Annotated in this window: 58 protein-coding genes and 1 other RNA gene (2 of these 59 running past the window's edge); 27 read left to right on the top strand and 32 right to left on the bottom strand. The window is 57.8% G+C overall.

What is annotated here, in order from left to right; all coding sequences use genetic code 11:
- Positions 1 to 546: the 3' portion of an alpha/beta hydrolase gene (locus ACR0KG_RS15705; protein ID WP_480547382.1), read on the top strand. Its footprint begins 378 nt before the window's first position; 546 of the gene's 924 nt are visible here — the last part of the coding sequence; the start codon falls outside the window, past its left edge; the stop codon is at positions 544 to 546.
- A gap of 7 nt (positions 547 to 553) precedes the next feature.
- Here the strand turns inward: ACR0KG_RS15705 and ACR0KG_RS15700 are convergent, their stop codons facing one another.
- From ACR0KG_RS15700 to ACR0KG_RS15635, 14 genes are all read right to left on the bottom strand, one after another.
- On the bottom strand, positions 554 to 1,390 hold the full coding sequence (locus ACR0KG_RS15700) for an alkaline phosphatase family protein (RefSeq protein ID WP_480547384.1): 837 nt from the start codon (positions 1,388 to 1,390) through the stop codon (positions 554 to 556).
- Positions 1,391 to 1,540: 150 nt separating this feature from the next.
- A complete protein-coding gene (locus ACR0KG_RS15695; RefSeq protein WP_480547386.1) occupies positions 1,541 to 3,178 on the bottom strand; it encodes an ABC transporter ATP-binding protein in 1,638 nt (545 codons plus the stop codon).
- Positions 3,175 to 3,990, bottom strand: coding sequence for an ABC transporter permease (locus ACR0KG_RS15690; RefSeq protein WP_170533053.1), 816 nt, complete (start codon positions 3,988 to 3,990; stop codon positions 3,175 to 3,177). The genes ACR0KG_RS15695 and ACR0KG_RS15690 overlap by 4 nt, the downstream gene beginning before the upstream one ends.
- A complete protein-coding gene (locus ACR0KG_RS15685) occupies positions 3,990 to 4,946 on the bottom strand; it encodes an ABC transporter permease (RefSeq protein ID WP_170531799.1) in 957 nt (318 codons plus the stop codon). Before ACR0KG_RS15685 ends, ACR0KG_RS15690 begins: the two co-directional genes overlap by 1 nt.
- A 15-nt stretch (positions 4,947 to 4,961) precedes the next feature.
- The gene (locus tag ACR0KG_RS15680; protein ID WP_480827798.1) at positions 4,962 to 6,548 is read right to left on the bottom strand and encodes an ABC transporter substrate-binding protein; all 1,587 of its coding nucleotides are present in this window, start codon (positions 6,546 to 6,548) and stop codon (positions 4,962 to 4,964) included.
- Positions 6,549 to 6,785: 237 nt separating this feature from the next.
- Entirely contained in the window at positions 6,786 to 7,889 is a 1,104-nt protein-coding gene (locus tag ACR0KG_RS15675; protein ID WP_480827797.1) for a DUF4147 domain-containing protein, read from the bottom strand.
- On the bottom strand, positions 7,889 to 8,326 hold the full coding sequence (gene dtd, locus ACR0KG_RS15670) for a D-aminoacyl-tRNA deacylase (RefSeq protein ID WP_480827796.1): 438 nt from the start codon (positions 8,324 to 8,326) through the stop codon (positions 7,889 to 7,891). The genes ACR0KG_RS15675 and dtd overlap by 1 nt, the downstream gene beginning before the upstream one ends.
- 29 nt (positions 8,327 to 8,355) lie before the next feature.
- A complete protein-coding gene (locus tag ACR0KG_RS15665) occupies positions 8,356 to 9,024 on the bottom strand; it encodes a nitroreductase (RefSeq protein WP_480827795.1) in 669 nt (222 codons plus the stop codon).
- A 66-nt stretch (positions 9,025 to 9,090) separates the two neighbouring features.
- A complete protein-coding gene (locus tag ACR0KG_RS15660; protein WP_480827794.1) occupies positions 9,091 to 10,179 on the bottom strand; it encodes a TFIIB-type zinc finger domain-containing protein in 1,089 nt (362 codons plus the stop codon).
- 8 nt (positions 10,180 to 10,187) lie between these two features.
- Positions 10,188 to 11,336, bottom strand: coding sequence for an SPFH domain-containing protein (locus ACR0KG_RS15655; RefSeq protein WP_480827793.1), 1,149 nt, complete (start codon positions 11,334 to 11,336; stop codon positions 10,188 to 10,190).
- Positions 11,337 to 11,359: 23 nt separating this feature from the next.
- Positions 11,360 to 12,316: a DUF2927 domain-containing protein gene (locus ACR0KG_RS15650; protein WP_480827792.1), complete on the bottom strand. Its 957-nt coding sequence runs from the start codon at positions 12,314 to 12,316 to the stop codon at positions 11,360 to 11,362.
- Positions 12,317 to 12,327: 11 nt separating this feature from the next.
- Positions 12,328 to 13,518, bottom strand: a complete 1,191-nt coding sequence (locus ACR0KG_RS15645; protein ID WP_480827791.1) for a toxic anion resistance protein — start codon at positions 13,516 to 13,518, stop codon at positions 12,328 to 12,330.
- Positions 13,519 to 13,548: 30 nt separating this feature from the next.
- Entirely contained in the window at positions 13,549 to 14,463 is a 915-nt protein-coding gene (locus ACR0KG_RS15640) for a 5-bromo-4-chloroindolyl phosphate hydrolysis family protein (protein WP_480827790.1), read from the bottom strand.
- 174 nt (positions 14,464 to 14,637) lie between these two features.
- Positions 14,638 to 15,453, bottom strand: a complete 816-nt coding sequence (locus ACR0KG_RS15635; RefSeq protein ID WP_480827789.1) for a pseudouridine synthase — start codon at positions 15,451 to 15,453, stop codon at positions 14,638 to 14,640.
- Between the two features lie 62 nt (positions 15,454 to 15,515).
- Here ACR0KG_RS15635 and ACR0KG_RS15630 point away from each other — a divergent pair, with 62 nt between their 5' ends.
- A complete protein-coding gene (locus ACR0KG_RS15630) occupies positions 15,516 to 15,968 on the top strand; it encodes a nucleoside deaminase (protein ID WP_480827788.1) in 453 nt (150 codons plus the stop codon).
- On the opposite strand, the gene ACR0KG_RS15625 is transcribed toward ACR0KG_RS15630, so the two are convergent.
- Both ACR0KG_RS15625 and ACR0KG_RS15620 read right to left on the bottom strand, forming a co-directional pair.
- On the bottom strand, positions 15,965 to 17,131 hold the full coding sequence (locus tag ACR0KG_RS15625; RefSeq protein WP_480827787.1) for a M24 family metallopeptidase: 1,167 nt from the start codon (positions 17,129 to 17,131) through the stop codon (positions 15,965 to 15,967). The genes ACR0KG_RS15630 and ACR0KG_RS15625 overlap by 4 nt on opposite strands.
- Positions 17,131 to 17,823 (bottom strand): metal-dependent hydrolase, encoded by a 693-nt coding sequence (locus ACR0KG_RS15620; RefSeq protein ID WP_480827786.1) that lies wholly within the window; start codon positions 17,821 to 17,823, stop codon positions 17,131 to 17,133. The genes ACR0KG_RS15625 and ACR0KG_RS15620 overlap by 1 nt, the downstream gene beginning before the upstream one ends.
- Positions 17,824 to 17,882: 59 nt before the next feature.
- On the opposite strand from ACR0KG_RS15620, the gene ACR0KG_RS15615 reads away from it, so the two are divergent.
- Positions 17,883 to 18,560, top strand: a complete 678-nt coding sequence (locus ACR0KG_RS15615) for a ceramidase domain-containing protein (protein ID WP_480827785.1) — start codon at positions 17,883 to 17,885, stop codon at positions 18,558 to 18,560.
- On the opposite strand, the gene ACR0KG_RS15610 is transcribed toward ACR0KG_RS15615, so the two are convergent.
- From ACR0KG_RS15610 to ACR0KG_RS15600, 3 genes are all read right to left on the bottom strand, one after another.
- A complete protein-coding gene (locus ACR0KG_RS15610; protein WP_480827784.1) occupies positions 18,541 to 19,170 on the bottom strand; it encodes an SGNH/GDSL hydrolase family protein in 630 nt (209 codons plus the stop codon). The genes ACR0KG_RS15615 and ACR0KG_RS15610 overlap by 20 nt on opposite strands.
- Before the next feature lie 178 nt (positions 19,171 to 19,348).
- Entirely contained in the window at positions 19,349 to 19,912 is a 564-nt protein-coding gene (locus ACR0KG_RS15605; RefSeq protein WP_480827783.1) for a DUF4202 domain-containing protein, read from the bottom strand.
- A 152-nt stretch (positions 19,913 to 20,064) separates the two neighbouring features.
- Complete coding sequence (locus tag ACR0KG_RS15600; protein ID WP_170531829.1) at positions 20,065 to 20,223, bottom strand: hypothetical protein; 159 nt, start codon at positions 20,221 to 20,223, stop codon at positions 20,065 to 20,067.
- A gap of 228 nt (positions 20,224 to 20,451) precedes the next feature.
- Between ACR0KG_RS15600 and gatC the strand changes: the two genes are divergently transcribed.
- From gatC to ACR0KG_RS15560, 8 genes are all read left to right on the top strand, one after another.
- Positions 20,452 to 20,739 carry an Asp-tRNA(Asn)/Glu-tRNA(Gln) amidotransferase subunit GatC gene (gene gatC, locus ACR0KG_RS15595; protein WP_480540396.1) on the top strand — a complete coding sequence of 96 codons (288 nt, stop codon included), beginning with the start codon at positions 20,452 to 20,454 and terminating at the stop codon, positions 20,737 to 20,739.
- A 3-nt stretch (positions 20,740 to 20,742) separates the two neighbouring features.
- Positions 20,743 to 22,230, top strand: coding sequence for an Asp-tRNA(Asn)/Glu-tRNA(Gln) amidotransferase subunit GatA (gene gatA / locus ACR0KG_RS15590; RefSeq protein ID WP_480827782.1), 1,488 nt, complete (start codon positions 20,743 to 20,745; stop codon positions 22,228 to 22,230).
- A gap of 38 nt (positions 22,231 to 22,268) precedes the next feature.
- The gene (locus tag ACR0KG_RS15585) at positions 22,269 to 22,973 is read left to right on the top strand and encodes a hypothetical protein (protein WP_480827781.1); all 705 of its coding nucleotides are present in this window, start codon (positions 22,269 to 22,271) and stop codon (positions 22,971 to 22,973) included.
- Entirely contained in the window at positions 22,957 to 23,682 is a 726-nt protein-coding gene (locus ACR0KG_RS15580; RefSeq protein ID WP_480827780.1) for an N-acetylmuramoyl-L-alanine amidase, read from the top strand. Before ACR0KG_RS15585 ends, ACR0KG_RS15580 begins: the two co-directional genes overlap by 17 nt.
- A gap of 12 nt (positions 23,683 to 23,694) precedes the next feature.
- Positions 23,695 to 24,095: RNase P RNA component class A (rnpB, locus tag ACR0KG_RS15575), an RNA gene on the top strand.
- A 118-nt stretch (positions 24,096 to 24,213) separates the two neighbouring features.
- Entirely contained in the window at positions 24,214 to 24,921 is a 708-nt protein-coding gene (locus ACR0KG_RS15570; RefSeq protein ID WP_480547420.1) for a DUF533 domain-containing protein, read from the top strand.
- Positions 24,922 to 25,046: 125 nt separating this feature from the next.
- Entirely contained in the window at positions 25,047 to 25,214 is a 168-nt protein-coding gene (gene rpmG / locus ACR0KG_RS15565; RefSeq protein ID WP_005630270.1) for a 50S ribosomal protein L33, read from the top strand.
- 207 nt (positions 25,215 to 25,421) lie between these two features.
- Positions 25,422 to 25,928 carry a hypothetical protein gene (locus tag ACR0KG_RS15560; RefSeq protein WP_480547422.1) on the top strand — a complete coding sequence of 169 codons (507 nt, stop codon included), beginning with the start codon at positions 25,422 to 25,424 and terminating at the stop codon, positions 25,926 to 25,928.
- A gap of 130 nt (positions 25,929 to 26,058) precedes the next feature.
- Here ACR0KG_RS15560 and ACR0KG_RS15555 read toward each other — a convergent pair whose 3' ends face one another.
- A complete protein-coding gene (locus tag ACR0KG_RS15555) occupies positions 26,059 to 26,838 on the bottom strand; it encodes a Bax inhibitor-1/YccA family protein (RefSeq protein WP_170531842.1) in 780 nt (259 codons plus the stop codon).
- Between the two features lie 183 nt (positions 26,839 to 27,021).
- Complete coding sequence (locus ACR0KG_RS15550) at positions 27,022 to 27,231, bottom strand: YjiS-like domain-containing protein (protein ID WP_480540410.1); 210 nt, start codon at positions 27,229 to 27,231, stop codon at positions 27,022 to 27,024.
- A 127-nt stretch (positions 27,232 to 27,358) separates the two neighbouring features.
- On the opposite strand from ACR0KG_RS15550, the gene ACR0KG_RS15545 reads away from it, so the two are divergent.
- Positions 27,359 to 28,240 carry a LysR family transcriptional regulator gene (locus ACR0KG_RS15545; RefSeq protein WP_480827779.1) on the top strand — a complete coding sequence of 294 codons (882 nt, stop codon included), beginning with the start codon at positions 27,359 to 27,361 and terminating at the stop codon, positions 28,238 to 28,240.
- A gap of 5 nt (positions 28,241 to 28,245) precedes the next feature.
- Here ACR0KG_RS15545 and ACR0KG_RS15540 read toward each other — a convergent pair whose 3' ends face one another.
- Positions 28,246 to 29,202, bottom strand: a complete 957-nt coding sequence (locus ACR0KG_RS15540) for an NADPH:quinone oxidoreductase family protein (RefSeq protein ID WP_480827778.1) — start codon at positions 29,200 to 29,202, stop codon at positions 28,246 to 28,248.
- Positions 29,203 to 29,523: 321 nt separating this feature from the next.
- Here ACR0KG_RS15540 and ACR0KG_RS15535 point away from each other — a divergent pair, with 321 nt between their 5' ends.
- From ACR0KG_RS15535 to ACR0KG_RS15525, 3 genes are all read left to right on the top strand, one after another.
- Positions 29,524 to 29,895 (top strand): helix-turn-helix domain-containing protein, encoded by a 372-nt coding sequence (locus tag ACR0KG_RS15535; RefSeq protein WP_480501238.1) that lies wholly within the window; start codon positions 29,524 to 29,526, stop codon positions 29,893 to 29,895.
- 50 nt (positions 29,896 to 29,945) lie between these two features.
- On the top strand, positions 29,946 to 30,737 hold the full coding sequence (gene hisN, locus ACR0KG_RS15530; protein WP_480540414.1) for a histidinol-phosphatase: 792 nt from the start codon (positions 29,946 to 29,948) through the stop codon (positions 30,735 to 30,737).
- A gap of 112 nt (positions 30,738 to 30,849) precedes the next feature.
- Entirely contained in the window at positions 30,850 to 32,184 is a 1,335-nt protein-coding gene (locus ACR0KG_RS15525) for an 8-oxoguanine deaminase (protein ID WP_480827777.1), read from the top strand.
- On the opposite strand, the gene guaD is transcribed toward ACR0KG_RS15525, so the two are convergent.
- The gene (gene guaD, locus ACR0KG_RS15520) at positions 32,181 to 33,467 is read right to left on the bottom strand and encodes a guanine deaminase (RefSeq protein ID WP_480540418.1); all 1,287 of its coding nucleotides are present in this window, start codon (positions 33,465 to 33,467) and stop codon (positions 32,181 to 32,183) included. The two genes, ACR0KG_RS15525 and guaD, sit on opposite strands and share 4 nt — an antisense overlap.
- Before the next feature lie 139 nt (positions 33,468 to 33,606).
- On the opposite strand from guaD, the gene mgtE reads away from it, so the two are divergent.
- A complete protein-coding gene (gene mgtE / locus ACR0KG_RS15515) occupies positions 33,607 to 35,001 on the top strand; it encodes a magnesium transporter (RefSeq protein ID WP_480540420.1) in 1,395 nt (464 codons plus the stop codon).
- Positions 34,998 to 35,561: a 5-formyltetrahydrofolate cyclo-ligase gene (locus ACR0KG_RS15510; protein ID WP_480547434.1), complete on the top strand. Its 564-nt coding sequence runs from the start codon at positions 34,998 to 35,000 to the stop codon at positions 35,559 to 35,561. The genes mgtE and ACR0KG_RS15510 overlap by 4 nt, the downstream gene beginning before the upstream one ends.
- On the opposite strand, the gene ACR0KG_RS15505 is transcribed toward ACR0KG_RS15510, so the two are convergent.
- Entirely contained in the window at positions 35,558 to 35,785 is a 228-nt protein-coding gene (locus tag ACR0KG_RS15505; protein WP_480827776.1) for a putative hemolysin, read from the bottom strand. The genes ACR0KG_RS15510 and ACR0KG_RS15505 overlap by 4 nt on opposite strands.
- 88 nt (positions 35,786 to 35,873) lie before the next feature.
- Here ACR0KG_RS15505 and ACR0KG_RS15500 point away from each other — a divergent pair, with 88 nt between their 5' ends.
- The 3 genes from ACR0KG_RS15500 to ACR0KG_RS15490 all read left to right on the top strand — a co-directional run bounded on the left by ACR0KG_RS15500 (position 35,874) and on the right by ACR0KG_RS15490 (position 39,373).
- A complete protein-coding gene (locus tag ACR0KG_RS15500; protein ID WP_480827775.1) occupies positions 35,874 to 36,686 on the top strand; it encodes a TIGR00282 family metallophosphoesterase in 813 nt (270 codons plus the stop codon).
- A gap of 76 nt (positions 36,687 to 36,762) precedes the next feature.
- Positions 36,763 to 38,541: an SLC13 family permease gene (locus ACR0KG_RS15495; RefSeq protein WP_480827774.1), complete on the top strand. Its 1,779-nt coding sequence runs from the start codon at positions 36,763 to 36,765 to the stop codon at positions 38,539 to 38,541.
- 97 nt (positions 38,542 to 38,638) lie between these two features.
- Entirely contained in the window at positions 38,639 to 39,373 is a 735-nt protein-coding gene (locus ACR0KG_RS15490; RefSeq protein ID WP_480827773.1) for a YbaY family lipoprotein, read from the top strand.
- 6 nt (positions 39,374 to 39,379) lie between these two features.
- Here the strand turns inward: ACR0KG_RS15490 and ACR0KG_RS15485 are convergent, their stop codons facing one another.
- From ACR0KG_RS15485 to ACR0KG_RS15470, 4 genes are all read right to left on the bottom strand, one after another.
- Positions 39,380 to 41,041 carry an FAD-binding dehydrogenase gene (locus ACR0KG_RS15485; protein ID WP_480827772.1) on the bottom strand — a complete coding sequence of 554 codons (1,662 nt, stop codon included), beginning with the start codon at positions 41,039 to 41,041 and terminating at the stop codon, positions 39,380 to 39,382.
- Between the two features lie 11 nt (positions 41,042 to 41,052).
- Positions 41,053 to 41,910, bottom strand: a complete 858-nt coding sequence (locus ACR0KG_RS15480) for a bile acid:sodium symporter family protein (RefSeq protein ID WP_480540434.1) — start codon at positions 41,908 to 41,910, stop codon at positions 41,053 to 41,055.
- A gap of 73 nt (positions 41,911 to 41,983) precedes the next feature.
- Positions 41,984 to 42,718, bottom strand: coding sequence for a glutamine amidotransferase (locus tag ACR0KG_RS15475; protein ID WP_480827771.1), 735 nt, complete (start codon positions 42,716 to 42,718; stop codon positions 41,984 to 41,986).
- A 16-nt stretch (positions 42,719 to 42,734) separates the two neighbouring features.
- The gene (locus ACR0KG_RS15470; protein WP_480827770.1) at positions 42,735 to 44,507 is read right to left on the bottom strand and encodes an SLC13 family permease; all 1,773 of its coding nucleotides are present in this window, start codon (positions 44,505 to 44,507) and stop codon (positions 42,735 to 42,737) included.
- 111 nt (positions 44,508 to 44,618) lie between these two features.
- Between ACR0KG_RS15470 and ACR0KG_RS15465 the strand changes: the two genes are divergently transcribed.
- Complete coding sequence (locus ACR0KG_RS15465) at positions 44,619 to 45,359, top strand: YebC/PmpR family DNA-binding transcriptional regulator (RefSeq protein ID WP_480827769.1); 741 nt, start codon at positions 44,619 to 44,621, stop codon at positions 45,357 to 45,359.
- Positions 45,360 to 45,508: 149 nt separating this feature from the next.
- On the top strand, positions 45,509 to 46,810 hold the full coding sequence (locus tag ACR0KG_RS15460) for an MFS transporter (protein WP_480827768.1): 1,302 nt from the start codon (positions 45,509 to 45,511) through the stop codon (positions 46,808 to 46,810).
- On the opposite strand, the gene ACR0KG_RS15455 is transcribed toward ACR0KG_RS15460, so the two are convergent.
- On the bottom strand, positions 46,796 to 47,485 hold the full coding sequence (locus tag ACR0KG_RS15455; protein ID WP_480547451.1) for a nitroreductase family protein: 690 nt from the start codon (positions 47,483 to 47,485) through the stop codon (positions 46,796 to 46,798). The genes ACR0KG_RS15460 and ACR0KG_RS15455 overlap by 15 nt on opposite strands.
- A 4-nt stretch (positions 47,486 to 47,489) precedes the next feature.
- Entirely contained in the window at positions 47,490 to 48,407 is a 918-nt protein-coding gene (locus ACR0KG_RS15450) for a LysR family transcriptional regulator ArgP (RefSeq protein ID WP_480827767.1), read from the bottom strand.
- An 86-nt stretch (positions 48,408 to 48,493) separates the two neighbouring features.
- Between ACR0KG_RS15450 and ACR0KG_RS15445 the strand changes: the two genes are divergently transcribed.
- The 4 genes from ACR0KG_RS15445 to ACR0KG_RS15430 all read left to right on the top strand — a co-directional run bounded on the left by ACR0KG_RS15445 (position 48,494) and on the right by ACR0KG_RS15430 (position 52,074).
- A complete protein-coding gene (locus ACR0KG_RS15445; protein WP_480827766.1) occupies positions 48,494 to 49,093 on the top strand; it encodes a LysE/ArgO family amino acid transporter in 600 nt (199 codons plus the stop codon).
- 40 nt (positions 49,094 to 49,133) lie between these two features.
- The gene (locus ACR0KG_RS15440) at positions 49,134 to 50,042 is read left to right on the top strand and encodes a DMT family transporter (protein WP_480827765.1); all 909 of its coding nucleotides are present in this window, start codon (positions 49,134 to 49,136) and stop codon (positions 50,040 to 50,042) included.
- A 170-nt stretch (positions 50,043 to 50,212) separates the two neighbouring features.
- Positions 50,213 to 51,721 (top strand): choline-sulfatase, encoded by a 1,509-nt coding sequence (betC, locus tag ACR0KG_RS15435; RefSeq protein ID WP_480827764.1) that lies wholly within the window; start codon positions 50,213 to 50,215, stop codon positions 51,719 to 51,721.
- A gap of 113 nt (positions 51,722 to 51,834) precedes the next feature.
- A complete protein-coding gene (locus tag ACR0KG_RS15430; RefSeq protein WP_170531892.1) occupies positions 51,835 to 52,074 on the top strand; it encodes an HP1242/YdcH family protein in 240 nt (79 codons plus the stop codon).
- Positions 52,075 to 52,147: 73 nt separating this feature from the next.
- On the opposite strand, the gene ACR0KG_RS15425 is transcribed toward ACR0KG_RS15430, so the two are convergent.
- On the bottom strand, positions 52,148 to 53,548 hold the full coding sequence (locus tag ACR0KG_RS15425) for a helix-turn-helix domain-containing protein (protein WP_480547456.1): 1,401 nt from the start codon (positions 53,546 to 53,548) through the stop codon (positions 52,148 to 52,150).
- 65 nt (positions 53,549 to 53,613) lie between these two features.
- Positions 53,614 to 54,819: a multidrug effflux MFS transporter gene (locus ACR0KG_RS15420; protein WP_480827763.1), complete on the bottom strand. Its 1,206-nt coding sequence runs from the start codon at positions 54,817 to 54,819 to the stop codon at positions 53,614 to 53,616.
- 182 nt (positions 54,820 to 55,001) lie between these two features.
- Between ACR0KG_RS15420 and ACR0KG_RS15415 the strand changes: the two genes are divergently transcribed.
- Positions 55,002 to 55,034, top strand: the 5' portion of a protein-coding gene (locus tag ACR0KG_RS15415) for an acyl-CoA carboxylase subunit beta (RefSeq protein ID WP_170531898.1). 1,500 nt of this gene lie beyond the right edge of the window; the window shows 33 of its 1,533 coding nt (coding positions 1-33); it begins with the start codon at positions 55,002 to 55,004; its stop codon lies off the right edge, out of view.

Raw genomic sequence — 55,034 nt, 5'->3', positions numbered from 1 at the left:
GACAGTGTGGCAGCGGTCGACTGGGCGGTTGCCGAATACGGCGTTCCGATTGTGTTGGCGGGTGACAGTGCCGGTGGGAATCTGGCTGCGGCGGTTGCCCATCATATGAGGGGCCAACCGGGTGACGTGTTGGGGCAGGTTCTGATCTATCCGGGTCTGGGCGGAGACAGCTCTGCTGGGTCTTACTTGGAGCATGCGCAGGCGCCGCTACTGACCCGCGATGAGATATTGTTCTATGAAAAGGTTCGATGCGGCGGGGCAGCGCCCGAAAGCGATCCGACCTTTGCACCGCTACACGATACCGATTTCTCGGGCCTGCCTCCAACTGTAGTGATCACCGCTGATTGCGATCCGTTACGCGATGATGGAGCTGTTTATTGTGAACAGATAACTCGGGCAGGCGGTCGGGCCTATTGGATCAACGAAGCGGGTCTGGTGCACGGCTATCTACGCGCCCGCAACAGCGTGAAACGCGCAGCTGATAGTTTCGAACGCATATCCGTGGCCATCGAAGCATTGGGGCAGGGCATTTGGGCCTATGGTTAGGCCCTGATCACTTCAGGAATGGTTCGCCCTTCATTGTGTCCGCAATCGGTGCGCCCATCCGGGTCAGGATTGTGGGGGCCAGTTGCAACTGGTCAATCACCGCTTCGGCCTGCGGGCCGTCGGCATCGCCGAAGTAATACAGGGCCGTTTCCTGCTGCAAAGCGCCCCGCCCACCGTGGTGGCCACGCTCGTCCTGTCCGTGATCGGCGGTTACGATGACCTCGTATCCCAACTGTCGCCAGCGGGGAATGAAAGGGGCCAGCATTTCATCGGCGACAAAACAGGTATGGTCCATTTCCTGACAATCGTGGAAAAACCGATGGCCCATACTGTCCAGGGTGCAGGTGTGAAGTATGCCGTAGTCCAGACCAAAGCGCAGGCACAGGTTGGTCAGGGTGGCAAACAGATCAACGTCCGAAGGCGTCATCTGGTTATCCTTGCCATAGCCCGTCATTGTGTGGAACCGGCCGTGGTTTATGGTTTTGCTATCCGGTTCGTCATATTCCACATCGCGGACATAATCGAACGGGTGCCGGTTGAAGAACTGGGACCAATAGCTATGCGTGACGGCCCCGGTGACACCGCCCGCCTCGCGCACTTGGCTGAATATATCCTTGTGGCTCAGGCGGAACACATTTCCGTTGCCGGTACATCCATGTTCCTGCGGTGTGACGCCCGTATGGATTGATGCATAGCAACTGGCCGAGATTGAGGGCAGCACAGCCCGCAGCTTCCAAACGCGCGCCTCACCGCTGTCCACCCAACCTTCGAGGTTGCCGAACAGGCGGCGGAAATTGCGCCAGGGGACGCCGTCCAGGATGATCAAAAGAAGTTTGCGGTCCATCAGCCTACCCATCTGATTTGGTGTTCTACCGACCCTAGCGGAATCGCGGTTTCACGGCCGTTCATTCGCGCCCCAAATATCAAAATCCCGACACCTGCAACGGAGCAAGGTGCCGGGATTTGGAAACTTCATGGAACTGTTACTGTGTGTTCAGTTCCCGGCGCTCTCCATCTTGCGGTGGGCGACAACCTCTTCCAACCAGCCCAGATGCATCTCGGGGACCGAGCTGAGCAGCAGGTCCGTATAGTCATCGAAGGGCGGGCTCAGCACCTGGCTTTTGGGCCCGTAGCGCACAACGCGGCCCTGATACATCACTGCGATGCTATCGCTAATCGCGCGGACCGTCGCCAGATCGTGGGTGATGAACAGGTAAGCCACATCCTCGATCTTTTGCAGGTCCAGCAGCAGTTTGAGGATGCCGTCCGCGACCAGCGGATCAAGCGCCGAGGTGACCTCATCACAGATGATCATCTTGGGCTTTGCCGCCAGCGAGCGTGCGATACAGACACGTTGTTTCTGACCGCCCGACAGCTCAGCCGGGTAGCGGTCGATGAACTTCTCGCCCAACTCGATCTCATCCAGCAGTTCGACAACCCGCTTGCGCTTTTCTGCGCCGCGCATGTTGAAGTAGAACTCCAGCGGTCGACCAATGATGGTGCCGACGGTCTGGCGTGGGTTCATCGCGACATCCGCCATCTGGTAGATCATCTGCAACTCGCGCAGGTCCTCACGCGTACGGCCTTTCAGATCCGCAGACAGTTTGCGCCCGTTGAACGTGATCTCACCATCACGCGGTGGCAGCAGGCCGGTGATCACACGGGCAAGCGTAGACTTACCCGAGCCGGATTCACCCACAACCGCCAGTGTCTGCCCCGGATGAAGTTCGACATTGATGTTGTGCAGCACGTCGAAGTTCAGCCCCTTATAGCGCGCGGTGATCCCGTCGACGCTTAACACTGGTTCCGATGTTGGCTGTTTCTCTTCATGCTCGATGGACCGAACCGAGACCAGAGCCTTGGTATACTCCTCTTGCGGGTTGTTGATGATCTGATCGGTGTTGCCATATTCGACTGTATTGCCCATGCGCAGCACCATGATGTCGTCGCTCACCTGCGCCACGACAGCAAGGTCGTGCGTGATATAAAGCGCGGCAACACCGGTATCTGCGATGGCTTCTTTGATGGCCATCAGAACATCGATCTGAGTTGTCACGTCCAGCGCCGTGGTCGGCTCGTCAAACACCACCAGATCAGGTTCGGGGCACAACGCCAACGCGGTCATGCAGCGCTGCAGCTGACCACCCGAAACCTGGTGCGGATAGCGATCCCCGATGTTGTCCGGATCGGGCAGACCGAGCTTGGCAAACAGTTCGCGCGCACGGGCCTCGGCCTCTTTGCGGCTGAACTTCTTGTGCTCAACAGCCGCCTCTACAACCTGATCCATGATCTTCTTGGCGGGGTTAAAGGACGCGGCGGCAGACTGCGAGACATAGCTGACTTCGCCACCCCGCAGGTTGCGAATATCGCCAAGGGCGGACTTCATGATATCGCGCCCATTGACCCAGACTTCGCCGCCGGTGATCTTCACACCGCCCCGGCCATAGGCCATCGAGGCCAGACCGATGGTGGATTTACCGGCCCCGGATTCACCGATCAGCCCCAGCACTTTGCCGCGTTCGAGGTCAAAGCTGACCCCGTGCACGATTTCGATGTCATGGGGCTTTTCGCCCGGCGGATAGACGGTCGCGCCGATCTTGAGGTCGCGGACCTTGAGAAGGGTATCACTCATCCCCGGCCTCCTTTCAGCGATGTGGTGCGGTTCAGGACCCAGTCAGCCACCAGGTTGACCGAGATGGCCAATGTCGCAATGGCTACCGCAGGATAAAGCGCTGCGCCGATGCCATAGACGATGCCATCCTTGTTTTCCTTCACGATGCCACCCCAGTCCGCCAGCGGCGGCTGTACGCCCAGACCCAAGAAAGACAGGGTCGAGATGAACAGAACCATGAAGATGAACCGCAGGCCGAATTCAGCCACCAAGGGCGACAGTGCGTTGGGCAGGATTTCCCGGAAGATAACCCAGCCGCGGCCTTCGCCACGCAGTTTGGCAGCCTCGACATAGTCCATCACGTTGATGTCCACGGCGACAGATCGTGACAGGCGATAGGGGCGCGTGGCGTCCAACAGACCCATCACAAGGATCAGGATCGGTACAGTCACCGGAACGATTGCCAGTATAACCAGCGCCAGGATCAGTGTCGGAATCGACATGACCAGATCAACTGCTCGGCTTAGCACCTGATCGGCCCAACCGCCGAGAACAGCCGCCAAAAGGCCCAGAGAGGTGCCGGTGACGAAGCTGAGGATAGTGGCCGCCGCCGCGATAAAGATCGTGGTGCGCCCGCCATAGATCATGCGGGTCAGCAGATCGCGCCCGATATTGTCGGTGCCCAGCAGATGCTCGGCGCTGGACGGCTCCCACACATCGCCAACCACTTCGGCCATGCCGTAGGGGGCGATCAACGGGGCTGCGAAAGCGATGAAAAAGTACAATCCTGTAAAGAACAGACCGATCATTGCCGAAATAGGAATATTCTTCATCATTTCGGATGCCTCAGTCTTGGGTTGGCCAGGATCGAGACGATGTCAGCCACCATGTTCAGCCCGATATAGACGGCGGCAAAAACCACGCCGCAAGCCAGAACAACCGGTACGTCACGCTTGGTCACCGAATCCACCAGGTATTGACCCATGCCGGGATAGACGAACACCACCTCGACCACGACGACGCCGACGACCAGATAGGCCAGGTTCAGCATCACCACGTTGACGATGGGTGAGATTGCATTCGGGAACGCATGGCGCGCGATGACCTGAAAATTCGACAGGCCCTTCAGCTCGGCCGTCTCAATGTAAGCGGATTGCATGAGGTTCAAGATCGCCGCACGGGTCATGCGCATCATCTGCGCCAGCACGACCAGAGTCAGAACAAAAGCGGGCAATGCGATTGCGTTCAGTTTCTCTCCGAACGACATCGAGTCGTTGATCATGGCCAGAGACGAGAACCAACCCAGTTTCACGGAAACGAAGTAGATTACCACGTAGCCGATCAGGAACTCCGGGATCGAAACCGTTGTCAGCGTGATGGCAGAGATCAGCTTGTCCGGCCAGCGGTTGCGGTAACGCACGGCCAGCAAACCCAGAAAGATGGCAAGGGGAACAGAGACAACAGCGGCAGCACAGGCCAGAAACAGGGTGTTGCCCAACCGTTTACCAATGCTTTCAGCAATGTCGAGCTTGTTGGTCAGGGACTGACCCAGATCGCCCTGCACAATACCACCCAACCATTCGGCATAACGGGTCAAGGCCGGGCGGTTCAGGCCCATTTCTTCGCGCAGATTCTCCAGCGCCTCGGGGGTTGCGGATTGTCCAAGGACCGCTTGTGCCGCGTCCCCAGGAAGAGCTTCGGTGAGGCCGAAAATCAGAGCCGATGCACCGAAGAGAAGCAGGAGTCCCAGCGCGAGGCGCTGGGAAACCAGTTTGATGATAGGATGCATGATCCGTGGCCCGAGTTACGCGAACCACATCTTGCGGGACATGTTGCCGTTCATCATCTCTTGGGTCGGGTCAGTTTCCCAACCGGCCAGATCATTGCTGACACCTTCAACAAAGTCGTTGAACATCGGGCAGATCAGGCCGCCTTCGTTGCGGACCATCTGGCCCATCTGGCTGTAGATGTCCTTGCGCTTGTCGTTGTCCAGCTCGGCACGTGCAGAGAACAGCAGCTCGTCGAAAGCGGGCACTTTAAAGCGCGTGTCGTTCCAGTCCGCACTCGATAGATAGGCTGTCGAATACATCTGATCCTGCACCGGACGACCACCCCAATACGAGGCGCAGAAGGGCTGAACGTTCCAGACCTCGGACCAGTAGCCATCATTGGGTTCGCGCTTGATCTCCAGTGGGATGCCTGCCTGTGCGGCCGTTTGCTGGAACAGGGCTGCGGCGTCCACGGCACCCGGGAAGGCTCCATCAGCAACACGCAGGATGATGGGCGATCCATCATGGCCGGACTTCTTGTAGTGGTCGGCGGCTTTTTCCAGGCTGAACTCACGCTGCGGGATCGAGCCGTCGAACAACGGATAGGCGGCGTTAATCGGCATGTCATTCCCGATCGAGCCATAGCCACGCAGCACCTTGTCAACCAGTTCCTGACGGTTGATCGCATGTTTCAGCGCCAAGCGTAGTTCGTTTTCATCGAACGGTGCAGTGTCACAATGCATGATGAACACATAGTGGCCACGGCCTGCTGTCGAATGCACGGTCAGGTTGGGTGCGCGTCCCAGCAGATCGGCCACCTTGGGCTCGACCCGGTTGATCGCGTGAACCTGGCCGGATTGCAGCGCGGCAGTACGAGCAGTCGCGTCGTTGATGACGACGATTTCGACGCCGTCAAAATGTCCAAAATCAGAGTTCCAGTGGTTTGCGAATTTTTTATAGGTATGGCGGACGCCGGGCTCGTTGACCTCGACCTGATAAGGACCGGTGCCGATGCCAGCACCTGGATCTTCCATGCCACCATCGGGTTGGACGATCAGGTGATAGTCCGCCAACAGATAGGGCAGGTCAGCATTTGGCTCGTTCAGGGTGACCTGGAAGTTGTCGCCATCGGCCTTCATCGACTCAATGCCGCGCATGATACCCAGCGCACCGGATTGCGAATCTTCGTTCGAATGGCGTTGCATGGTCTTCAGCACGTCTTCGCTGGTCATGGTTTTGCCGTTGTGGAACTCGACGCCCTGACGCAGTTTGAAGGTCCAGACTTTCGCGTCGGCGCTGCCTTCTACGCTCTCCGCAAGACGTGGTTCGATGGTGCCATCAGTTGCAACTTCGACAAGCTGGTCGCCAAACTGCTTACCGTTCTGAAACGGAACCGAGCTTGCATAGGTGGCCGGATCGAGCGAGTTGGTGGATTCGCCGCCCTGAAGGCCGAATTTCAGAACGCCACCTTTCTTCGGGCTGGCGGCACGCGCAGCATCGGCGAACATCGTGCTGGCGACAGCGGCCGACACGCCCAGAGCGGCAGCTTTGCCCATGAACTCACGGCGCGTCAGTTTCCCCGCTGTGACCTGGCCTGCCATATGGGTTAGTTGTTCTTTCATCTGTAATCTCTCCCAGTTGAGTGAATATTGCCCTTCAAGGGCTTGTTATTGACGCATGAGTCAACGTTGGCGCATTTGGGCCAGCCCGGCAAGATTTAATATCTCACTTGGACGTGTGGCGCATGGCGCTGTGTTTCTTTGATTTTGGCCATTCGAACATGTAGCTGACGGTGCCGTGGGTAGCGATCAGACAAAGATGGCGAATGAAATCTGCTTGGTAGCATGAGAAACGCCAAATCAGTCGCGGATTGCGACAATCAGGTCCATTACATTGGTTCCGGTGGGTCCAGTCACCAACAGCGCATTGGCCTGTTCCAGATAAGTGCCGCTATCTGCTGCATTCAGGGCACCTTGGGCGCTATCTGTCCAGGTCGTTCCAGTCACAACACCGCCTGCCGCTTTGGTGGGACCATCTGTGCCATCTGTTCCGCCCACAACAACGGTAAGCCCTTCCAGACCAGCGATTTCTTTGGCCAACGCCAGCGCCAACGCCTGATTTCGACCGCCCCGACCGGGGGTGGGAGGCAGAACAACAGTGGGCTCACCGCCAAACACCATCGCACCGCTTTCCATGCCGCGCAGTTTCGATCCCACATCTGCCGCAACGGCCAGATAATCATCATGCAGGGCTTCTTCATTTGCCCATACCTGCAGGCCCGCTGTCTGTGCGGCCTTTGCAGCCGCCGCCCGGGCATGGGCGTTTGAGGCGACGATGCGGGCGGTTGCGTCGAACTCATAGGTCTGGGGCAGGGTGCCGATACCTGACCCGATCACATTCACATCGTCGCCGGGCACATCAGAAATCGCCAGCACTGTGGCTTTGGCGCCGTTGAAGTGAGACAGCAGCCCACCTCCTTTGACCCGCGACAACTTCCGCCGTTCAGCGTTCATCGCCACGATATCCAACCCTTCCGCCAGCAAGTGGCGGTTCAATTCGGCAAGGTCTTCAAGCGATTTCCCCGGCACAAGATCTTCGGCCAGCGAAGACGCGCCCCCCGACACCAACAGCAATAGATGAGAGCCTGGTTCCATCGCCTCAACCGCTTCACGTAGGGCGCGGCCACCGTTCAGGCTGCGTTGATCCGGCACAGGATGCGAGGCTTCTATCACCTCGACACCTACGGGCAGATCGCGCCCATGATCATCTTTGGTGACGACAAGCGTTGGTACGTTGCCAAACTGATCCAATGCCGCACGCGCCATTGCAGCGGCGGGTTTTCCAACGGCGAGGATGCGATCGGGCTGCGCGATACCGGGCAAGGCTGTCTTGGTGGCTGTGAAACCATCAACCGCCGCAACGCCTGACTTCCAAAACTCGATTGCTTGTTCAATGCGGGTCATCAGTTTTCCATCCAGATCGTAACCGGGCCGTCATTGACCAGTTCAACTGCCATATCTGCGCCGAATTGCCCGGTCTCGACGGCAATGCCGTGAGACGACAGGTATCGGGCGAAGGCAAGATACAGACGCTCACCATCTTCGGGAGGTGCGGCGTTGGCAAAGCCCGGGCGATTCCCGCGCGAGGTGTCTGCGGCCAGCGTGAACTGGCTAACCACTAAGGCGGACCCTCCGGTATCGAGGATCGAGCGGTTCATTTTGCCTGCCTCATCCTTGAAGATACGCAGCTTGGCAATCTTTGCAGCCAGCTTTTCCGCATGCTCTTCGGTATCGCCCTGCATGGCGCAGGCCAAAACCATCAGCCCCGGACCAGATTGTCCGACAATTGCTCCATCCACCGAAACGCGGGCCTGTGAAATGCGTTGTAGAAGCGCACGCAATAGCTCTCTCCCCAGTATTCCCGGTGGGTTTAACCGTGCCAATCGACAATGTCACCCAAGGCAGCACGATCCGTCCGAAAACTGTTGGCCGGGTGGTCCGTATCGGAATACCCGAATGAGAGTGCACATAAGATTAGGCGATCTTGGGGGATATCAAAATATCGATGAAGAAACGGCCCATAAGCGGCAACTGCCGCCTGAGGTATGCTAGCAATTCCAAGCGCTTGGGCTGCCAGTGTGAAAGCGGTGACAAAGCCGCCGCAATCCATTGCGCCATAGGGGCCGAGTTCAGCCGGGCTGGACAGGATCGCGCAATGGGGTGCCCCAAACAGCGAATAGTTTTCCATCATTTGCTTTGCGGATCCTTCCCGGTCGCCACGCTCGACGCCGACCGCCTTGTAGAGTGCCCAACCGCAGGCACGGCGACGGTCTTGATAAGGGCCGGAATAGGAGGTCGGGAAGGGAATGTCAGGGGTGGGCTGTCCAGTTGCAACCTCGTTTTGCAAGGCTTGCCGGAAGCGGTCTGTTTCCTCACCTCGTGTGATCACCAATTGCCAGGGCTGCGCATTGCACCAGCTGGGCACGCGCAAGGCGCTGGCGACGATCTGCTCTATCTGCTGCGTGGGAACCGGGTCCGGGCGAAAAGCCCGGCAGGAATGTCGCTGCTCGAGCAAATTATTCAAAGCAGACAATGTCATAAACGCGCTCTCCTTTGCAGAATTCCGGCTGAAGATGGCCGCAGCCCCGATCCTGCGCAAGGGGGGCTATTGCTGACCCGTCGCCACCAGATAGCCAACACCGGCCGCGACGATCAGGCCCAGCCCCACAGCAATCGCGATCTTGACCGTAGACCAAGGCCGTTCGCCCTGGACGCGCCCGGTGCGACCGTTGACGACAAAACGGTAGGTTTCACCCCGGTACTTATAGGCGGCCATCCAGACCGGAAGCAGGATATGCTTGAAGGTCACATCTCTGACATCGGTCTCAACCGAATGAATGCGCTGTCGGTCTCCACCAATGTCAAAGCGCACATCCCGCTCGATCACGCGGGACATATGATGGCGCGCTTCGGTATACCCATCACGCAACTCGACTGTGTAGGCCTCGGCCCGGAACCCGGCCAGGTATTCGGGCTGATACGGTTCCAGAGCGGGCAGATCCCAGGGCTCCAACGCATCTGTGTAGCTTTTGGGTAAGGAATGAGAGGCCAGCACCAGAACATCGTCAAAGAACCGCGCAACCCGACCGGATTTGGGGGTCCAGCGGACCTTGGGCACCTGTTGCTGAACCCGTTTGCCATCGCGCATCACTGTGCGGGTTTCGTAATAGACCACCCCGCGCTCGCCGCGATAGCTGGATTTGGTATCCGCATCGAAGGTCCAGTAGGGCACATAAATACCCTGCATCTTGCGCCCTTTGCGTGCGTACTCCTGCAATCCATTCGGTGCAAACCACAGCTTGCCCAGCCAATCATTCATGGCTTTCTGGGCTGTACGTTCATCCAGCGCAAAAGGCAGCACGCCCTTTGGTTTGATATGGCGGTTCACCCCGGTATCTGTCACTACGGGTGTCGCGCAGAACGGGCATTCAGCGGCGTGAGTGTTTGGGTCAAACTCGACCTGAGCGGCGCAGTTGGAACAGGTCAGAACCCGCGTTTCTTCGATCTCACTGTCGGGCAGCCGATCCGCAATCGCGGCATCAAAATCCAGCTCGCGTAGGCTTGCACCGCCCCACGGCCCCGAGCCAATCGGCTCGGAATGACCGCAATGATCACAGGTTAGCGTGCCATCACCCGGACTGAACCGATAATCCGCGCCGCATTGGGCGCAGGGGAAACGGTGTTCTTCGGTCATCGTGCGGCTTAGGCTCCGGGCGGAGGAGGCGGCAAGATGGTAAACAACTGCGCCAGTTCCTGAACGTCCCCGGCCTTTTTCCATCCATCCTGACCGGCTGTCCAGACATAGGTGTCGCGCGTTAGCTCTCCTTCAGCGGCCATGCGGCCCATCTTGGCCTTGGAAAACGGCCCGGTTGTTTGACCGTCTACTGCGATATGCCACACATGCTCAACCGGGTGCGGGGGAGGCGGTGCCATCTGTGCAGCCGGTTGTGGGGCAGCGGGGGCGGAAGATCCCCACGGGCCGCTCGGTTGGCCCGCTGCCATGTTCGCCATTTGATTGGCCATCGCCATGCCCATTCCCATGCCAAGGCCCGCACCCATGCCGCCACCCTGACCGGGATTATTGGCCGCTGCCGTCATAGCCTCAGCTGCTGAATACTGGGTGAACTTGCCCAGATCACCCGCCAGTCCCATCGAGGTGCGCTTGTCCAAAGCGGCCTCGACGGCGGGTGGCAATGAGATGTTCTCGATGTAGAACTCGGGCATTTCCAACCCGTAGCTATCCAACACGGGCGACACCTCAGCCGCGATCAGCTTGCCCAGGTCGGCGGTATTGGCCGCCATATCCAGAACCGGGATGCCCGATCCCGCGATCACGCGGCTAAATTCCTGCACGATGATGTTGCGGATCTGAAAGCTGATCTCGTCCATGGTGAATTCACCATCGGTACCGACGATCTCGACCAGAAATTTGGCCGGGTCCTTCACCCGCACGGTATAGGTGCCGTAGGCCCGGATCCGCGTCGGGCCGAACTCCGGATCGCGCAGCATGATCGGGTTCTTCGTGCCCCATTTCAGGTCGTTGAACCGGGTGGTGTTGACGAAATAGACCTCGGATTTGAATGGCGACTGAAAGCCGTGATCCCAATGCTGAAGGGTCGTCAGGATCGGCATATTGTTGGTTTCAAGCATGTAAAGACCGGGCGTGAACACATCCGCCAATTGCCCCTCGTGCACAAAAACGGCCGCCTGACCTTCGCGCACAGTCAGCTTGGCACCGTATTTAATCTCGTGCCCCTCGCGTTCGAACCGCCAGACCATGGTATCGCGGGTGTCATCCACCCAATGGATGACATCAATGAACTCTCCGGTCAAAAAATCGAAAATTCCCATTTGGGGTCTCCTGTCTTTAGGGGTCAGAGCGGCTGACCCATCAGTTCACGCGCAATGATCCGCACCACGGGGCGGGCCTGATCGACCGATACACCGGGCTTGAGGCGCGGATCGTAAAGCATTTGCAGCAGTTTCTCATCATGACTTGTCAGCAGTGCGAACTCGTCATCGTCGTTAAAGATCGACGGGCGCGCGGCGGGGCTGTCATTGGACAGGCCCAGACCTTGCGCAATCTCTTCGTGAATACAACTGAGCCGCACCAGATCTGGCAGCTCGGACCGTATCAGGGTGACCGCCCGCACATATTTGTTCGGCGATGAGGTATTCGCCGAGGCGAATACAAAACAATCGAAATTCGAACGGGGGTTGGCCACCAGATCAAGCGAGGCTTGGCTTATGTTTGGAATCAACTGCCTGAGGCGAGACACCACATAGGCACTGTCATCCTTACCCGCGAAGAATACGTGGAAATTGGGCTTGCGAGTGACGATCGAAATCGAATGCCCGGTGAGCCGCGCCAGTCGCGCCGAATACGATCGCACGTCTGCGGCATCTTTCTGGCGTGTGGCCGGCAGTATCGATGGTCCAAACTCGGTCTGGATGCGAACGGGGCCAACCCAACGGCTGAGCTGCCCGTCAGTCTGGCGCGACCCGATTGAGATACTGTGGTTCGGGTATTCGCTATAGAATGCAATCGCCTCGAAGTTACGTTCCAGATCGCTCGCATCATACGGCGTATCCGGGCCGCCCCCGTCAGTTCGTAGTAAACCGCGTGCCAACAAGTCGCGCTCGATACGTTGATAGAAACGCGCCAGATCCTGACTGGCGGCAGACGGCGGCACATAGGCATTGGCCGCTGGCGGCGGGAGCACTGGGCGCGGTTCCGGCGCGGCAGACGGCGTCAGGACCTCTTCACAGCCGACCAGTGTCAGCAGCGCAGCGACCCCGAGGCCCAGCTTTGTATGGGTCAAAGGCCGCACCCCTGCCTGCCTTATCCTGGAACGGCTGTTCCGGCGTTGTCGCCAGTTCCATCGCGTCGTGCTTTGGCAGCAGCGAGCGTGTCGCGCAGTTCGGTTTCCATCTTCTTAAGCTCTTCCTCGGCTGCCGCGCGCTTGGCTTTGCCTTCGTCGGCGATAGCTAGGCTTTCATTGATCGTTCCGATTAGATCGGCATTCGCCTGTTTCACGGCCTCGATATCAAAGACACCACGCTCCATCTCTTCGCGGATCATCTTGTTGCTTTCGCGCAAATTGGCCGCGTTTGCGGTCAGAAGTTCGTTGGTCAGGTCATTGGCATCCCGCACAGCAGCCGCAGCTTCGGCGCTGCGCTGAATGGTGACGGCCTGTGCCAGCTGGGTTTCCCACAGAGGCACGGTGTTCACCAGGGTCGAGTTGATCTTGGTGACCAGCGATTTGTCGTTCTCCTGAACCAATCGGATTGATGGCAGCGACTGCATTGTCACCTGACGGGTCAGTTTCAAGTCATGTACCCGGCGTTCAAGATCGTCACGCGCGGCGCGCAGATCACGAAGTTCCTGCGCCTTCATCACCTGTTCTTCCTCAGGCGCGGCCTGAACCTCGACTTCCTTTTCGGGAATGTCATGACTGTCGAGCTCGGTCAGCTTCTCTTCGCCCGCTGCAATATAAAGCGCCAACTCGTCATAGAAACTCAGCGTCTTTTCATACAGCAGGTCCAGTGATTTGATGTCTTTGAGCAGCGTATGTTCGTGGCTCAGCAGATTGTCCGTGATGCGGTCGATCTGGCTTTGAACCTCTTCGTATTGCGCGGTGAACTTGGCAAAAGGCGCGGCCTTGCCCAGCAGTTTTTCCCACCAACTGCGTTCGCGACGCACGTCCAGCTCGCTGACCGAGAAGCCCCGGATTGTGGTCACGATGTTGCGCAGGCTGTCCCCGGCGGGGCCCACATCCTTGTTGCGCACATCGGCCAGCATGGCCTGACTGATTTCCTGCAACTCTGCCTGTGCGGATGATCCGAAGGACACGATCGAGTTGGTGTCATCCATATCGATTTCGCCCATGCGTTTGCGAATCTCCGCGCCGACCGGTTCGTCGGCCTCTTCCAGCGAAACAAGCTCGGTCTTTGGTTCCGGCAGGGCCACCGCTGTGACTTCCTGTACCAGGGTTTCGGCTTCGACCGCCTTGCTCTTGATCTCATCGGACATGGGGATGTTCCTCGCTTACTGTGTGGCCGGTCAGTCCAACCGGACGCCTTCGCGCTGCAGCCTGTCGCGCAACACGTCAATTTCGACCGTCAGATCACTGCGGTCATCCAATAGCATTTTGCGCGTGCGCGCGGCGAAATTCTGTTCCAGATCATCCAGCAGAGCCGAATAGTCGGCCAGGGCCTGTCCGTCCCGCGTGCGGGCATAGACATCGGCAAACTTCACAGTCGCGTCGCGGGCACCTTGTAGATACACGGTCAGGTATTTGCGGGCACCAGCCAGATCGCGTGGGTCTTCTTCGACCGTGCGGAACAGATCGCGGGCGGTGTCCTGAAACCGTTCGACGCGGGCCTCGATCCGGCGATCACCGGCGCGTTTGATCGCATCGGTCATCTGGGTCAGGTGCTTTTCGGCATCATCAACCACGCGGGCCACGCGGTCTTGCTGAAATGTGTCGATGCCTTCCATGCCTTTGTTCTTCAGCGGATCAAAGCCAAAGGAGACTGAATGCAATACAGTGGCCGCCGTGCCGAACAACACGGGTGCCAGAAGGCTGGCATGGCCAACGGCCTCGGCATCCAGATACTCGCTCCGATAAGCGGCCAGCGCGGTGCCGAGACCGGTCAGTATGCTGGCAAAGATCTTGCGCGGAAAGGCGGGCCGGCGGGCGGTTTTGCGTGCGTTATAGGCGGCTTCGGCTCGCAGTCCTTCACGCAGAAAAAAAGCAGCAGCTGTCAACATACCGGCCGCCACAAGGCCCATGGTCATGCCAATTGCACCGTCATTCAGCGACAAAAAGACCAATGGGATTGCTGGAATGAACAGAACGTTGGCACGCGCACCCGCAGGTTCGACACGCGCGCCATCAAATTGGCCGCGCGGCGGTGAACCATCTGGCTCAGACCCGCCCTGCGGGCTATATTTGCCGCCAAACCGTTTGGCCATGGCTACAGCCCTCCCAGCAGCCCGGTGCAGACGCCGAACAACAGCACCAGAAGGGCCGCATAGGCCAGTTTTTGCACTCCGCTCCCGGACATTCAGCCCCCCAAATCGCAGCGTTCCCAGAAAATCTAGGGGATACGCAGGCTTGGCGCTAGGGGGAAGGTTGCTAAACCCGCATCACTTGCGGGGTTTCTTGCCGATTGCAGGCCGTTTGCGTTGCGGGCGAGCAGCGCGTTTGGCGGTGCCCTCGGGTTTAGCACCCCCATCCAGCCCCAGTTGGTCACGCATAACACGGCGGCGGACCTCTTCAACCTGACCGGGTTTCAGGTCACCCAGCTGGAAGGGGCCATAAGAGACGCGGAGCAGGCGGTTTACAGTGAAACCGATATCCTCGATTGCGCGGCGAATCTCTCGGTTCTTGCCTTCGCGCAGACCGATGGTCAGCCAGGCATTCGCACCTTGCTGGCGATCCAGCGACACGGTCATGGGCTGGAACCGTTCCCCGTCGATCACAAGCCCCTTGCGCAGGGGGGCAAAATCCTCTTCCTTGGGGCGTCCGTTGACCCGCACGCGGTATTTGCGCAGCCACCCGGTTGAAGGCAGTTCCAGCTTGCGCTTGATGCCGCCGTCATTGGTCAGCAGCAGCAGGCCTTCCGAGTTCAGGTCCAGTCGACCCACGGACATCACACGCGGCATATCCTCGGGCAGTTCATCAAAGATCGTCGCGCGGCCTTTTTCGTCCTTGGTCGTTGTCACCAGGCCGGTCGGCTTGTGATAGAGCCACAGGCGGGAAGGTTCGGGTTCAGAAACCGGTTTGCCGTCGACAATAATCTTGTCTTTGGCGGTCACATTCAGGGCGGGACTGTCGATCACCTTGCCATTGACCGCAACGCGGCCTGCTTCGATCATGCGTTCAGCCTCGCGCCGCGAGGCGACGCCTGCACGGGCCAGCACTTTGGCGATCCGGTCGCCGGGAGGAGGGGTATTGCTCATGGCCTCGGCCATACCTCATCGCGCCCGCTTGCGAAAGGCAGGTTTCTGAGGCAGTCAGAGGCATGGCGTTCAACTCACATATGGACAAGGCGTTGGCCGAGGCGCGCGCGGCCGCCGAACGGGGCGAGGTTCCAGTTGGGGCCGTCATCGTCTCGCCTGATGGTAAGGTTGTTGCCGTAGCAGGCAACCGAACGCGCGAGTTGAACGACCCAACGGCCCATGCCGAAATACTGGCCTTGCGCGCCGCCTGCGCCGAAGCCGGGTCAGAACGGCTGCCGGGCCATGATCTTTATGTCACACTGGAACCTTGCGCCATGTGCGCTGCAGCGATGGCCGCGGCCCGTATCCGGCGCATTTACTATGGCGCGTCCGATCCGAAATCGGGTGGCGTTGCCCACGGTGCGCGGGTGTTTTCGCATCCGCAGGCCCATCATCAGCCCGAAATCTATGACGGTATCGCCGCAGAGGAATCCGCCGAATTGCTGAGAAGTTTTTTCGCGGCGCAACGCGCTTAAGGCTTCACCACCATCTCGCGTGGGATATCGGCCAGTGGTTGCCCGCCATTGGGGGTCACGACAAAGCTTTCGGTAATCGCTAAACCCCAATCCAGTGTCCACAGACCTGGCATCAAATGAAACGTCATGTTTTCCTGCAGTTCCGTTGTGTCACCGGGCCGTAGACTCATGGTGCGCTCGCCCCAGTCGGGCGGATAGCTGAGCCCAATCGGATATCCAGTGCGGTTGCGCTTCTCATATCCGGCACGGGCAAAGCTGTCATAAACGCAGGCGGCGATTTCCTCGCATGTGGTGCCGGGGCGGGCGGCTGCCAAAGTTGCCTCAATCGCGGCCAGAACTGCTGCTTCAGCCCGGCGGATATCGTCTGGTGGGTTACCCAGGAACAGACTGCGGCTGGCTGGACAGTGATAGCGGCGATAGCAGCCCGAGATTTCGAAATAGGTTGCCTCGCCACGTGCCAAAGGCCTGTCGTTCCAAGTGATATGCGAGGCCGAGGCTTCGCGGCCCGACGGCGCAATTGGCACAATCGCAGGGTAGTCCCCAGCCAAGCCGGGAAGTCCGACAATGCCTGCCGCTTGCACTTCGGCAACCAGTTGGTTTTTGGGAAGACCTTCACGAAATGTCGCACGCAATACTTCGTGCATATGCGCCGTCAACTGACCCGCCTTGCGCATCATCGCGATCTCGGCCTCGCTTTTGACCGCACGCTGCCAGTTCACAAGGCCGGTGGCGTCGATCAATTCGCCAAAGGCGCGTTCAAGAACCTGGTGGCTGGCGGCCGAGTAGTAATAGTTGTCCATCTCGACACCCAGCCCGGTGTTCCAACCTCGATCGCGCAGCGTAGTGACCAGCGCGTCGACGGGGTGGTGATCAGGGTGCTGAACATGTTCTTCGGGCCAGTCCAACAGGTCTGACGGGTCCAGCCATGTGGTCTGGGCTGCGCCCGCCTTGTCTTGCGTGCGCCCCCACCAAAGGGGCGCGCCTTTTGCAGGCAGGATCACCATTTGGGGTACATAAAAACTCCATCCGTCATAGCCCGTCAGCCAGGCCATGTTGGAGGGATCAGTGATCAGCAAAGTCTCAACCCCGCGCTGCGCCATAGCTGCGCGGGTCTTGGCCAAACGGTCAGCGTATTCCTGCGTGCTGAAATCCGAGGCCGGCATCAGAGCGTGATCGCTTGCATAACCTCGGGTTCTATCACATCGACCCCCGGCAACCCGTCGACAAGCGCCTGGGCGGATTGTTCTAGGATCGGGAAGGTCTTGTAGTGGCAGGGAATCACCGTCTTGAAGTTGAAATACCGCTTGGCGGCATAGGCTGTCGCCTTCATATCCATGGTGAAATGGCCACCTGCCGAAAGGATGCCGATATCGGGTTTGTAATAATCCCCCATCCAGTCCATGTCGGCCATGATGTCTGTATCGCCCGACACATAAAGCATGCGCCCCTCGGTGGCGATCATATAACCGACCTCGCTACCGCCAGTCCGCAGCCCGTCAGGTGTAGAGAATGTGGAACTGTGCGAGGCTGGAATCATTGTGACCTTGACGCCGTTCAGGTTGACGGTTCCGCCTTTGTTGAAACCGATGGTTTCGATCTCTTCGGCCTCGGCCCAATAGCCCATCAGATCGTACTGACCCACAACCGGTACCTTCAGGTGCTTGGCCAAAGGCAGCACATCGACCACGTGGTCGAAATGCGTATGAGTCAGCAAGATATGCGTTGCCCTGTCCAATGCGGCGTCATGCTGGTCTTCGGGCAGAACCGGGTTACCCGTCAGCCAGGGATCAATCAACAGCACTTGACCGCCGGTCTCGATGCGGAAACTGCCATGTCCCAACCAAATGATGTTCATACTGAAATCCTCCGATGATGCCTCTTGGCACCAGCCTAGCATCCGCTATGTAAAATTCTATGGATTGGATGCAGGAAATCGACAGCTATTGCGAAAGACTGTCAGCCGCTTATTGGGCTGAGCCGATCAATGCGATCACCAACGCTGCCTTTCTGATCTCGGCCTTTATCATGTGGCGGCGGGTGCGCGGGCAAGACATGCCTCTTGCGATGGGGCTGGTTCTGGTGCTGGGGGTCATCGGTGTCGGCAGCTATTTGTTTCATACCCATGCACAGGTCTGGGCGGCCGTCGCCGATGTCACGCCGATCCTGCTGTTCATCTTGATCTACATCTTTGCCGTAAACAAAAACATCTGGCGCATGCCGTGGGGATATGCGCTGGGCGGGACCATTTTGTTTGTCCCCTACGCAGCGGCGACGATCCCTGTGTTCCAGTGGGTGCCTGGCCTTGGCAGCTCGGCCGCTTATGCACCTGTGCCCTTGTTGATCCTGATCTACGCCTATTTACTGCGCCAGCGGCAACCGCAGTTTGCAAGGGATATGACGATTGGCGCGTTCATTCTAATCCTGTCAATCACGTTCCGTTCTTTGGATCACCCGATCTGTTCGCAGTTTCCGATTGGCACACATTTCATGTGGCATATCCTGAATGCCACCATGCTCGGTTGGATGATTGAGGCCTATCGCAGGGTTTTGATCCGCATGCGAGCGTGCGCCGTCAAATACCCTGCGCTTTGATAACGGCTGCAACGCGCTGACCGATGATCCGGCTGGATTTACGCGATGGATGAATCAGGTCAAACGAGAAATATGAGGCATCGCCGGGCTGCGCCACATCCTGAGATGAGACGAAGGTAATCCCCTTATCCTGCTGTGCCAGTTTGGCAATGCGGGCTTCAAATTCGTCGCCTTCGGCTTTGCAGTGTTCGATCGGTGTGATCAGATTGGGACTGCGCAAGTAGCCGACATAAATCACGCGGGTGCCAGTTGCCCGAATCCGGCTCAGGAACTGCGGTATTTGACCATGCTGACCATCAGCCGAGATCATATTGTCCAGAACGGCATCACAGCGGGTGCATCCGCAACCCAGCATCAGATCATTACCACCGCCGTTTACAACTGCCCATGACCAATCGCCATCGGCATATTGCGCTTGAACCCCAGATTCAGGTGCGCCATTCGGGTCAAATTTCGTTTGCAGCCAAGCTGCAGACACTGTGCGGTCAACGACCGGGGCACCAATCGTCTCTTCGATAACATCGGGGATAGATGAACCCGAGGGTGAGTTCCACGCCATCAGCGAATCGCCTATCGCAATGACTTTTGCATCCGGTTTGCTGGAAGGCATTTCCTGACATCCGACCAAGGCAAATAGAATGCCGACGACAAGACACAGATTTCTGGACATCTTTGACCCGGAAATTGGAGTTAAGAAGCGCCCATATGGGCTGAATATGGTTCATGCACAGTTAACCTGGCGTTGGTTAACGCACGATTAATGAACCTGGTTCAGCGCATCCGCTGTGTCAGCCATGAAAGGCGGCAGCCAGGTGCTCCGGCAGGTCAAATTCAACTAAAACCCGGGCGCGCCCTTCGGGTGACATTTTGCGTGCGGTCTTTTCGACAATGCTCTGGATTTTTTCCGGGGATTGCTTGTCTGCGAATGGCTGGAAATACCATTTCAGAAAGACAAAGCATATTACATCTTCCAGTGCCTGAACCTCGGCGTCGCGTTTGATGCCCTGCTTGCGCAACATGCGGCCTGCGGCGTCGATCTCCGGTTCGCTGTACCCACCTTCGGTCATCAAGGACATTACGGTATTTGCATGATGTACACCCTGCGCCTTGCGCCAAGCCAGATATCCGGCGCGACCCTCGGGATACTCGCTCCGCGCCAGTTTCCAGCGTTCGATATGCTGTCCGCGCGCTGCAATCTGTAGCGCGTCCGAGGCTTCGGGAAACAGCCGGTCAATCTCTGCACTCATGCGTTTGCCATACAGCAAAGCTTCGGGCTGTCCATTATCAACATTGGGATCATGTGCATTGGCCGCGTCAATGGCATCCAGAACTGCTTGTTTGCGCGCGCTCATGTTTTACTCCGTTGGCTTTTGCGGATCTTGGCGATCCGCACAATCTTGATAAGCCACCGTAGCGAGATGCCACAACATGTGCAGCACCCAATTCTGACATGGCCGGGTCAGATGAGGGGGAATCTGACCCGGCAGAGGGGCAGGTGATCTGCTTACTTGCCCGGTTTGACCTGATCTTGCGTGACCGGCTCGGTGATCGGGGTTGGGAAGGTCAGATCACGGGTCAGGTTCAGTGAACTGATGCCCATCGCCATGGCCGGTGCGGCCAGAAGAGAGGCGGACAACGTAACGGCAGTGATGAGGCTTTTCATGTTCTGTCTCCAAGTTTGTGTCGTTTCACAACAGATGAAATGAACAGTTCGGTTTAGTTTTTCAAGATTTGAAGTGAACTAATTGGTTTACTTTTGTGCATACCGGCTATTCACCAGCGAATGGGTGGTGAAATCCGGCACGATAACTTGTCCCTTGTCGGGGCCTACTGGCCTTGCGACTGCGGCGACAGACAGGTAAATGCCCCCTAACGCATATGAGGGTTTCCGATGTCGATTGACCAAAGCACCGCCGCCAAGGTGGCGAAACTGGCCCGTATCAAGGTCGAGGATGAGGCGCTGCCGGCGCTGGCATCCGAGTTCAACACCATCCTTGGATTCATCGAGCAACTGAACGAAGTGGATGTCGATGGGGTCGAGCCGATGGTCTCGGTCGAGCCGATGCGCCTGAAGCGTCGTGAAGATGTGGTCACAGACGGAAACCAGCAGGACAAGGTTCTGGCCAATGCACCCGACGCGCGCGAAGGCTTTTTCGCAGTCCCCAAAGTGGTGGAGTAAGACATGAGCGATCTGAACAAACTGGGCCTGGCCGAGGCCCGCGACGCGCTGCGCAAGGGTGATGTGACCTCGGTGGAACTGACCGAGTCCTGCCTGAAGGCCATTGATGACGCCGACGCGCTGAACGCTTTTGTCCACAAAACGCCTGAAATCGCGCTGGAGCGTGCCAAGGCAGCGGACGAGCGCATCAAGGGCGGCGAAGCGCCGTCTATGTGTGGCTTGCCGATCGGCATCAAGGACCTGTTCTGCACCAAGGGCGTACCCTCACAGGCGGCCTCGAAAATATTGGACGGGTTCAAACCCGAATACGAATCCACCGTTTCTCAGCAACTGGCCGATGCCGGAGCCGTGATGCTGGGCAAGCTGAACATGGACGAATTCGCCATGGGCTCGTCCAACGAAACCTCCGTCTATGGCAACGCAGTCAGCCCCTGGCGGCGCGGCAATGACGACGCGCAGCTGACACCGGGCGGTTCCTCGGGTGGCTCGGCCTCCGCCGTGTCGGCTGACCTGTGTCTGGCCGCGACCGGCACCGATACCGGTGGTTCGATCCGCCAGCCCGCCGCCTTTGTTGGCATCACCGGCATCAAGCCGACCTATGGCCGTTGCTCTCGCTGGGGCATTGTGGCCTTCGCATCCTCGCTGGATCAGGCTGGTCCGATGACCAAGAACGTGCGTGACGCGGCGATCATGCTCGAAGCGATGTGTGGACACGACCCGAAGGACTCGACCAGCACCGAACTGGCCGTGCCGAATTTCGAGGCGATGCTAACCGGCGACATCAAGGGTAAAAAGATCGGCATCCCCAAGGAATACCGCATGGACGGTATGCCTGCCGAAATCGAAAAGCTGTGGGCCGACGGTGCGGCGATGCTGAAAGACGCCGGGGCTGAGATCGTCGACATCTCGCTGCCGCACACGAAATACGCGCTGCCCGCTTACTATGTGATCGCGCCTGCCGAGGCATCCTCGAACCTCGCCCGCTATGATGGCGTCCGCTACGGGCGCCGCGCTCAGCTGGCGCAGGGCGACGGCATCACCGAAATGTACGAAAAAACCCGCGCCGAAGGCTTTGGCCACGAAGTTCAGCGCCGCGTGATGATCGGGACCTACGTGCTGTCGGCGGGCTTCTACGACGCGTATTACAACCGCGCCCGCAAAGTTCGCACCTTGATCAAGAAAGACTTCGAGGATGTCTTCGCCGCAGGCATCGACGCGATCCTGACCCCGGCCACCCCGTCCGCCTCCTTCGGTTTGGGTGAAATGACCGAAGCCGATCCTGTTCAAATGTACTTGAACGACGTCTTCACCGTGACCGTGAACCTTGCCGGTCTGCCGGGCATCTCAGTACCCGCGGGCCTCGACAAACAAGGGCTTCCGCTGGGTCTGCAACTGATCGGACGGCCTTGGGATGAAGGTGACCTGCTCAACACCGCCTATGCGTTGGAAAACGCCGCCGGGTTTGTGGCAAAGCCAGCAAAATGGTGGTAAGTCTCAGGCTGCCTGATCACGAGTAACGGAGCGGTTGAATGCGTGTTTTTGCTTTGGTTCCTGTAATCGCCCTTGTCGCGGCCTGTGATACAGTCGCGCCGGTGCAGGAAACGGGATTTAACACGCCAGCCTATCAGGCCCAACGTGAGGCACAATTGGCCGGGCAAGGGACCGTCGACAACCCATTGCTGGCACCAGTCGATGTCTCGCAACAGCCCTTGGGCACACCAGGTTCTGCCTTGCCGCAATCACTCGCCACTGGTGAGAATGCGGATATCGCCAACCAGGCTGCTGCTGCGCTGGCCAGCACCTCGGGCCAGACTGTTCAAACTGGTCCAGCGCCCAGCAATCCGGCGATTTCTGACGAACAGGATTTCGCGGCTGTCTCGGGCCGTCGCAGCATCGAATCTGACGCGGCACGGATTGAACAAAATCGCGAAACCTACGAGGTTGTCGCCCCAACCGCCGTCCCCGAACGTGGCGCAGATGGCCAACCCAATATCGTGCAATATGCGCTCAGCACCACAAACCCTGTTGGAACCCAGCTGTACAGCCGGGCTGGCTTTAACCTTCAAGCCAAGGCACAACGCAATTGCGCTCGGTTCCCATCGGCGGATCAGGCGCAGATCGAATTCCTGACCAGCGGTGGCCCTCAGCGCGACCGCAAGGGGCTGGACCCGGATGGGGATGGCTTTGCCTGTAACTGGGATCCCAGCCCGTTCCGCAGTGCTGTCAGCAACTGATCACCCCTCAGCCATCTGGCATCCGTCGCCCAATTTCGGCGCGCGACGGGATGGGCTTAGTCCTCAGCTAATTGTCCTGCACTATACCGCGATGGGTAGCGCAGAAGCGGCGCTGGATCGGCTTTGCGACCCACAGGCTGAGGTCTCGGCACACTACCTGATCGGCAATGATGGTACGCTTTGGCAAATGGTGCGCGAAGAAGACCGTGCCTGGCATGCCGGGGTAGGGGAGTGGCGCGGGCGACGTGACACCAATTCGCGATCTATCGGGATCGAATTGGACAATACGGGGCAGGTTCCGTTTTCGGAACTGCAAATGTCTGTTTTGGAAAACCTGCTGTTGGATGTTCAAGACCGTTTGGGGATCAAACCATGGAATGTAATCGGGCATTCGGACATGGCACCCCAGCGAAAATTTGATCCCGGACCCAAGTTTGATTGGGACCGCCTTGCGCGTGGCAGACTGGCTGTTGGGCCAACGCTTCTCAAGGGAATTTGTCTCGATGAAATGCCGCCAGATGAAAATCACTTTGCGTTCACTGCGATGAGAGCGGGATATCCAGAAGCCCCGACCGAAGATCTACTGAAAGCCTTCAGAAGTCGGTTTTTTCCGACGCGAAGCGGTCCGCTGTCCAAAAAGGACATGGGAGATATCGAAAGGTTGGCAGGGTTGATGGAACGACTTGACGGTATCCGAGCGGACGTTTAGTCGGGCTTTTGCGCGGAGGGCCGGATGGCTGCTGGGGTCGCAAGACCCGAGAGGAAAGTCCGGACTCCACAAGGCAACGGTGCCGGGTAACGCCCGGGCGGGGCAACCCGACGGAAAGCGCCACAGAAATCAGACCGCCTGCGGCTTTGGTCAAAGGTAAGGGTGAAACGGTGGGGTAAGAGCCCACCGCGCCCCTGGCAACAGGGGCGGCACGGCAAGCCCCACCGGGAGCAATGCCAAATAGGGTCCCCGCGCGGGCCGGTCGGCGCAAGCCGATACCGCCGCTAAGCACGTCTTTGGCCCAGAGGGACCGGGTTGGCAGCTTGAGCCGCGCAGCAATGCGCGGCCTAGAGGAATGGTCATCGAAGGGGGCAACCCCGGAACAAGATCCGGCTTACAGGCCCTCCGCGCGTATCTCAAATCACCCGACCGCTAAGTGGCAATCCGCCCACGGCCACACAGCCAGTATTCTAAGAACCCGTCTGCTGTTACCCTGACGTACATGGATTTTGTGAACCGGGGAGGAGCGGTATGAGTTTCCTAAAAACACTGGCATCCGTTGCGGTTGGTTTTGCGGCGGCAAAGGGCATGGAAAAGTACAAGGAAATGGGCGGCATGGCCGGCTTGCAAAACATGATGCAAGGCACAGGCGGTGGTTTTGGCATGGACCAGCTTGGAAAAATGGCCGAGCAGTTTGGCATGCCGGGCGGCGCATCTGGATTGCAGGACATGATCGGCAAGATGGGGCTGGGCGGCGGGGCAGCCGGGGCTGCGGGTTTGGGCGGTTTGCTCAACGCGATGCAGGGTGCAGCTAAAACCAGCGGCCAGCAAACTGCCAATATGATGGAAACAGTGCTCAGCGGCACGCCAGCCGGGGCCGCGATGGAGGAGCAGGCCAAACTCATGCTGCGTGCCATGATCCAGGCCGCCAAGGCGGATGGAGAGCTGGACGAACAGGAAAAGCAGACAATCGTTGGCGAATTGGGTGACGACATAAGTGATGAGGAACGCGCCTTTGTCCTCGATCAGATGGAGGCGCCGATTGATGTCATGGGACTCGCTGCTGATGTGGGGGCTCCCCTCAAGGCACAGATCTACGCAACCTCTTTGGCCGCGATTCGATTGGATAACGAACGTGAGGCATCCTACCTGCTTCAACTGGCAACCGCTCTGGGCCTGTCAGATGCCGACCGGGATCAGATTCACACCTATATGGGCGCACCGACATTGCCTCGTTAGGTCAGCAACAAAACCTGCGCATTGTAGGTGTGATTGGCCTTGACATGGGCGGTGCACAGCGTAAAAGCGCACGCTCATAGGAATTCAACCGAAGGGCCCTGCCTTTTCGGACGCAGGAGATAACCATGGCGAAGCCGACGACAATCAAGATCCGTCTGAACTCGACCGCGGGCACGGGCCACTTCTACGTGACCAAGAAAAACGCGCGCACCATGACCGAGAAAATGACCGTTCGCAAATACGACCCGGTCGCTCGCAAGCATGTCGAGTACAAGGAAGGCAAGATTAAGTAATCTGCCCTTCTACTATGACTTTCGGGAAAGGCTCTGCTTTGGCAGAGCCTATTTTCTTGCCCGGTGACAAGCAATACAGCGATCCGATCGGTCAACGGGCCGTTGCAGCGACGCATCACGCTTGGGGCCAATCGTTTTGCCTGCGGCTTGCTTTTTGCCAAAACCTGCAAGTACGGTTCAGCAAACCGCCACAAAATGTTGAGCGCCATGAAAAAAATCTTGTTATCCACAACCATCGTTCTGGCCGTTGCGGCCTGTGAAGATCCCTTTAACCGGCAAGGTGTTGGGTTCACTGGAATTGATGGAGAACCCCGCACCATCTCGGACGTTCCCGGCGCGGTCGCCTTTGTACCGCCAGCGACCAATGTTCCGGCAGAGCTGGCCGAACTGCCAACCATCGCTGTAATTAGTGATCAGGTTGACCCTATCAAAAAGGCGCGGGTGGCCATCGACAATGGTGGTGTGAGCCCGGACAACGCGGTGCAATTGTCTGGCAGCGCGACCGATCTGTTCCTTAGCACGGTCGATGTGAACGGCACGGTCTATGGTGTTCTGCGCACCCGCAACAGCGCGACACGCGTGGATAACTCGATCGGTGCAATCTTTGGAGACGAGACCGAACGCTTTACAGGCTGTCTGGCAGCTGGTGATGTTTTCGGAAAAGGATCGTCAAGCCGCAGCTCTGGTTTTGCCGTTCCACTGAACTGCAGCTAGTACAGCCAACAATCTCTATTCGGATACCCCCGCTTAAAAGGCGGGGGTTTTCTTTTGCAACATGACGTTGGACAAAAGAAAAGGGCCGGTCTTTCGACCGGCCCATATGCATTTGCAATGCTGTGAAGCTTTATTCCTGTTGCCCCATGAACATCAGCAGGAACTGGAACATGTTCAGGAACGAGATGTACAGGCTCAGCGCGCCGTCAAAGGCGGCTTTGTCCAGCCATTCCTGATCGCCATGTGCGGCATGTGCGACATATGTGTTCTTAATGTCCTGCGTGTAGTAGGCGGTCAGACCCGCAAAGATCAGGATACCGATGGCCGAGATGGCCAGCATCATCACGCCCGATTGCAGGAACAGGTTGATCACCATCGCCACCAGCAGGCCGATCACACCCATCATAAGAAAGGTGCCCATGCCGCTGAGGTTCCGCTTGGTGGTGTAGCCATAGAGGCTAAGACCACCAAACGCGATTGCGGTGACCAGGAAGGTCTGTGTGATCGAGTAAGGCGTAAAGATCATAAAGATCGAACTCATCGACACGCCCATCACGGCCGCGAAGACAAAGAAGCCAAGCTGAACAGTCGCGGCGGAACCGCGACGCATCAGAGCGCCCCAGCCGAACAGGATAAAGGCCAGCGGTGCAAACATGACAACCCACTTCAGCGGCGAAAGAAACAGGGTTCCGCCCAGGCTGGTCAGATAACGGTCAGCGCCGATCTGCGCCACTGCATTTGACGGGTCGCTGGTGACCGCAAGCCCGGCAATCGCCCAGGCTGCCAATGCTGTGATCAGCATGCCGACGGACATTGTGCCGTAGACTTTGTTCATATGGGCGCGCAGGCCCTGATCAATCTCGGCGGCGCGCGCGCCGGATACCGTCCGGACCGTGTCGAATTGTGCCATCAAAGGGTCTCCCTTTAGCTCGTGTTATTACGCCCCGGCAAAGCGGGGCGGTTTCTCGTTAAATATCGGCAACTAGGGGCTGTATTTCAAGAGTTTCCGGCGGAAAACCGACTAAAACACGTAACAAAAAAGGCGATAGGCAACCCAGCGTCACCTATCGCCTTAAAAACATGAGCATACGAGTCATCTTTTCCAGTAGTTTGGGGCATCCCAAAGGTAGCGGCGCGCTTCTTCCATCGCCTCTTCTCGGGTAATTCCCATGTCTTCCAAAGACGTATTGTCCAGCTGCATCAATCGGCGGCGCTGGCGCCTCACTGCTAACATGTGTTGGATCAACGACATCATAGGGCGCGTTGCGTTTTGACGGGTCTGTTTGAGTGCAATTTGGGTCATAATCATTGTCCTTTCTGCATTCTCTGATGGTTTCCCGAAAACCAATCAACTTCCTTGATGTATATGGCAAAGCATGTCATATTTTAAAAACGAATATTTTTGATGAGTCTCATAAGGGATCGTGAAGATGCGAAATCTGGACATTACCACCTTACGCTCGTTCATGGCGGTTGCCGATCAGGGTGGGGTCACTCGTGCAGCTGGTTTTCTGCATCTGACACAGTCTGCAGTTTCGATGCAGCTTAAGCGTCTAGAGGAGTTGCTGGGCCTTGAATTGCTGGATCGCAGTGGACGCACGATCGCGCTTACCGCCTCGGGTGAGCAGTTATTGACCTATGCGCGTCGAATGATCGCGCTGAATGACGAGGTGATCTCGAAACTGACTGATCAGGCGTTCGAGGGCGAAATCGTACTGGGCGTGCCGCATGACATTGTCTATCCGGCCATTCCACGTGTTCTGCAACGGTTCAACTCCGATTTTCCGCGTGTTCGCGTGCAACTGGTGTCATCCTATTCGTTACAGCTAAAAGATATGCTCAAGCGGGGCGAATGCGATGTGATCCTGACCACCGAGCCGACCCCCGTTGGTGGGTCCGAAACCATCGCTGAGCTACCGCTACGCTGGATCGGTGCGCAGGGCGGTTCTGCCTGGCGAAAGCGTCCGTTGCCCTTGGCTTTGGGGCGCCGATGTCTGTTCCGCCCGCAGGTGATCGCGGCGTTGGACGCGGCTGGCATCCCTTGGGAATTGTCGGTGGAAACCGAGAATGACCGAACCATCGAAGCCACCGTCAGTGCCGATCTGGCCGTTCATGCCATGCTGGACGGAACCGAGGCCGCGCATCTGGAACAGATCGAATCAGGTGGCGCACTTCCGGAATTGCCTGCCCATATGATCAACCTCTATGGCGGCAATGAAGGGCGGGATCCGATTGTCGATGCCTTGGCGCATCTGGTCAGGCAGAATTTCCGCATGCTCGGGGGCAGCCAGCTGCGTGCGGTCGCGGGATAGGTCATTTAGATTGTGATAACGACCTTGCCGGTGGACTTGCGTTCTTTCAGCAGCTGCATTCCCTGTGCGACTTCGGACAAGGGCAAGATGTGGCTGATATGCGGCTTGATCTTGCCTTCACTGTGCCAGCGAAACAACGTGTTGAAACTGTCCCTTACGATTTCGGGTCGGAAGGTCAGGTAACCGCCAATATAGAAGCCAATCACCGTCAGGTTTTTGACTAATAGGTGATTGGCGGGGATTTGCGGAATCTCGCCACCGGCAAACCCGATGGGCAGCAGACGCCCTTCGGGGTTCGTGGCCCGAAAGGCCGCTTTGAACACGTCGCCACCGATTGCGTCATAGACCACATCTGCGCCACCCAACGCTTTGACCGCGTCTCTTAGGTCTTCTGAGGTGTCGATCAAGTGATCTGCGCCCGCAGCTTTGGCAACGGCCAGCTTGTCCGCCCCGCGTGCCTGCGCGATTACGGTTGCCCCCATCAACTTACCAATCTCGACCGCTGTCAGGCCAACCCCGCCCGCCGCGCCGGTAACCAGCAGTGTTTCACCCGGCTGCAACCTGGCACGGTGATACAGTGCCAGGTGGCTGGTTCCATATGCGATCTGGATCGCCGCCGCCTCTTCGAAGCTGATCGTGTCGGGCAGTGATATCACCCGTGCGGCGTCAAAAACCCCAAATTCCGCCAGCCCACCCTGTCCTGAATAGACGGCCACGCGATCACCAATGCTGATGCCGCTTACATCGGCACCCACCGCATCTATGACACCCGCAACCTCCATCCCCAATGTGAACGGAGCGGCGGGCGTGTCCTGATATGTCCCTTTTTGCATCAGAAGGTCGGCAAAATTCAGTCCGCAGGCTTTGATCGCAACGCGCACCTGACCCAAGGAGGGATTAGGTGTGGTGATCTGGCAAAGCTTGGCCTGCTCACCTGCGGATTGAATGTGAAATGCCTGCATAATCTGATCATCTCCCTGCACCGGGCATAGGTGCGTTTTGCACGGGACTTGTCAATGATATTGGGCGGCCGAGCTTGACCCAAAAAGCAACACGGTGTTCGCGGCTTTGGCCAATCAGGGACACAACCATAAACCATCGTTCTGGCTGCATGACTCAACCATCTTGAAAAATGATCAAAAAAAAGTAATAAAAGCAGCTAGTGCTGTAATCGGGGGAGGCACGATCCGTATTAGGGAATGGTTAAATTCCATTCTCTAATGTTGCGATACCGGACGTCGCGCAATCCCGATCAGATGTTTGTGTACTAAAGGAGAATACCAATGACTCATCACGTCGATGTCCATGTGGGCAAGCGCGTTCGGCATCGCCGCTGGCTGATTGGGATGACCCAACAGCAATTGGCGCAGCAAGTTGGTATCAAGTTTCAACAGATCCAAAAATACGAAACCGGTGCCAACCGAATCAGTGCTTCTCGCCTTTGGGACATTGCTGAGGCATTGGAAGTTCCTGTCAGCTTTTTCTTTGAAGGGCTGGAAGAGGTTCAGAAAAGCGCGGATGAAAAGAAGTCTGTGCCTGCGGACCTGATGGGGGATAAGGAAGCGTTGGATCTGGTGCGCTCTTACTACGCAATCCCGGAAAATCAGCGCCGCCGTCTGTTCGAATTGGCACGGGTTCTGAGTGACGTAGCGTGATCTGATCGCGCGCGCTTGACTTTGACAGGCGTTGGCCGCACCAGTGGCCCATGCACCAGACCCATCTGACCGATATGGATGTTGCTGAAGAAATGGCCGACGCGGCGCGCGCGGCCATTCTTCCGCATTTTCGCCAACACGATCTTGAAACCGCTAACAAGCTGGAAGGCGGGTTTGATCCCGTCACTATCGCAGATCGCGCGGCTGAAAAAGCAATGCGCGAGGTGTTGCAACGTCTTCGCCCCGATGACGGCATCTTAGGTGAAGAGTATGGCCAGTCCGAAGGCCAAAGCGGTCGCGTTTGGGTTCTGGACCCAATCGACGGAACGCGCGGATTTGTCAGTGGCACACCGACGTGGGGCGTTTTGATCGCGCTCAGCACCTCAGCCGGCCCAGAACTGGGGGTGATCGATCAACCCTATATAGGCGAACGGTTCAGAGGGTCGTCCGAGATTGCGCAGCTGACCGGGCCCTTGGGCACATCACAGTTGGCGACGCGTGCAGTAAAGACGCTCGAACAAGCCACCCTGTTCACAACCTTCCCTGAAGTCGGCACCTCTGAAGATCGCGCAGGGTTCGAAGCTGTGTCAAAACAGGTACAACTGACGCGCTATGGCATGGATTGCTATGCCTACGCGCTGCTGGCTGCGGGACAGGCGGATCTGGTGATCGAGGCGGGGTTGAACGCCTATGATATTCAAGCTCCGATTGCGGTGATCGAGGCTGCTGGTGGCATCGTAACCGATTGGCAAGGCGGACCCGCGCATAATGGTGGACGTGCCCTTGCAGCTGCCAATGCCGAGATTCATGCGGCCGCGCTAGACATCCTGCGCACCTACTAAACCATTGCCCCAGTAACGCCCTGACGCTAAACCGGTATCAGCCGGTTCTTACGCCTGTTTTCCACCGGCCTCGCATTCCTTGCATGAGACAGGCAATTGCAGGAGTGCCGCTATGACTGAATTTCTTATCAAAAACGCAGATACCATCCTGACCATGGATGATGACCGTCGCGAGCTAAACGATGCAGATATCCTGATCCGCAACGGCCAGATCTCGCAACTTGGTCACGGGCTGACGACAACGGGCGAGGTGCATGATGCCAGGGGCTGCGTGGTCACGCCGGGTCTGGTGAACACGCATCATCACCTTTACCAGACCCTGACCCGCGCGGTTCCGGGCGGGCAGGACGCGTTGCTGTTTGGCTGGCTGCAAACGCTCTATCCCATCTGGGCGCGGTTCGGGCCGGAGCAGATGTTTACCTCAGCCCAGATCGGGCTGGCCGAGCTGGCACTATCCGGCTGCACCCTCAGTTCCGATCACCTGTACCTCTATCCCAATGGCGCACGGCTGGAGGATACGATTTCCGCCGCCTCGGACCTGGGCCTACGCTTTCATCCCACCCGCGGCGCGATGAGCATTGGCGAAAGTGACGGGGGCCTGCCGCCGGACAGTCTGGTTGAGGCTGAAAATGATATCCTGAACGACATGATCCGCGTTGTGGATGCGTTCCATGATCCGAGCGAGGGATCGATGTGCCGGGTTGGCCTCGCGCCCTGTTCGCCCTTTTCAGTCAGCCGGGACCTGATGCGCGATGCCGCTCTGCTGGCGCGCGATAAGGGCGTCATGCTGCACACCCATTTGGCCGAGAATGACGAAGATATCGCTTATTCCCAGGCGCAATTTGGCTGCCGTCCGGGCCAATATGCCGAGGATCTAGGCTGGACCGGCCCCGATGTCTGGCACGCGCATTGCGTCAAACTGGACGGGGCCGAGATCGATCTGTTCTCGAAATCCGGAACCGGGGTAGCCCATTGCCCTTGTTCGAACTGCCGTCTCGGATCGGGTATCGCACCGGTGCGAACCATGCGCGATCAGGGCGTGAATGTTGGGCTCGGCGCGGATGGGTCGGCCAGCAATGACAACGGCAATCTGATGCTTGAGGCGCGGCAGGCGATGCTCTTGCAACGTGTCGCAAACGGGGCCGACGCCATGTCAGCTCGCGAAGCGCTGGAGATTGCAACCCGAGGCGGCGCGGATGTACTTGGACGGCCCGATTGCGGCCGGCTGATACCGGGCAAGCGGGCCGATATCGCCGTGTGGGACACGTGCTGCATCGAAAGCGCGGGCAGTTGGGACCCCGCTGCTTTGCTGTTGGCCGGGCCTATGCAGGTCAAACACCTGTTCGTCGAGGGGCGTCAGATCGTACGGGACGGTCATATTGCAACGATTGACTTGCCGTTGGCCATTGAGCGGCAGAACGCATTGGCGCGGGCGTTGCGGGATTAACCCGCGCGCTGCCCGTTGATCCAGACGTCGGCAATGGCGCGGTCGTCGCCCATCATGATGGTCGGGAAGACTGCTTCCCACAGATCATCCGCATGGGCCTCGCGCTGGGCGATGGCTGGGGTCGAGGCAAGGTCGATGACAACCAGATCGGCCTCCATCCCCGGGGCGACGTTGCCGATGCAGTCGTCCATCCGCAGTGTCCGGGCTGATCCGACTGTACCCAGCCACAGCAATTGCGCCGGATGCAGAGGGCGCCCGCGCAGTTGGCCGATCTCATAAGCGGCGGCCATCGTGCGCAGCATCGAAAAGCTGGACCCGCCGCCGGTATCGGTCGCCAACCCGACCCGGTGGCCGTCATGGATCAACCCATTCATGTCAAACAGGCCCGAGCCGATGAAGGTGTTCGAAGTCGGGCAATGCACCAGCGCTGCATCAACTTCACGCAACCTGTCGCGTTCACGGTCTTCCAGATGGATAACGTGACCGTAAAGACCATTTCGACCTAGAAGACCGAATTTCTCATAGGTGTCCAGATAGTCCCGCGCATTCGGGAACAGCGACCTAACCCATTCGATCTCATCCGTCTGCTCGCTCAGATGGGTTTGCATCAGGCAATGTGGATGTTCTGCCCAAAGCGCCCCCAAAGCCTCAAGCTGTTCAGGCGTGGATGTGGGCGAAAACCGAGGTGTGATCGCGTAAGACAGACGATCCACGTGGTGCCATTTCTCCAGCAGCGCCGCGGACTGGTCATACGCTGTTTGCGCATTGTCCTGCAAACCCTCAGGCGCGTTGCGATCCATGCAGGTTTTGCCAGCTACAACCCGTTGCCCGCGTTGTTGCGCGACCGAGAAGAACGCATCGACGCTTTCGGGATGGATCGTGCAGAAGCTGCACATGGTGGTGGTGCCATGCGCCGTTGTCAGGTCGAGATAGCGGTTCGCGATCTCGGTCGCATAGTTGGTATCGCCGAACTTCATCTCTTCGGGGAAGGTATAGGTGTTCAGCCAGTCGATCAGCCGTTTGCCCCAGCTCGCGATCATGGCGGTTTGCGGGTAATGGACGTGAGGGTCCACAAAACCGGCCATGATCAGGTGGTTGCCATAGTCCCGAGTTTCGGCACCCGGATGAGCATCGGCCAGCGTGTCCAGTGAACCGACAGCTTGCACGCGCCCGTCTTCGATCACCAGCGCCTCGTCCAGACGGGTCGCGTCGGTAGGTACCCCGTCAAAGGGCGATCCGTCGAAACTCAGTATGCGCCCTTTCAAAAGCGTCTTTTGCACCATTCGCCCTGTTCCCTAGCTATTTGAGGCCACGGATCAGCATATGCGGGCGAAAGATGCGGGTAAATCGGCGTATTGTCATTGTTTTCCGGTAGCTGCTTCTTCTAATTAGGGATCAATGACCGACTAAACGGGGGCAGATATGACGACAGGCTTTGATGAACCCGTAAGTGACTCGACCTCTGACGAGGATGCCTATGCGCTGGATCGCCGGACTGTCGCGACCATTCTCTATGCCGTGGACGTGGATGATCGGGCCAAGCTGATCGAGCTGATGGAGCCGCTGCACGCAGCCGACATCGCCGACCTTTTGGAACAGATCAACCCTTATGACCGGGCCCGGCTGATCCGTCTGTATGACAAGGAATTTGACGGCGACATTCTCTCAGAACTGGATGAATCGGTCCGAGAAGAAGTCATCAGTGTCCTGAATCCCGATGTTCTGGCCGAAGCCGTTCGGGACATGGAAAGTGACGATGTCGTTGACCTGCTGGAAGACCTTGAAGAGCCGCAGCAGGAAACCATTTTGGACGCGCTGGAGGATTCCGAGCGCGTCGCGGCAGAGCAGGCGCTTGCCTATCCGGAAAACTCGGCCGGTCGCCTTATGCAGCGCGAGGTGGTCATGGCGCCCGAACACTGGACAGTGGGCCAGGCCATCGATTTCATGCGCGCCAATGACGACTTGCCTGAACAGTTCTATCACGTCGTTCTGGTCGATCCGCGCCTGAAACCCGTGGCACAAGTTACCTTGGGCAAGCTGATGGCAACCCGGCGCGAGGTTCCCCTGCATGATCTGACGGAAGAGGAATTTCATGTCATTCCCGTTGATCAGGACGAAGAGGATGTGGCCTACGCGTTCAACCAGTATCACCTAATCTCGGCCCCAGTTGTGGATGCTGATGGCCGACTGGTCGGCGTAATCACCATTGACGACGCGATGGTGGTTCTTGACGAGGAGCATGAGGAAGACATTCTGCGTCTCGCCGGTGTCAGCGACGAAAGCTCGCTGTCGGACAGCGTTGCCGCAACAAGTCGTCGGCGTTTGCCGTGGCTGGCGGTGAACCTGTGTACGGCCATCTGCGCCTCGCTGGTGATTTCACAATTCGAGGCGGCGATCGATCAGTTGGTGGCGCTGGCGATCCTGATGCCGATTGTGGCCTCGATGGGGGGGAATGCGGGGACCCAATCGCTGACTGTTGCGGTGCGGGCGCTGGCGACGCGCGATCTGACTGCCGCCAATGTCATGCGCGTGATCCGGCGAGAGCTGTTGGTCGGCATGCTGAACGGGCTGTGTTTTGCCATCGTGTTGGGGACGGTAGGAATGCTCTGGTTTGATTCTCCACTGCTGGGCGTCGTGATTGGATCAGCCTTGGTCGTGAACATGATCATCGCGGGTTTCGCGGGTACGGTAGTACCTGTGGTGCTGGACCGACTGGGTGTTGACCCCGCTCTGGCTTCGGGGACATTTGTGACGACCACAACGGATGTCATGGGGTTCTTTATCTTCTTGGGACTGGCCAGCGTGGTGCTTTTGTGACCGATCTGACTGAAATCAAGGCTGCAGCGCGCAAAGCGGCCTTCGCCCGTCGCAAAGCCGCGTTTGATGCGCGCCTGCCCGGAGCCGCAGGACGTCTGTCCGAGGTTTTGGCAGGCTATCGGGGCGTGCCCTTGTCAGGCTACATGCCGATCCGCACCGAAATCGACCCGCTGCCCGCGATGGCTGAGGCTTCGGCCTATGGCGCGGTTGGCGTTCCGGTGATCCAAGCCGCCGGTCAGGCATTGAAATTCTCGCGCTGGACGCCTGAAGGGGGGCTGAAAGATGGGCCTTTTGGCGCAAAGGTGCCTGAGGTTGACGACTATTTCGATCCCGAGATCCTGATCGTTCCGCTGGTGGCTTTCGATGCACTGGGCGGACGGCTGGGATATGGTGGCGGCTTCTATGACCGCACGCTGGAAGGGTTGCGCGCCAAGCGCCCGACGCTGGCCATCGGCTTTGCCTTTGACGCGCAAGAGGCCGAGGGGTTGCCTCTGGAGCCTACAGATCAGCCGCTGGACATGGTCATTACCGAGAGCCGGGTGCTTAGTTTCAATACTTAACCCATATTCTCGGCTCGGAAATACTCCCATGCATCCTGCCTTGAGCCATCTGGCATGGTACATGTCCCGGTTTGGCCATCCTCGCCATCGACGATCTGATACTGCCCGCCTTTTTTGCTGCAGAAGGTCGCTGCCGGGTTGGCCAGCCCGGTCGTGGGCTCCGAAGGCTGATCGCAGGCGGCGAGGGGGGCAAGAAGGGTGGCGAAAATCAGGTGGCGGGTCATGAATGTCTCCGATCCAATGCAGTTTTGCGCTTTATGGCCTTAGTTTAACCGCTTGTGCTTGGCATTGACCACACTTAGGACGGTGCGCATGAGGATACTTTTTCTGGGTGACGTCATGGGCCGCGCGGGACGCACGGCCATCCAGCAGCATCTGCCGCGTCTGCGCGATGAGTGGCGGCTGGATTTCGTTGTGGTCAATGGCGAGAACGCCTCGAACGGGATGGGCCTGACCGGCGATCACTCCAAGCTGTTGCTGGATGCAGGTGCAGATTGTGTGACGTTGGGCGATCATGCCTTCGACCAGAAAGATATGCTGCAGTTCATCGAGAAAGAGCCGCGCATCGTGCGCCCGGTGAACTTTGCCAAAGGCGCACCGGGGCGCGGGCATCGCTTGTTCAACGCGCCTGGAGGCCGAAAGGTGCTGGTGGTTCAGGTGCTGGGGCAGGTCTTCATGAAACGGCCCTTTGACGATCCATTTTCGGCCATTGAACCGATCCTGAAGTCGCACCCGCGCGGTGGGCAGGCGAATGCGATCATCGTCGATATGCATTGCGAGGCGACATCCGAGAAAATGGCGATGGGCCATTATTGCGACAAGCGTGCCAGTCTTGTGGTGGGGACACATACGCATGTGCCCACGGCAGACTCGCAGATCCTGCCCGGTGGCACGGCCTATCTGACGGATGCGGGGATGTGCGGCGACTATGACTCGGTCATTGGTATGGACAAGGTCGAGCCGCTGCGCCGGTTCATTACCGGTATGCCAAAAGCTCGATTCACCCCCGCGAATGGCGAGGCAACGTTGAGCGGTGTATTCGTCGAGACCAACGATCAGGACGGCAGTACAAAAACCGTGCGCATGGTACGCGTCGGTGGGCGGCTAGAGCAGGCGGGTCCGTAAAGGCTTGCCCTGCCTCGCGCAATGCGGGAAACTACCCGTCAGGCGCTTGGGCCAGGGTTCGGACAGAATACCACGAATGCACTTCCTTTCACTGACAGACACCGGCAGCGCAATTCTGGCGCTTTTGATTGTTGCGGGCATGTTCGTCATGTTCCTGCGAGAAGTTTACCCGACCGAGGTGGTCGCCATCGGTGGTGTTGCTTTGATGCTTGTGACGGGAATACTGCCCTATCAAAGCGCGCTGGCCGTCCTGTCAAATCCCGCCCCGTGGACCATTGCTGCGATGTTCATCATCATGGGGGCACTGGTGCGTACTGGGGCGCTGGATGCCTTCACCTCGACTGCGCAGAAACAGGCGCAAGTGAACCCCAAGATCGCCATCGCCCTGCTTATGGCATTTGTGGTTCTGGCCTCGGCGGTTGTTTCCAACACGCCCGTTGTTGTTGTGATGATCCCGGTCTTTGTTCAGATCGCGCGCACGCTGAATGTACCAGCCTCAAAACTGCTGATCCCGCTCAGTTATGCGGCCATTCTGGGTGGAACGCTGACCCTGATCGGAACCTCGACCAACCTGCTGGTGGATGGTGTTGCCCGCGCGCAGGGGATGCGGCCCTTCACGATTTTCGAGGTTACCCCGCTGGGCATTGCGCTCGTTATCTATGGCATGGTCTACCTGCGCTTTGTTGCGCCCCGCCTGCTGCCGGAGCGCGACAGTATGGCATCGCTGCTTAGCGATCGCTCCAAGATGAAGTTCTTTACCGAGGCCGTCATCCCACCCGACAGCAACTTGATCGGGCGCGAAGTAACCGGCGTGCAGTTGTTCAAACGCCCCGGCGTACGACTGATCGACGTTGTGCGCGGCGATGACTCGCTGCGCCGCAATCTGCAAGGCGTGACACTCGATGTGGGTGATCGGGTGGTTCTGCGCACCGAGATGACCGAACTTTTGAGCCTGCAACGCAACAAAGAGCTAAAGCGGGTTGATCAGGTGTCGGCGATTGAGACCAAAACGGTCGAGGTACTGATCACTCCGGGCTGTCGTATGGTTGGACGCACACTTGGGGCGCTCAGGCTGCGACGGCGCTATGGTGTTTATGTTCTGGCGGTGCATCGTCGGAACCAGAATATCGGCCGACAGTTGGATGATCTGGTCGTTCGCGTGGGCGATACTTTGTTGTTGGAAGGTTCACCTGCCGACATTCAGAAACTGGCCGCCGATATGGATATGGTCGACGTCACCCAACCTTCGGCCCGTGCCTTTCGTCGCAGCCATGCACCGATTGCTATTGGTGCACTGGTTGGCATCGTCGCGCTGGCTGCGCTGGGTGTCGCGCCAATCCTATTACTGTCGATTTTGGCGGTCGCAGTCGTCCTGGTCACGCGTTGCATCGATGCGGATGAGGCGTTTTCCTTTGTTGAGGGCCGTCTGCTAGCCCTCATTTTTGCAATGCTTGCCATCGGGGCCGCTCTCGATGCTTCGGGTGCAGTGTCGCTGATTGTCGAGGCCATCGCGCCTTCGCTTGGGCTATTGCCACCTTTCTTGATCATATGGGCGGTATATCTACTGACCTCGGTCTTAACTGAACTGGTGTCGAACAATGCGGTTGCAGTTGTGGTTACACCTATCGCCATCGGGTTGGCGCAAGCTGTCGGGATGGATCCACGCCCCTTGGTTGTCGCTGTCATGGTTGCGGCTTCGGCTTCTTTTGCGACGCCCATTGGATATCAGACCAACATGATGGTCTATGGTCCCGGCGGGTACAGGTTTACTGATTTCATGAAGGTGGGCATACCGCTCAACCTGACGGTTGGGCTGCTGGCATCGCTGCTGATCCCATTGATCTGGCCTCTGTAAAATCGGCGCAAGCTTGCCGTCCGCCCGCAGTGGCCCTTGTAATATCACGCGAACATACAGAGCTTTGTGTATGTGATTGTGCAGAAGGAATTGGATCATGTCTGCGAGAGCAACCGCAATTTGCGCTGCAACGGCTTTGCTGACGGGAATGGGCCAGGTGGGTATCGCCGGAACCGTCGAAGGGTCAGCCACCTATCGTGAACGGATCGCTGTGCCGCCAGATGCCACCTTGTTTGTCGAACTTCAGGATGTCTCTCTGGCGGACGCACCTGCAGTGACCTTGGCCGCTCAACGCTATGCGCTGACAGGTGTTCCTGCACATTTTGAGCTGACCTATGACGACGCACTGATCCAGGACGGACACCGCTATAGCGTTCGTGCGTCGATTTCGCAGGGTCAAAGGCTGTTGTTCACCACCGATACCAGTTATCCGGTACTGACAAACGGTGCCGATGATGCGGTCGATCTGATCTTGGTTCAGGTGCAGAGTGAACCATCACTGGACAACACAGAATGGATTGCCGCAACGCTGAACGGCGCTCCGATAGAAACTGAGCGAACGCCAGAGCTGATCTTTGCGCAAAACGGCGCCTTCTCCGGGACTGGTGGGTGCAATCGGTTCACTGGTCAGGCCGAGATATCCAGCAACCAAATCGACTTTCCGGACAATATGGCCGCAACCCTAATGGCGTGCCCACCCCCGTTGGATGAGGTCGAACGTGAGTTTCTCAAAGCGCTGCAAACCATCACGAGTTTTGTGCGGCAAGGGGACGCATTGGCGCTGTTGGATGGGGCGGGTGAGCCGGTCATCAAACTGGTACGCAAACAGTAAGCTTAGTTAAGCCACCGCACGTGACCGACCTGCATTGCGGCCCGAGAAGATACAGCCACCAAGGAACGTGCCCTCAAGCGCGTTGTAGCCATGATAGCCTCCGCCGCCAAAGCCCGCGACCTCTCCGGCGGCGAACAGGCCGGGCACCATTTGCCCGTCAGCACCGATCATCTGGCTGTCCAGATTGGTCTGCAGCCCGCCCAGGGTCTTGCGCGTCAGCACATGCAGTTTGACCGCAATTAGCGGGCCGTTCGAGGGGTCAAGAAACTTGTGTGGCTTGGCAGTGCGGATCAGTTTGTCCCCGCGATAGTTACGCGCGGCAAGGATCGCCATCATCTGTGCATCTTTCGAGAACGGATTGTCGACCTGAGAATCCCTCGCTTCAATCTGTGCCCGCAGATGTGCCTCGTCAATCAGACCGCCGCCCAAATGGTTCATGCCGCTGACCAGTTCGGTCAAGGTATTGGCAACGACAAAATCCTCACCCTTTTCCTTGAAGGCCTCGACCGGTGCGGTGGCTTTCGAGCCCGATAAAATCCGCTGCCGGATGACCTCTTTCCAACTGCCCGAGGTGAAATCGGGGTTTTGTTCTGATCCGGACAAGGCGAATTCTTTTTTGATCACCTTCTGCGTCAGAACAAACCAGCTGTAATCGTATCCTGTTTTCAGGATCTCGCGCAGGGTCCCCAAAGTGTCAAAGCCTGGCAGACACGGAGGTTCCATCCGGTTGCCAGTCGCGTCGAACCACATCGAGCTTGGTCCGGGTAGAATACGAATGCCATGGGCGGGCCAGATCGGATCCCAGTTCTTGACACCTTCGGTATAGTGCCACATGCGATCGCCGTTGATCACATGCCCCCCCGCCTTTTCGCTGATGGCGATCATGCGGCCATCGACGTGAAACGGAACGCCAGCCACCATGTCTTTGGGTGGCTCACCCAGACGATCTTGTGGCCAGTTCTTCCGGACCATTTCGAAATTGCCACCGATCCCGCCGGACGTGACGATCACCGAAGGTGCGTAGAACTCAAACTCTCCAACCTCTTCCCGGTTGGTCTTGCCGCCGCGCTGGGCAGTGTCGTCGGCCAGAACCTCACCCGACACGCCTTTGGCGGTGCCGTTTTGCATGATGATGTGGCTGACCTGATGGCGGAACTTCAACTCGATCAAACCGGCGCTGACATGATCTTTGACGCGGCGAATGAAATGTTCCAGAACGCCGGGCCCTGTGCCCCAGGTGATATGAAACCGTGGGACCGAGTTGCCATGCCCATTGGCGAAAGACCCGCCGCGTTCGGCCCAGCCCACCACTGGGAACCAGCGCAGACCCATCTCATGCAGCCATGGCCGCATTTCTCCAGCCGCAAACTCTACATAGGCTTCGGCCCATTTGCGCGGCCAGGTATCTTCGTCACGGTCGAACTGAGCGCTGCCCATCCAGTCGCGCAGGGCCAATTCATTACTGTCCTTGATCCCCATACGGCGCTGTTCCGGCGTGCCGACCATGAACAGGCCACCCAGGCTCCAGAACGCCTGACCGCCCAGAAAGCTTTCGGGTTCCTGATCAACCATGATCACCTTTTTGCCGCGGTCGCCCAGTTCGGCCGCCGCGGCCAGACCGGCCAAACCGCTACCAACAATAACTGCATCTGCGGTGGTGTTGGTCATGAGCGGTCCTTTCAGCGTTTGCGGAACCAAATGAGAAATGGCAGCACGACCGCATACATCGTGATCCCGTAGACGGCAGATGGCAGGGCCAACGGGCTGAACCCGCTGTCGGTACTGGTGATCAGGGCCGCCAGCGTGATACCCAGCGTCGAGTTCTGGATGCCCGTATCAATCGAGATGCTTTTACACTCGGCCCATGACAGGTTTGCGGCACGCGCGATCCCCAGCCCGATCAGCAAAAGCGCGATATTCAAGGAAATCAAGCCCGTGCCCATAATGCCAAGGTTATCGACAAAAGTTTGCCAGTTTCCAGCCAGTGCTGCCACGACGATCAGAACGAAAAGAATGGAGGCAAGCGCGGACAAGCCACCTTCAACGCGGTTTGCAAACCCTGTGGCAAACTTACGAATACTGACGCCGATCGCGACTGGAAGGGTTGTGATCAGGAACATGGCAATGGCCAAACCGGTGATCGAAACCTCGGGCGCGTTTTCTCCCATAAAATGCGTGATAGACCACGCCGCCAGAACCGGAACTGTCAGGATCGACAGAATGCTGATTACCGCGGTCAGGCTGACCGATAAAGCCACATCGCCCTTTGCAAGTTTGGTCAGGATGTTGCTGGTTACACCGCCGGGGCAGAAGCTGAGCAACATAAAACCAACCGCGATCTCAGGGGGAAAGCCAAACAAGGTAACAGTTGCAAACGCGGCGATGGGCAGCAGCACCACCTGACACACCGCACCGATGGCAAAGGGGATTTTGCGGCTTAGCACACGTCGGAAATCTGCAATCTCAAGCCCAATACCCAGCGACAGCATGATAATGGCCAGCGAGATCGGCAGGCCGACATTAATAAGCAAATCCAAGAACAACTCCTCCCCAGGGTGTTTGGGATCAGCCTACGCGAGCTTGAAAGCCGCAGGCAATACCGCCGTTAGGTCACTTGTAGCGCTGGACAAACCGGCGCAGGATTTCACCGGGCTGGGTGACATCTGCGGCGTTGCAGATATCGATCAGGATTTGCGCGTCTTCAGGTGGGAAATAGCCGTGGTGCTTGTAGATATTGATGCGCTGCTCAAAGTCCTTTGCGTCCGCCTCCGGGTGAAATTGCGTGGCATAGACGTTCTGGCCCCAGCGGATCATCTGAAACGGGCAGGGGTCAGACGCGACAAGATGTACGCAGCCGTCAGGCAAGGCTTGCACGGCTTCCTTGTGGCCGACAAAGGCGTCGAATTCCCGGGTCAGCCCGGCTGTCAAAGGGTCTGTTACGCCGTCGTCGGTTAGTCGGCAGGATGATGGGCCCACCGGCTCGCCGAACCGGGCTTTGCTGACATCCCCGCCCAGATGAGCCACCAGAACACCCAAGCCATAGCAGCAACCCATGAAGGGATGATCCTGCGCCGTAATCTGCGGCATAAGCCCCATGACCGCACCTTCGATCTTTGCGTCAAGCGAGGATTTCGTGTTGGGATCGTCACTGACGCAGCCGGGGCCTCCGCCGACGATGACACCCGCGTAATCTGTGACATTCAGCCCCTCGGGCAGGTCCTCGCAATCCAGCCGAATGCGGTGCGTCTGCGCAGGCGATAGGCCGGTTTTGTCCAAAACCGAGGCATATTCGGCGTCCGAGGCATCTGTCTCGGGGCGGAGTTGCAGGATCAGAAAGCGTTTCATAGGCGGCCTTTACCTGTCACAGCGGCCAGAAGACAAGGATCGAGGGGATCGAGACCGCGATGATCAGGATCTCCAGTGGCAATCCCATGCGCCAGTAGTCGCCAAACCTGTAGCCACCGGGGCCCAGAACAAGTGTGTTATTCTTGTGCCCGATGGGGGTGAGGAATGCAGCCGAGGCCGCCACCGCAACCGTCATCAGGAATGGATCGGGTGAAACTTCCAAAGTACGGGCCATCTGGATACCAACAGGGGCGGCGACAATGGCCGTGGCAGTGTTGTTCAGCACATCCGACAGGGTCATGGTCACGATCATCAGCACTGTCAGAATAGCCCAGGCGGGCAAGCCATTGGTCAGTTGTATCAAGGCGTTCGCGATGAGTTCAGTCCCGCCGGAAGTCTCCAACGCACTGCCTAAAGGGATCATTGACCCTAACAGTACGACGACGGGCCATTCGATGTGATTGTAGATGTCGCTGATCGGCATGATCTTGGTCAACACATAGGCAATGACCACAAGCCCCAACGCAATGGGCAGATAGATCAGGCCGACGCTAGCCGCCAGAACGGCCGCCGCAAACAGGCCAATGGCGAGCCAGGCTTTTTCATTTGCGGTTACGTTCAACCCGCGTTGTGCCAGCGGCAAACAGCCCAGCCATTCGGTCACATCAGCACCTCTGTCGCGGGGGCAGAGCAGCAGAAGGATATCACCTGCTTCCACCTCGGTCTTGCGGACCTGTTCGGTAATCTGGCGACCCTGACGGGAAATACCCATCAAAACGGTGCTCTGTCGCCATGCTAGCCCCAATCCCTGAGCGGTGCGACCTGCAATGCGCGCGCTTTCGGTGGCGACGACCTCGATCACTTCAAGCCCTTCGCCCTCGGCGGTCAGCACCTCTTGCCTCCGGGTGTCCGAGAAATTGAGTTTCAAGGCTGCGCGAAATTCGTCCAGCGCTTCGGGGCGGGCCTCCAGCACCAGCGCGTCGCCTTCTTTCAGTGTCGCGTGGGAGGATCGGCCATAGCGCCGCTTGCCATCTCGGATCAGCCCAATGATGGCGACATCGGATTTCTCGGCATCTTCATAAAGTTCGCTGACACGCTTGCCGATATGAGGGGAGTCAGGAGGCAAGGTCAGTTCCGCGATGTATTCTGCTAAGGAATCCGAGGCTTCCTGTTGCTGGCCTCGGTTCGGGATTAACCGCCAGCCAATGAGGGACACAAACGCGAGGCCAGCAATCGCGGCTATGCCGCCGACTGGGGCAAAATCGAACATCCTGAAGGGCTCGCCCAGCGTTTCGGCGCGGATTGAGGCGATGATGATGTTCGGCGGCGTGCCAATCAACGTAGCCATGCCACCCAGGATGGTCGCAAAGCTGAGCGGCATCAGGGTCAGGCCCACCGACCGGCCCGCCTTGCGCGCAGTCTGGATATCAACGGGCATCAGCAAGGCCAGCGCCGCGACATTGTTCATGAAGGCCGACAAAACTGCGCCGATCCCGCCCATCAGCGCGATATGCGCTCCCAGCCCGCGTGAGGCGTCGACCAAAGTACGTGTGATCAGGAACACGGCCCCGGATCGGACCAATCCTGCAGAGACGACTAGAACCAGCGCCACGATGATCGTTGCGGGATGACCAAACCCTGCGAAGACATTGTCTACCGGCACCACGCCGAGCACGACGCCGATCATCAAGGCGGCAAAGGCCACGAGGTCATAGCGAAAGCGGCCCCATAGCAGCATTCCGAAAACAGTGGCAAAAAGCGCAAAAAGAATGATTTGTTCTGTCGTCATGGCGCCACCATACCTGCACGGGGGCGTCTCGCAAGCCGATCCCTTGATCCTGCCCCCTGCAACCGTCTATATGAGCGCCGAACACGCAATTACGAATGACGAGGACGCACCATGGCAGGCCATTCCAAATGGGCCAATATCCAGCACCGCAAGGGACGTCAGGACGCCGCGCGGTCCAAACTGTTTTCCAAACTGTCGAAAGAGATCACCGTGGCTGCCAAGATGGGCGACCCCGATCCCGACAAGAACCCGCGCCTGCGTCTGGCGGTGAAAGAGGCCAAGTCGAACTCGGTTCCCAAGGACGTGATCGACCGCGCGATCAAGAAATCGGTTGCGGGTGAAGGCGACGAATACGAAGAAATCCGGTACGAGGGCTATGGCCCCAACGGAGTGGCCGTGATCGTTGAGACCATGACCGACAACCGCAACCGGACGGCTTCGACCGTTCGTTCCACGTTCTCGAAGAACGGCGGTAATCTGGGTGAGACCGGCTCGGTCGGGTTCATGTTCGACCGCAAAGGTGAGGTCGTATATCCGGCAGATGCGGGCGATGCGGACACGATTTTCGAAGCTGCGATTGAAGCAGGTGCCGAAGATGTCGAAAGTTCTGAAGACGGGCATATCATCTGGTGCGCGGATACCGATCTGAACGATGTCTCAAACGCTCTGGAAGGGGCGCTGGGCGAGTCTGAATCGACCAAGCTGATCTGGAAGCCCACCACCACAACCGAGCTAGGCCTGGAGGATATGCAAAAGCTGATGAACCTGGTTGATGCGCTTGAAGACGACGACGACGTTCAGCGCGTTACAACCAACTTCGAAGCCACTGACGAGGTCATGGCGCAGCTGTAACGTTAGCGCGTGTTGTTTTCAGAGCCCGGTCATATTGGCCGGGCTTTATTGATGCCAAAGAGGTGCTTGGCCGTAACTCTGTAGCAGAATAGGCTAAACTGAGTTAGCCAGCCTAGGTGCTGGTTCGGTCGCAATCGATGGCAGAATGTATGACACAAGACGCAAGTGAGTTGGCAAAGCGCAATGTCCCGGTTTTGACTGGGCAGAGCATTTTGTCCCAGGTCGCGTGGACCTTGGGCAGCCCATCCGTTGTGTTGCCCTTTTTAGCTGTGTCTTTTGAGTTGCCCATGTTTGTAGCGGGTGCGCTGGTCTCGATCCGTATGGTCGGCAGCATGATCGCAGATTTCTTTCTGGCTCAACCCATTGCGGCCCAACCCAGAAAGAAGCGTGGCATCGCAATGACTGAATTTGTGATCGGAATTTGCCTGCTGATCGCGATGGCCGTTGCCGCGTCAGGCGTCGTGCCCCTGATCGCTATGGCCTTTGTTATGGTCTTCTTTGTGATTGGTCTGGTCGATGAGATGCAGAACCTTATGTATACCGACCTGCTTGGGGATCATGTCCAATCCAAATCACGTATTTCTATGCGGTATTTGCAGTTTGGGGGCGGAGGTCTGGCGGCGATAGGTTTGGCCCTGCTGATCCATGAGATCACAAAGGACAATCCTCCGTTTTCGCGACACTCTGCTGTGATAGCGGTTTCATTCACGTTCTTCGTGCTGTCGGGGATCTGCATCATGGCGCTGGCTGAGATCGGTAAAACCACAGGCGCATCGACCGACGGGAAACCTGCAGTCAAATTGTCATTCAAAGCAAATGTAAAAGCCATTGTTGAGATGTTCGATCACGCATGGTTCAGGCGCTACATGACAATGCGCATGCCTTTGGTTGTTGTATCCTTATCGGTTCCATTCTTCGCCCTGATCGCGGCCGAGGCGCATCATGCGTCGGCCAAAGGGTTGACCGCGATGATCATCTCGTCAGCTTCTGGGTATCTGGTGGCGGCGCCGCTTTGGCAAGTTGTCAATATGAAGTCGCATCGCGCCGTGATGGTTACGGGCACTCTGATGGTCGCGGCGACTGGAGTGGTGTTGTTGACGTTTCACTATCTCAAGCTGGATCATGATGTGCATCTGCATGCCGTTGCCCTGTTCATCGTAACGGTTGCCTCCACAGGTATCAGCAGCGCGCGCAAACTGTATTTTCTGGATGTCGCGCCAAAGGATCAACGCGTTCAGGCTTCGGCTGCGGTCAAGAGCATTGCCCGAATTGCAGCGGTTGTCTTGTCCGCTGGACTGGCCGCGATTGCACATATGCATGAGGTCGCCTTGGCCGTTGCATTTATCGTGGGGTGCAGTTTGATCTCGGCCTTAACATGCTACAGGATCGCTTTGCCGAAGGCTCAGGCGAAGGTCAATGAAACCAGCGGAAAAGCGTCAGAAGAAGGATGAGATTTCGTCTAAAGGCTTCTTCAGCTTGGCCACCGATGGAACCGTTGCAGTCTCTGAAGGGTGTCCAACCGCGATGATCATCGTGGGTTTTTCCGAGGCTGGCCGTTTCAGGGCCCCGTTAAGAAACTTCATCGGATTGGGGGTGTGGGTCAGCGTCGACAAACCGGCGTGATGCAGCGCCGCCAGCAGGAACCCGGTGGCGATATTCACGCTTTCGGGGACATAGTAGTTCTTGTAGCGCGTGCCGTCCTCAAACTCGCCCCAGCGCTGGGCGAACACAACGATCAGCCAGGGGGCGATGGTCAGGTGCTCTTTCACCGCGTTGGTGCCAATTGGTTCCAGTGCCTTTATCCATTCATCGCCTGCGCCACCGGCATAGAACCGGCGTTCCTCTTCCTCGGCTTCTTCGCGGATCTGCTGTTTCAGTGCGGCATCTGAGATGGCCGCAAAGTGCCAGGGCTGATGATTGGCGCCCGAGGGGGCCGTTCCAGCCGTGCGCAGGCATGTTTCGATCACCGCTTTCTCGACCGGGCGGGCCGAGAAATCGCGCACCGTATGGCGCTGCCGCATCTTGTCGTGAAAGGCCAGTGCGGCCTGCTGCATCTGATCGTCGCTGATCTCGCACCGGTCGGGCAGGGGGATCGGATCATAGCTGAGGGCGTCGCGTGAAAACATAAAGTTACTCCGAAGGTTTGCCTCTTATCCGTTTGCGAGCGCCCGGGATCAAGGCTTTGGCTGCAGCCGCTTTGACCGCCTTGGTTAGCGGGGCCAGAGCTGGGGACAGGACGCGACCGACTTGCCAGGTCAACGCAACATCCAGGTGTGCGTCTGGAATGAGGGGCTGCAACTTCCCTTCGGTTATGGGCTTGCGCACTAACGGTTCGGGGTTCATCCCCCAGCCGACGCCTGCAATCGCGGCATCAACGAAGCCGTGAGAGGATGGCAAAAAATGGGTTGGTGGCGTAATGCGACCACCCGCCTGAGCCTCAAACCATGCCTTTTGCAGGCCATCTTTGCGGTTGAAAACAAGGCAGGGGGCGGCGCTGAGGGTGGATGTGTTTACACCTTTCGAAAACCAACGCTGCATGAAATCCGGGCTGGCCGTTGGCAAATATCTTAGCGCTCCAAGCTCGGTGGCATCACAACCCGTCACCGGCTGGCCGTCCACGGTGATCGCTGCGCTGACTTCGCCCCGGCGTAGCCATTTGGCCGAATGGTCCTGATCATCGATGACCAAATCGAACAGCAGACCAGGCGTATTGGCCATGACGTCAATAAACAGGGTCGCCAGTATATCCGCCGGAATGGCCACGCGCACGCGGGCGGTTTCAGTGGTTTGATCAAGCGATAGCTCACGCGAGAGCTGCGCTTCGAGCAAACCGATATCTTCTGCATATTGCGCGATCCGCAAACCGGCTGGGGTTCCGGTGCAAGGGCTTCCGCGATTGATCAAGGTCGCACCGACGCGATCCTCCAGCGCTTTGATCCGTTGAGAGATTGCGGAAGGGGTGACAGCAAGCGCGCTCGCCGCCGCATCAAAGCTGCCATGGCGCAAAATCGCGGACAGCGCTGACAGGTGAAGAGGGTCGAGTAACATTAGTCAAACTTAACTCAGTTTACTATCATTAATTTGATAGATCACGTGGATGACGTTAGTCAACGCCTCGAACAGTAGGAGGCATCATGTTCACAACCTTCATCGCCGGTTTTGCGCTTAGTTTCAGCCTGATCCTTGCGATCGGGGCCCAAAACGCCTTTGTCCTACGACAAGGGTTGCGCCGCGAACATGTCTTTGTGCTGTGTCTGACCTGTGGGCTGTCTGACGCGATCCTGATTGCCGCCGGGGTTGCGGGATTTGGAACATTGGCGCAGGCCTTGCCGTGGTTTGAAACTGTGATGCGGTATGGTGGTGCCACTTTCCTGATCTGGTATGCTGTTCGCAGCTTCTTATCAGCTTGGAAGGGTGGTGCGGCTCTCAAGGCCGGGAATGGCCAGGCAACCAGCCTGCGAACGGCCATGCTGACCGTTATGGCGTTCACTTGGTTGAACCCGCATGTTTATTTGGACACGGTTGTCCTGATCGGCTCAATCTCGGCGCAGTATGATGATCGGTTGAGCTTTGCAATTGGTGCGATGCTGGCGAGTTTCGTATTCTTCTTTACCCTTGGCTACGGGGCCAGGATCTTGTCGCCGTTCTTTGCGCGACCAAGGGCCTGGCAGGTGCTGGACGTGATCATTGGCATCGTCATGCTGGGTATTGCTTTGAAACTTGTTATCATGTGAAGGGTTGCCCGTGCCGACGTTTCGGTGTTCAACCTAGCGCATGAGTTCCCAAGCTGTTTCCTCGCGCCCGATCGCAGGCATGTTCTGGATGTTTGCCGCCGGGTTGAGCTTTGTTGTCATGACGGCTTTGGTCAAGTCTTTGGGCTCGACGATGGACCCGATACAGGCAGCGTTTCTGCGTTATGTTCTGGGTCTTGTATTCCTGCTACCTGCGTTGCGACTAATTCTAACGACCCATCTCAGCAAACGTGATCTTGCATTGTTTGGGCTGCGTGGCGTGATCCATGGCGGAGCGGTCATGCTTTGGTTCTACGCGATGACGCAGATCCCGTTGGCCGAGGTGACGGCGATGAACTACATGACCCCGGTTTATGTCACGTTAGGTGCGGCGCTGTTTCTGGGTGAGAAGCTGGCCTTTCGCCGGATCGCGGCCATTCTGGTGGCGCTGGTCGGAGTTTTGATCATCTTGCGACCGGGATTCCGAGAAGTGTCGCCCGGCCATGTTGCCATGCTTGGCACCGCGCTGACCCTCGGTGGGTCTTATCTGCTCGCCAAGTTGCTGGTGCGCAATATCCCACCTTCAGTTGTTGTGGCACATCTGTCGATCTGGGTCACACTTGCGTTGATCCCGTTCGCCATCGCGGTCTGGAGCCCACCCAGCCTGCGCGATATTGGTGTCCTTTTTCTGGTGGCCAGCTTCGCCACGGCCGGGCACTATTTCATGACGCTGGCGCTGCAGGCCGCGCCGGTAGCGGTTACGCAGCCGGTCACATTCCTGCAACTGATATGGGCCACCGTGCTAGGTGCGCTGGTTTTCAACGAGCCCATTGATATTTGGGTGGTTGCTGGCGGCACATTGATCTTGGCGGCGGTAAGCTTCATTTCTTGGCGTGAGGCTGTGCTGAACCGACGGGAACTGACACCACCCACCATCGCAACAAAGCTGTGATTTCGCATCATGGAATGTTTGTTGATTGACGAGTCAATGTCTGCGCCCTAGCGTTTGCAGGCTGCGCCAGAGAGGGGTGGGGGTCTTTCCCGTGCGATGAGATCATCGGCTATCGTGCGAGGTCCTGAAACCCAGTTCTTTGGCCGTCACTTTCTGATTGGGGCCCGACAATGACCAAGCCGAATATTCTGATCCTGATGGTGGATCAGCTGAATGGAACGCTCTTTCCCGATGGCCCAGCTGATTGGCTGCATGCGCCCAATCTGAAGAAGCTGGCAGCGCGCTCGACCCGCTTCGCCAATGCCTATACCGCCTCGCCCCTATGCGCGCCGGGCCGGGCAAGTTTCATGTCTGGGCAATTGCCCTCGCGCACTGGGGTTTACGACAACGCCGCCGAGTTTCGCAGCGATATCCCGACCTATGCGCATCATCTGCGCCGCGCGGGCTATTATACTTGCCTGTCCGGCAAAATGCACTTTGTCGGGCCGGATCAGTTGCACGGATTCGAAGACCGGCTGACAACCGATATTTACCCCGCCGATTTCGGCTGGACCCCTGACTATCGCAAACCCGGTGAGCGGATTGACTGGTGGTATCACAACATGGGTTCGGTCACCGGCGCCGGGGTGGCCGAGATTTCCAACCAGATGGAATATGATGATGAGGTAGCCTATCACGCGAAAGCCAAGATCTACGATCTGGCCCGGGGGCAGGATGATCGCCCGTGGTGCCTGACCGTCAGCTTTACACATCCTCACGACCCTTACGTTGCACGCCGCAAGTACTGGGACCTGTATGAGGATTGCGAGCATCTGCTGCCTGATGTCGCGGACCTTGGCTATGTCAATCAGGACCCGCATTCCAAGCGGATTTTCGATGCCAATGACTGGCGCAGCTTTGATATCTCCGAAGACGACATTCGCAAATCCCGCCGGGCCTATTTCGCGAATATCTCGTATCTGGACGACAAGATTGGTGAAATCCTCGAAGTACTTGAAACCACCCGACAGGAGGCGATCATCCTCTTTGTGTCGGATCACGGTGACATGTTGGGCGAGCGGGGATTGTGGTTCAAAATGACCTTCTTTGAAGGCTCGGCCCGCGTTCCGCTAATGATCTCGGCCCCTGATCTGCCACCGGGGCGGATCGACACGCCGGTTTCAACCATCGATGTAACGCCCACATTGGGCGCGTTGTCCGGCGTCGATATGGCTGAGATTGCCCCGTGGACGGATGGTGAGGACCTATGCCCATTGGCAAAAGGGGCTGAACGGACGGTGCCCGTGGCAATGGAATATGCGGCTGAAGCGTCCTATGCGCCGCTTGTGTCCCTGCGATATGGAAAATGGAAATACAACCGCTGTGCCCTTGATCCGGATCAGCTGTTTGACCTTGAAAAGGACCCGCATGAACTGACCAATCTGGCCGACAATCCAGACCATGCAGGCACGCTGGAAAGCCTGCGCGCGAAGTCGCAAGCGCGATGGGATCTGGATCAGTTCGACGCGGATGTGCGGGCCAGTCAGGCGCGCCGCTGGGTGGTTTATGAGGCGTTGCGGCAGGGCGGTTACTACCCTTGGGATTATCAGCCACTGCAAAAAGCGTCGGAACGCTATATGCGCAATCACATGGATCTGAATGATGTCGAAGAAAAACAACGTTTCCCACGCGGCGAATAGTCGTACGCTTGGGTTTGGTGGGATGGATCCCTTCGGTTTGATCCGCGTCAAAGTATCGGCTGTTGTGGGTTGCTAGATAGATCCCACACAATCATGTTTTAGGAGCGAACAGCATGTCTCACACCCCGCACGAACTGGCCGAAGAGTTTCCGGACAAGGTCGAACTGATGAGCCAGCTCAAGCAATCGGACGCACATTTTGCGCGTCTGGCCGATGAGTATCACGAGATCAACAGGCAGGTGCACCGGGCCGAGACAAATATCGAACCCGTGGAAGAACTGGCCGAAGGTGAGATGCGCAAGAAACGCGCGGCGCTGAAAGACGAAATTTGGGCAATGTTGACCAAAGCCTGAGGGCTTGGGCGGGGGCTCTGCCCCCGTCGCGGCGGGCTGCGGCTCCCCTAAGGTATATTCAGCCAGGTGAAGATCAGGTCACCTTGTAGGGCAGGGTGCCGCGCGTATGGGTGTCGATGCTCAGGCGGCGCTCCAAAGGTGGGACTGAACGCTGATGGCAGGTTTGTCGTTCGCAAATCCGGCAAGAAATGCCGATAGGCTCGTAGGCACTGGCGTTGTTGATGTCGAGATTGTCCGCATAGACAAGGGCCTGAGCGTGGCGTACCTCGCATCCCAGGGCGATGGCATAGCGGCGGACGGGCGCGCCGTAGGAACCGCCTGATTTCGAGATATCGCGCGCCAGCGAGATGTATTTGACCCCGTCGGGCGTCTCGGCAAGCTGCAGCAGAAAGTGCCCGGGCGTTTCGAAGGCGCGGTGTACGTTCCATAGCGGGCAGGCGCCACCGAAGCGGGCGAATTGCAACCGCGTTGCGGAATGGCGTTTGGTGATGGTTCCGGCCTGATCAACGCGGACAAAGAAGAACGGAATGCCCTTGGCCCCAGGCCGTTGCAGCGTTGAGAGGCGGTGCGCGATCTGTTCGATTGATGCGCCGAAACGGGTGCTGAGCAGTTCCAGATCATGGCGGGTTTCCTGTGCAGCAGCCAAAAAACTGGCATAGGGCATCAGCGACGCACCGGCAAAGTAGTTGGCCAATCCGATCTTGGCGATGGATCGTGCCTCGTCGCTTTGGAACTTGGCAAAGTCCAGCGTGGCTTCGAGCAGTTTATCCTGACTGATCAGAGCGACCTGCAGCAGCAACTGGAAGACCTGTGTTTGTGGCGCGGCGCGGGATGACAGGCGCAAGGTCTTGCTTTCAGAATCATAGGCGCGCAAGGTTTCGATGTCTGAGAACACGACCTGAATTCCGCGTTCGGCCAGGCTGTTCAGTGCGGCCTCTCGGATCCCCCCCGGTGTCTCGGCCCGATTGGCGAACAGTTCAGCGGCGCGGTCGACTGCATCGATGTAGTTGTCGCAATAGTGAAAGAAGTCTCGCACCTCTTCCCATGGGCTGGCTTGCGTGCGTGAATCTTCGCGCCCCAATGCCTCGTCCAACGAGGCGAGGCGTTCATGGGTTTGCCGATAGGTGCGATGAAGTTCGATAAAGGCCCGCGCCAGAGCGGGCGCGTTCGAAGCAGTCAATCGAAGATCGGCCAAAGGTGGAATGGCATCGGCAAAAACCGGATCGGCGAGCGCTTCGCGCATATCAGAGACCAGACGTTCGCTGTCACCTGTGCTGAGCTCGGTGACATCCATTCCGAACTCCTGCGCCAATGCCAGCACGACTGTGGTCGAGATCGGACGGTTGTTGTTCTCCATCTGATTGAGGTACGGGAGTGACACGCCAAGCTTTGCGGCAAATTCTTTTTGCGTGAGGGACAAACGGGTGCGCATCTCGCGCAGTTTGGCGCCTGCGTAGAGTTTTTGGGTGGGCATGGCGTGCCTTTGCAAGTTTACCTGTCTGGGAGGCTAACTTTGCAAACTCTCGAAGGCAAGCGGGCTTACAGTCCCAATTGTCGTTCGCGCCGGATCACCGAATAGATGGAGCAGATGGCCAGAACCGCCGTCGTCAGCATCAACCACAACAACGGCATGGCGCCCGTCTCGACTGTCAACAAAGCTCCGGCAAGCGCGCTGAGCCCTGCGCCGCCACCCAGCATGATAGCACCGCTTAGGCCCGCTGCGGTTGCTGCCAGATGCGGGCGAACAGAGAGGGCGCCGGACGTCGCGTTGGGTATGGTCATCCCGTTGCCGAGGCCTACAAACGTCATGAAACTAAAAAAGCTAAGCGCGCTGCCGGCGCCGATCAGGAACAGAACGGCTGAAATTGCCACACCAGCGGCGTTTAGAATGCTGCCCCAAAGAACCATTCGGTTGACGCCAAAGCGCACAGAGTAGCGCCCGCTTAGGAAATTCCCGAGAAAGTACCCAACCGCAGGCGCACCAAAATAGAACCCAACTTCGGCCGCGCTAAGTCCGAACAGTTCGGTTCCAATGAATGGTGCGCCACCTAGATAGGCAAAGAACGCGCCGGACGAGAACGCAGACGAAAGTGAATAGCCCCAAAAGCGTGGGGATTTCAGAAGCTCGGGATATTCCCTGAATTGTTGGATCAGGGTTTTGCCGCTTTTGGCAGAGGTTTCGCCAAAGTCCCAGTAGGTTAAGGCCAGGATCAGTGCGCCCAACGCGAATGGTAGCCAGAAATTGGCTTTCCAGCCAAAGCTTTCTTCAAGGATACCACCGATCGCGGGGCCAATCATCGGAACCACTGCCATGCCCATGGTGACATAGCCAATCATGGATGCCGCTTGATCCTGATCATACATGTCCCGCACCGCCGCGCGGCTGAGAACCATCCCGACAACGATCACCGCCTGGCACATTCGAAAGAACAGAAAAACCTCGGCAGTGGGGGCGTAGATGCATCCGAGCGTCGCCAGCAAAAACAACGAAAGTCCCCACAGCAGCACCGGCCTGCGCCCGGCTTTGTCCGCGATGGGGCCGATCAGGATTTGCAGCACCGCATTGACCAGCAGATACAGCGCAATCGACAATTGCATGACCTTGTAATCAGCCGCAAAATACAGCGCCATGTTTGGTAGGCTGGGCAAGAACAAATTCATGCTCAGCGCCGCTAGGCCTGACAGTAATACAAGTGTGCCGATTGTGGGTGGCGTGCGGCGAACCGCAGTCGATCTGAACTGCATTGTTCACATGTATAGTGGCGGTTTTTGGGAATGCCAGATCAGTATCGGACGAACCGGATATATTAGCAATTTTACAATTTATCAGGATGTGGTTTTCAAATATTTGCAAATTTGCTGGAAAGAACTTTAGCCAAGGCTGCTCAGCGGGTAGTGTTCGCCAAATTTAACAGGGGATATGCGCCATGAAAGACATCCTTTCCGAGCTTGAAAACCGT

The organism is Ruegeria sp. H4 (genome assembly GCF_056533065.1).
The sequence above is the reverse complement of the archived record's forward strand: the minus strand, read 5'-3'. Positions and strand labels throughout refer to the sequence as shown.

Excerpts from the sequence above, each read along its gene's own strand:
- gatC (WP_480540396.1), top strand. The coding sequence starts at position 20,452 with ATGTCGATTGACCAAAGCACCGCCGCCAAGGTGGCGAAACTGGCCCGT.
- ACR0KG_RS15600 (WP_170531829.1), bottom strand. The coding sequence starts at position 20,223 with ATGAAAAGCCTCATCACTGCCGTTACGTTGTCCGCCTCTCTTCTGGCC.
- ACR0KG_RS15525 (WP_480827777.1), top strand. The coding sequence starts at position 30,850 with ATGACTGAATTTCTTATCAAAAACGCAGATACCATCCTGACCATGGAT.
- ACR0KG_RS15485 (WP_480827772.1), bottom strand. The coding sequence starts at position 41,041 with ATGACCAACACCACCGCAGATGCAGTTATTGTTGGTAGCGGTTTGGCC.
- hisN (WP_480540414.1), top strand. The coding sequence starts at position 29,946 with ATGCACCAGACCCATCTGACCGATATGGATGTTGCTGAAGAAATGGCC.
- ACR0KG_RS15680 (WP_480827798.1), bottom strand. The coding sequence starts at position 6,548 with ATGAAAGAACAACTAACCCATATGGCAGGCCAGGTCACAGCGGGGAAA.
- ACR0KG_RS15570 (WP_480547420.1), top strand. The coding sequence starts at position 24,214 with ATGAGTTTCCTAAAAACACTGGCATCCGTTGCGGTTGGTTTTGCGGCG.
- ACR0KG_RS15450 (WP_480827767.1), bottom strand. The coding sequence starts at position 48,407 with ATGTTACTCGACCCTCTTCACCTGTCAGCGCTGTCCGCGATTTTGCGC.
- ACR0KG_RS15585 (WP_480827781.1), top strand. The coding sequence starts at position 22,269 with ATGCGTGTTTTTGCTTTGGTTCCTGTAATCGCCCTTGTCGCGGCCTGT.
- ACR0KG_RS15655 (WP_480827793.1), bottom strand. The coding sequence starts at position 11,336 with ATGGGAATTTTCGATTTTTTGACCGGAGAGTTCATTGATGTCATCCAT.
- ACR0KG_RS15610 (WP_480827784.1), bottom strand. The coding sequence starts at position 19,170 with ATGCCTTCCAGCAAACCGGATGCAAAAGTCATTGCGATAGGCGATTCG.
- ACR0KG_RS15535 (WP_480501238.1), top strand. The coding sequence starts at position 29,524 with ATGACTCATCACGTCGATGTCCATGTGGGCAAGCGCGTTCGGCATCGC.
- ACR0KG_RS15625 (WP_480827787.1), bottom strand. The coding sequence starts at position 17,131 with ATGCCGGCCTCGGATTTCAGCACGCAGGAATACGCTGACCGTTTGGCC.
- betC (WP_480827764.1), top strand. The coding sequence starts at position 50,213 with ATGACCAAGCCGAATATTCTGATCCTGATGGTGGATCAGCTGAATGGA.
- ACR0KG_RS15560 (WP_480547422.1), top strand. The coding sequence starts at position 25,422 with ATGAAAAAAATCTTGTTATCCACAACCATCGTTCTGGCCGTTGCGGCC.
- guaD (WP_480540418.1), bottom strand. The coding sequence starts at position 33,467 with ATGGTGCAAAAGACGCTTTTGAAAGGGCGCATACTGAGTTTCGACGGA.
- ACR0KG_RS15440 (WP_480827765.1), top strand. The coding sequence starts at position 49,134 with ATGAGTTCCCAAGCTGTTTCCTCGCGCCCGATCGCAGGCATGTTCTGG.
- ACR0KG_RS15640 (WP_480827790.1), bottom strand. The coding sequence starts at position 14,463 with ATGGCCAAACGGTTTGGCGGCAAATATAGCCCGCAGGGCGGGTCTGAG.
- ACR0KG_RS15430 (WP_170531892.1), top strand. The coding sequence starts at position 51,835 with ATGTCTCACACCCCGCACGAACTGGCCGAAGAGTTTCCGGACAAGGTC.
- rpmG (WP_005630270.1), top strand. The coding sequence starts at position 25,047 with ATGGCGAAGCCGACGACAATCAAGATCCGTCTGAACTCGACCGCGGGC.
- ACR0KG_RS15665 (WP_480827795.1), bottom strand. The coding sequence starts at position 9,024 with ATGACATTGTCTGCTTTGAATAATTTGCTCGAGCAGCGACATTCCTGC.
- ACR0KG_RS15685 (WP_170531799.1), bottom strand. The coding sequence starts at position 4,946 with ATGCATCCTATCATCAAACTGGTTTCCCAGCGCCTCGCGCTGGGACTC.
- ACR0KG_RS15635 (WP_480827789.1), bottom strand. The coding sequence starts at position 15,453 with ATGAGCAATACCCCTCCTCCCGGCGACCGGATCGCCAAAGTGCTGGCC.
- ACR0KG_RS15615 (WP_480827785.1), top strand. The coding sequence starts at position 17,883 with ATGGATTGGATGCAGGAAATCGACAGCTATTGCGAAAGACTGTCAGCC.
- ACR0KG_RS15605 (WP_480827783.1), bottom strand. The coding sequence starts at position 19,912 with ATGAGCGCGCGCAAACAAGCAGTTCTGGATGCCATTGACGCGGCCAAT.
- ACR0KG_RS15500 (WP_480827775.1), top strand. The coding sequence starts at position 35,874 with ATGAGGATACTTTTTCTGGGTGACGTCATGGGCCGCGCGGGACGCACG.
- ACR0KG_RS15470 (WP_480827770.1), bottom strand. The coding sequence starts at position 44,507 with ATGACGACAGAACAAATCATTCTTTTTGCGCTTTTTGCCACTGTTTTC.
- ACR0KG_RS15660 (WP_480827794.1), bottom strand. The coding sequence starts at position 10,179 with ATGACCGAAGAACACCGTTTCCCCTGCGCCCAATGCGGCGCGGATTAT.
- ACR0KG_RS15540 (WP_480827778.1), bottom strand. The coding sequence starts at position 29,202 with ATGCAGGCATTTCACATTCAATCCGCAGGTGAGCAGGCCAAGCTTTGC.
- ACR0KG_RS15465 (WP_480827769.1), top strand. The coding sequence starts at position 44,619 with ATGGCAGGCCATTCCAAATGGGCCAATATCCAGCACCGCAAGGGACGT.
- ACR0KG_RS15555 (WP_170531842.1), bottom strand. The coding sequence starts at position 26,838 with ATGGCACAATTCGACACGGTCCGGACGGTATCCGGCGCGCGCGCCGCC.
- ACR0KG_RS15475 (WP_480827771.1), bottom strand. The coding sequence starts at position 42,718 with ATGAAACGCTTTCTGATCCTGCAACTCCGCCCCGAGACAGATGCCTCG.
- ACR0KG_RS15700 (WP_480547384.1), bottom strand. The coding sequence starts at position 1,390 with ATGGACCGCAAACTTCTTTTGATCATCCTGGACGGCGTCCCCTGGCGC.
- ACR0KG_RS15505 (WP_480827776.1), bottom strand. The coding sequence starts at position 35,785 with ATGACCCGCCACCTGATTTTCGCCACCCTTCTTGCCCCCCTCGCCGCC.
- ACR0KG_RS15490 (WP_480827773.1), top strand. The coding sequence starts at position 38,639 with ATGTCTGCGAGAGCAACCGCAATTTGCGCTGCAACGGCTTTGCTGACG.
- ACR0KG_RS15545 (WP_480827779.1), top strand. The coding sequence starts at position 27,359 with ATGCGAAATCTGGACATTACCACCTTACGCTCGTTCATGGCGGTTGCC.
- ACR0KG_RS15455 (WP_480547451.1), bottom strand. The coding sequence starts at position 47,485 with ATGTTTTCACGCGACGCCCTCAGCTATGATCCGATCCCCCTGCCCGAC.
- ACR0KG_RS15630 (WP_480827788.1), top strand. The coding sequence starts at position 15,516 with ATGGCGTTCAACTCACATATGGACAAGGCGTTGGCCGAGGCGCGCGCG.
- ACR0KG_RS15495 (WP_480827774.1), top strand. The coding sequence starts at position 36,763 with ATGCACTTCCTTTCACTGACAGACACCGGCAGCGCAATTCTGGCGCTT.
- ACR0KG_RS15645 (WP_480827791.1), bottom strand. The coding sequence starts at position 13,518 with ATGTCCGATGAGATCAAGAGCAAGGCGGTCGAAGCCGAAACCCTGGTA.
- ACR0KG_RS15690 (WP_170533053.1), bottom strand. The coding sequence starts at position 3,990 with ATGAAGAATATTCCTATTTCGGCAATGATCGGTCTGTTCTTTACAGGA.
- mgtE (WP_480540420.1), top strand. The coding sequence starts at position 33,607 with ATGACGACAGGCTTTGATGAACCCGTAAGTGACTCGACCTCTGACGAG.
- ACR0KG_RS15460 (WP_480827768.1), top strand. The coding sequence starts at position 45,509 with ATGACACAAGACGCAAGTGAGTTGGCAAAGCGCAATGTCCCGGTTTTG.
- ACR0KG_RS15420 (WP_480827763.1), bottom strand. The coding sequence starts at position 54,819 with ATGCAGTTCAGATCGACTGCGGTTCGCCGCACGCCACCCACAATCGGC.
- ACR0KG_RS15695 (WP_480547386.1), bottom strand. The coding sequence starts at position 3,178 with ATGAGTGATACCCTTCTCAAGGTCCGCGACCTCAAGATCGGCGCGACC.
- ACR0KG_RS15445 (WP_480827766.1), top strand. The coding sequence starts at position 48,494 with ATGTTCACAACCTTCATCGCCGGTTTTGCGCTTAGTTTCAGCCTGATC.
- gatA (WP_480827782.1), top strand. The coding sequence starts at position 20,743 with ATGAGCGATCTGAACAAACTGGGCCTGGCCGAGGCCCGCGACGCGCTG.
- ACR0KG_RS15550 (WP_480540410.1), bottom strand. The coding sequence starts at position 27,231 with ATGACCCAAATTGCACTCAAACAGACCCGTCAAAACGCAACGCGCCCT.
- ACR0KG_RS15675 (WP_480827797.1), bottom strand. The coding sequence starts at position 7,889 with ATGACCCGCATTGAACAAGCAATCGAGTTTTGGAAGTCAGGCGTTGCG.
- ACR0KG_RS15620 (WP_480827786.1), bottom strand. The coding sequence starts at position 17,823 with ATGAACATCATTTGGTTGGGACATGGCAGTTTCCGCATCGAGACCGGC.
- ACR0KG_RS15425 (WP_480547456.1), bottom strand. The coding sequence starts at position 53,548 with ATGCCCACCCAAAAACTCTACGCAGGCGCCAAACTGCGCGAGATGCGC.